The organism is Erwinia sp. PsM31 (genome assembly GCF_030433775.1).
In the GTDB taxonomy this organism is placed as follows: Bacteria; Pseudomonadota; Gammaproteobacteria; order Enterobacterales; family Enterobacteriaceae; genus Erwinia; species Erwinia aeris.
Genome location: NZ_JARUWZ010000007.1, coordinates 56740 through 114410, shown reverse-complemented (window position 1 = coordinate 114410; position 57671 = coordinate 56740). Strand labels below are relative to the sequence as shown.

Below are 57671 nucleotides of genomic sequence, written 5' to 3'. Positions count from 1 at the left end.
GCCAGGCAGAATTTTGCAGCCACAGTGGCAGCGCGCCGTCAACGCGGCCGGACATGGCGATTTTTTTCGGCTGAATGGCCGTTACCAGCTCGCTCATGCTGATAGCTTTCAGCCGTAGCGTGGCCGCTTCGGTTTGCGGTAGCTGAAGGCTAAGCAAACTCAGCTCGCCGCCCAGCACCTCCACCCCGACGTTGCTCAGGCGCAGCGGCCGGGCGGTGCTCCACGGATACCAGCCCTGAAGATCGGCGCGAATATTTTTTAGCGCAAACTGGTTTTTAATTGCCTTAATGCGCAGCGAAACCGGGCCTTTGGCGCCAAAGTACCACTGGCCCGCTTGCAGCCTGAACGGCAAAGAGAAATCGATGCCGGTAAACTGGTTATCCGGCGTGCGCACGCTGCCATCGCTGACCACCCAGTGGCCGCCTGCGGCAAAACCCTGATCCGCCGCCGCTGAAAAAGCGACCTGAGCTTTCAGCGTGCCGCCGCGAACAGACATTTTCAGATCGTCGTTTAACAGTGACTGGAGAACCCTTAGCGACTGCTGCGGCCACCAGGCCTGGCCGCGCAGCCGCGTACCGTCCCAGCGGCCCTGTATCCGTACCGGGCCGACCGGATCGGCGGTCAGTTTGCCCTTATAGAGGAAACGAGCGGGATCGCTACCGTTGAGGTCAAGCATTAACTCTGCGGGCGGCAGATAGCCGCCGCTGTCGAGGCTGGTGCGCTGCGCGTTGAGCCGCAAGCTTGCGCTAAAAGCAGGGGTTTTCTCGTCGCGTAGCCAGCGAACCGGCCTGGCCAGCGTTAGCCTGGGCGCGGCCATTGTTACCCCGCCGTAGCGAATTTGATCGAATCCGGTGGACAAAGAAGCGAGTTCAATCTGCCGATCCTGCCAGCTTCCACGCCCTTTTACATCCCATTTGGCCGCCAGCGGCGCCATCAGCCCGTCGCCCCAATAGCGCCACAGCCAGCGGCCTTTGTCCGGCCAGAATCCCGTGGCGCGACCGTCCAGATGCAGGCGGAACCGTCCCATCTGGTTATCGTGCGCGCTAAGAATGGCCTGTAGCCGCCCCTCGATGCCCGCTGAAGAGACCGCCACCCCGGAAAGCGGCCAGCGCGCTTCGTCCACCTCCAGCGTAGAGAGCAGACGCCCGCGCATCCGCAACAGCGCGCCGGGCTGAAGGCGCAGAACGGGATCAAGCAGCGGGCCCTGTAACTTGCCGGGAATGCCGGCGAAAAAAAGCAGCTGCGCCAGTTTGCTCTCGCCCGTCAGGCGAAACGGCAGCTCGCTCTGCGTCCAGTCCAGATGGCCCGGCCCGACTGACAGCACGACATTGCCTTTGCCGCCGCGTCCCTGGGTCAGCACGTTGAGTCTCCCTGTGACTTCCATCCCCGGCAGCCCTTGCCGCCAGTCTTTTAGCGTCAGGGCCACGCCGCCGGACACCGGTTGTGCGGCCCAGGGCCAGCGCCATTTGCCCTGGCTAATCGCAATTTGCTGCGCGGAAACCCGCCACGGCAGCAGCAGCAGCGGCACCTCCAGATCCTGCGCCCTGAGGGTCAGCGTGCCGCTGTTCTGCTGCCAGTTGAGGCTGGCCCGCAGCGGCTGTGGAACGCTGGCCGTTTTCAGCGTGGCCGCCAGCTCGCCGCTATCCGGCAGCCGGTCAGGTATTTTCGGCAGCGTCAGCAAACCGTTCACAGTGATGGGATCGGTCATGCCCGCTACGCTAAGCGCCAGCGACTGTACATCCAGCTGCTGGCCCGCCAGCACGGCCCGTAACGAAAGGTTTTCGCCCTGCCAGCGAATAAGCTGCCGTTGTGGATCGAGGTTGAGCCGCAGCGCTCCCGCCCAGCTTTGCCAGGGAAGCAGGCTGACGCGCTTAATGGCAACGTCTGCTTTTGGCAGCATTGACTGCCACTCCGCCAGCGAACGCGGCGCGGCAGGCTGATCGCTGCTTGTCGACAGCTTGCTGAAACAGGCGCTGTTGACTTCAAGCAGCGTCGCGCCCAGCTTCCAGCGGCCTGCGGCGCTTCCCAGCGTCACGTTGCTCGCCCTCGCCAGCTCGCAGTCGCCTGTGCGATAGCGAAGGCCGGGCAGCCACAAGGCGCCTGAACGCCAGCGGGGGTTGCCATCCAGCCTGACCGTGGTGGCAGCGGGCAGCCAGAAGCCCGCCAGCCGCGGCAGCCACCAGCTCAGCGTCAGCAGTCCAGCGCCGCTTAAAACCGCAGCGGCCGCGATGGCGATAATAAATAGCTTCCAGCCCCGGCCCATACTTCAATCCATTCCTTACGTTAAGGCGTAAATCATGGCACGTCCTGCGCGCCGCGAGAAGATTTGAGCGGGTAATTATTCACCTGCCGAACAAATATTGCCTGCCATTGGCTGACTAGCCGTCCAATGCGAAGTATTGTTAAGGGAGAGCTGTCTGACGGATACAGGAGATCATGCATGAAACTTGCGGTATACAGTACCAAACAGTACGACCGGAAATACCTTGAGCAGGTTAACGAAAGCTATGGATTTGAGCTGGAATATTTTGATTTTCTGCTGACCGCACGTACCGCGAAGACGGCGGCCGGCTGCGACGGCGTCTGCATTTTCGTTAACGACGATGGCGGCCGCGAGGTGCTGGAGGAGCTGGCGTCGCTGGGCGTCAAATATATCGCGCTGCGCTGCGCCGGATTCAATAACGTGGATCTGGAGGCGGCAAAAACGTTGGGATTGAAGGTGGTGCGCGTGCCGGCCTATTCGCCTGAAGCCGTAGCGGAACACGCCGTTGGTATGATGATGACGCTGAACCGCCGTATTCACCGGGCTTATCAGCGAACCCGCGACGCCAACTTCTCGCTGGAAGGCCTGATCGGCTTCAATATGCACGGTCGTACCGCCGGTATTATCGGTACGGGCAAAATCGGCCTTGCCACGCTGCGTATCCTGAAAGGATTTGGTATGCGGCTGCTGGCTTTCGATCCTTATCCCAATCCCCAGGCGCTGGAACTGGGTGCCACCTACGTCGATATCAAAACGCTGTTCAGGGAATCGGATGTGATTTCGCTCCACTGTCCGCTAACGCCCGAGAATAATCATCTGCTGAATATGGCGGCTTTCCAGCAGATGAAAGATGGCGTGATGATTATTAATACCAGCCGTGGCGGCCTGATTGATTCTCAGGCGGCGATTGACGCGCTAAAAATGCAGAAGATCGGCTCGCTGGGTATGGACGTTTACGAAAACGAACGCGATCTCTTTTTCGAAGATAAATCTAATGACGTTATTCAGGACGATATCTTCCGTCGCCTGTCCGCCTGCCATAATGTTCTGTTCACCGGCCATCAGGCTTTCCTGACGGCAGAAGCCCTGACCAGCATTGCCGAGACCACCTTGCAAAATCTGCAGCAGCTGGAAAAAGGCGATCTCTGCGATAACGAGCTGACGGGCTAACGCCGGTTTTTAGCGGGCGCAGCTGCCGCTGGCCAGCGCGCTTTCGCCGCAGCGACGCCCGTTGGCCAGCTGGCACATGCCTACAGCACTTCCATCCAGCTGGCGCGAAAGCGCCAGCGTTCCCCCGGCGTCTGAACAGGCGCTGGCGGCCAGGTCGGACATCACAACTTTAGGCGGCACGTGGGCGCTGGTAGCCTGCTGCGGCGGCTCGTTATCGTGGCTACAGCCGGTAAGCAGGACGCAACCAGCAAGCAGAAATATCGCTGCTCTCATCAGAAAACTCCGGAAGAAGGACTTGGGCGTGGGTCAGCATATGTCAGGATGCCGTCAGGGTCGAGCGCAGTCACGAATATTTACTAAATTAAAAATAATGAATGGCAATAGCCGCTGGTCTGATTTTACCAATAAGGTCATCAACGCAGACAGTAGTGACAGTGTCACCAGGATGAGCCTGGCGCCCGCCTGAAGCTGAGTATAAGCGTGACGTTGTCACCTTAATCGACTTTTAGCTGTTGGCATTACGTGCGTTGAAACTAAAGCCTGGCTGAATAAATAGCGTAACGACCTGAAGGCTTAAGCAATTTATGGCATGATAGCTTTCTCTCTTCGGCGGCTAATCCTGTCGAACGGAAACGGCCTTACACCGGGTTTTATCTAAGGAGAATAAAATGAGCGACAAACATGTGCGTATCGTGGCGAAGTTTACCGCCAGAGCAGGTAAAGCAGACGAACTGAAGAAAGTGCTAAACGCGGGCGTTAAGCCGGCACGCGCGGAAGAAGGCTGCATTCATTATGACCTGTACCGCAGCGTAGAAGACGGCAACGTATTCCTTTTTCACGAAACCTGGCAGGACGCGCAGGCCGTAGAGACGCATGGCAATCAGCCGCACTTTAAAACGCTGATGGCCGATGCCGAACCTCTGGTGGCGCAGCCGCCGGAAGTGCTGAAGTTCTGAAGCAAGAACACCCTGTTCAGGGTGTTCCGGGCCTGCCGGCGCCGCTACTTCAAAAGTCGGGCGCGGCAGGTTTTCCCTTTGATTTTCACCTGCTGCAATTGCTTCATCACCTGGCGCGCGCTGCTCTGACGGATAGCGACATACGCCTGCGTTGGGCCAATATCGATTTTACCGATAGCGTCGCCGCTCAGCCCTGCCTCACCGGTTAACGCGCCCAGAATATCGCCAGGGCGGATTTTTGCCTTACGCCCGCCGTCCAGGCTCAGCGTCGCCATTTCCGCCGGTAGCGGACGAGGCGCCACGCTTTTCAGCTCCGACACGCTGCGCCAGCTCAGCTTCTGCTGTAAAAAGTCTTCCAGCGCGTGGGCGCGGATCATCTCGTCCGGCGCAACCAGACTGATCGCCAACCCTTCCGCACCCGCGCGGGCCGTACGGCCAATGCGGTGCACGTGCACTTCCGGATCGTACGAAAGCTGATAGTTGACCACCATTGCCAGCGCTTTAATATCCAGTCCGCGCGCGGCGACATCCGTAGCCACCAGCACGCGACAGCTGCCGTTGGCAAAACGGATCAGCACCTGGTCGCGGTCGCGCTGTTCCAAATCGCCATGCAGCGCCAGCGCGCTGATTTGCTGCCCTTCCAGCGCGGCGGCGATATCGTCGCATTCGCGTCGGGTGTTGCAGAACACCACGCAGGAAGACGGCTGCTTATCGCTAAGCAGGCCGATTAACGCCGGCAGTTTCTCTCGCGAGCCGGCTTCATAAAAAGTTTGCTCAACCGCTGGCAAATCGCTGACCACATCTGTTTCCACGCTCAGCGGATCGCGCTGAACACGCTGGCTAATCTTTGCGATATCCTGCGGCCAGGTCGCGGAGAACAGCAGCGTCTGACGCGCGGGCGGCGTGTAGCTGATAATGGCGTCGATATCATCGCGGAAGCCCATCTCTAACATGCGGTCGGCTTCGTCCAGCACCAGCGTACTTAGCTGGCCCAGCTGCAAGGTTTCACGCTTCAGATGATCCAGAATACGCCCCGGCGTGCCGACGACGATATGCGGCGCATGCACCAGCGAATCACGCTGGGCGCCCATCGGCTGGCCGCCGCACAGGGTCAGAATTTTGATATTGGCGGTAAAACGCGCCAGGCGACGCAGCTCTTTGGTGACCTGATCGGCCAGCTCGCGCGTCGGGCAAAGCACCAGCGATTGGGTAACAAACTGCGTGGCGTCGATGCGCTGCATCACGCCAAGGCCGAAAGCGGCCGTTTTGCCGCTGCCCGTTTTTGCCTGCGCGCGGACGTCGCGACCTTCCAGGATCGCCGGTAACGATGCGGCCTGAATGGGGGTCATGGTGTGGTAGCCCAGCTCGTTCAGATTGGCGATCTGGCTGGCTGGCAGGGAAGTCAGGGTTGAAAAAGCGCTCACAAATTACTCTCTGAAAAACCGGAGGGGAAATTGCCGCTGAGTGTAGCAGAAAAGCGCTGGCGGACGTTACTGCCGCGGAGGGAATTGTGTGCCGGGCCGACGAAGGGATGCACGGGCAGCAAAAGCAGCGGCTGAAAAAAGCAGGCGCGGCTTCCGCTGCACGGTTAACGACGGGGAGCGGCCTCCCCGGCTTACTCAGATATTGGTGACGTCGATAAACATCGCTTTATCAATGTTGGTAGAGGAAACCGTCGCTTCGGTAAAAGCGTACTCCTCTCTTTCGCCTTCGCGATCCAACGGCAGATTGACGAAATCGAACAGATTGCGATCCGCCAGCTGGCTTGGACTGACGTTTTGCAGCGATTTGAATACGCTTTCCACGCGTCCCGGCTCTTTTTTATCCCACTCGGCAAGCATTGCTTTAATCGCCTGACGCTGTAGGTTTTCCTGCGATCCGCAAAGGTTGCAGGGAATAATCGGGAAGTCTTTCTGCTCAGCATAGGCGATCAGATCTTTTTCGCGGCAGTAGGCCAGCGGCCGGATAACCACATTGCGGCCATCGTCAGAACGCAGCTTGGGCGGCATTGCCTTCATGCGCGCGCCGTGAAAAATATTCAGAAACAGGGTTTCCACAATATCATCAAGATGGTGGCCCAGCGCGATTTTGGTGGCGCCGATGCGTTCTGCAAAAGAATAGAGCGTGCCGCGCCGTAGTCTTGAACAAAGCCCACAGGTGGTTTTGCCTTCGGGGATTTTCTCTTTTACAACAGAGTAAGTGTCTTTATCCACGATATAGTAAGGGATATTCAGGCTCTCGAAGTACTCTGGCAAAATATGCTCGGGAAAACCAGGCTGCTTCTGGTCGAGATTCACGGCGACCACCTCAAACTTCACGGGCGCAACCTTTTGCAGACCCAGCAAAATATCCAGCATGGCAAAGGAATCTTTACCGCCGCTCATGCAGGCCATCACCACGTCATTCTCTTCAATCATGTTGTAATCAATGATGGCGTTGCCGACGTTTCTTCTGAGGCGCTTTTGCAACTTGTTGAATTCGAGCGTCTCTTTTCTTGTATCAGTCTGATTCATAAATACTTATTACGCCGAGCGGACAAACCGGCGGCGGGTTTCCTGGTTGAGCGTTGGACTGTCGCGGATTATACGGGTTTTTAACAGAGGTGGAAATATTCGGGAAGCGGCCGTCAGCTGCAAAAAAGGCCGGCGATGTTAACCGGCCTGGCCGTGCTACATATGCGGCGGCGGATCGGTGATGGGATCCGGCATATCAGGCGGCGGATCGGGCATCGGCTGCGGTGTTGGAATAGGATCGGGAATCGGTACGGGATCGGTCGGCACCGGATCGGAAGCTCTTGGTGTATCCATTACGTAGTCGGACAGCATATCTTCCTCCTCGAACATAAGGTGAACTGTAAGCATAGGCACCACCGCCAGCGCTGGCAAACGGGCAAAAAAAAGCCGGCTTACGCCGGCCTGTATGAATTAAAAATGCTATGCAGTAATTCAAAAAAGGAAGTAAGACAATATGGAGCGCAACGCCCATCGCTTGACGTTGCATTCACCTGCGAGAAAGAGTTTGCCCCAGCCGTCTGCTCCTTTTATTGATATCGATCAGCTTTATTGCCCCTTTTTGCGCTTTATCGCGGCAGAGTGCCGGTAAATTACAGCCATTTACGGCGACGTAACCACCAGGCAACGCCAAGCACCAGCGCCACTAACAAAAAGCAGAAGGTGGCAAAGCCGAAGCGCCACTCGCCGCCCGGGATGCCGCCAAGGTTGACGCCAAACAGGCCGGTGAGAAAGGTTGTCGGTAAAAAGACCATCGCCAGCAGCGACATGGTATAGGTGCGACGGTTCATCGCTTCCGCCATCACCGTGCTGATTTCATCCGACAAGACTGCCGTGCGCGCCACGCTGGCATCCAGGTCGTCCAGCCCACGACCCAGCCTGTCGGCGATATCCTGCATGCGTCGTCGATCGTCATCGCTCATCCACGGCAGCCTTTCACTGGCGATACGCGAAAATACGTCGCGCTGAGGCGCCATATAGCGCCGCATAATAATCAGCTGTTTACGGATCAGCGCCAGCTCGCCTCTGGGCGGCACCTGCTGATCGACTACCGCATCTTCCAGTTCGATAATTTTATCGTGTAGGTCCTCAATAAACTCGCTGGTGTGATCGGTTAAGGCGTCGCAAACGTCCACCAGCCAGCCGCCGCCGTTGGTGGGGCCGTTGCCGTTTTGCAGATCGGTCAGCACTTCATCAATAGCGAACACCTTACGCTGGCGGGTAGAAACAATGAGCCGGTCATTAATAAATACCCGCACAACCACCAGCTGATCGGGACGCGATTCGGTATTCAGGTTGACGCTGCGCAGCGTAATCATCGTTCCGTCGCCCAGACGATTGACTCTTGGGCGCATACTGTCGCCGCCCAGGGCGTCACGCACGGCATCCGGGAGCAGCGGCGTGGACATCAGCCATTCTGCGCTTTCCCGGTGGGTGTAATTCAGGTGCAGCCAGCAGGGCTTGTCACAGTGAATTACGTCTTTATCATCAATCGGGATCAGTCCGCCCTTTCCGTCCAGCTGGCAGGAAATAATGGCGTCCGATACCTGTAAGGCCTTGCCTGCTATGCTTTCCACAACCTTTCCTCGCAGCATAATCAATGCGATACAGTCTAGCCTGCGCGAATGCCAATGCAAAACCTCCTTTCTGAGCACACAGGTTAAAAAGCGTGTCAGTGTGCAAATAAAACTCGATCCGCCTCACGATTCAGTCATCAACCCATCGCCGATGCTTGTTATTTGTTCGCCTTTAAGAAACTATCCTGAATGCTAATCAGGGTTGTCACTGTCTACGCAGGCAAAACCTGAACCGCTTATTTTCATGCCCGTGGCGAAAATAAGCGGTTCAGGTTTTTTTTTGGTTTTTTTCAGTTAAGGCGAAGGTGCAGGGAGCGTTTTATGAACTATCAGCAGCTGGCCCAACAAATTCTGCAAGGCGTGGGCGGCCGGGAAAACATAGCGTCACTGGTACACTGCGCGACCCGACTGCGCTTCAGGCTTAAATCCGTAGCGCTGGCCGATACGGCCTCGCTAAAAAACAATCCGGGAATTATTACGATCGTCGAGAGCGGCGGTCAGTATCAGGTGGTGATAGGCAATCATGTCGGCGACGTCTATCAGGCGCTGTTGAGCGAAGGCGGCTTAAGTGAAGGCGAACAGGCTTCCGCTGCGCCCGTAAAACTGTCTCTCTTTAATCGTTTTATCGATATCGTTTCGGGCATTTTCACCCCGTTCCTTGGCGTAATGGCCGCTTCCGGCGTGCTGAAAGGCCTGCTGGCGCTGGCGCTGGCGATCGGGCTGCTGCAGGAGCAGAGCGGCAGCTATCGGGTTCTTTTCGTCGCCAGCGATGCGCTGTTTTATTTTTTCCCCCTCGTGCTCGGCTACTGTGCCGGTAAAAAATTCGGCGGCAACCCTTTTACGTCGATGGCGATTGGGGCTGCGCTGGTGCATCCCTTAATGCTGGAAGCCTTTAATCAGGCGCAAAGCGGCGAAGCGCCGCTCTCCTTTTTCGGCGTTCCTCTGATCCTTATCAATTACGCCTCGTCGGTGATCCCCATTTTACTCGCCGCCTGGGTCGCCAGCCTGCTGGAGAAAATGGTTAATTCGCGCCTGCCGGATGCCATCCGGAATTTTATTACGCCGCTGCTTTGTCTGGGGGTGGTGGTGCCGCTGAGCTTTTTAGTTATCGGCCCGGTCGCCACCTGGCTCAGTAACCAGCTGGCCGACGGCTATCTGTGGATTTACGCCCTGAGTCCGCTGATCGCCGGGCTTTTCCTCGGCGGTTTCTGGCAGGTGCTGGTTATTTTTGGCCTGCACTGGGGGCTGGTGCCGCTGATGATTAATAACCTCAGCATGCATAGCCAGGACTTTATGATGCCGCTGCTGTTCGCCGCCGTAATGGGCCAGAGCGGCGCAACGCTGGGCGTGCTGCTGCGAACCCGCGATCGCAGGCTGAAAGGCATTGCCGCTTCCGCATTCAGCGCCACCATTTTTGGCATTACCGAGCCGGCGGTTTATGGCGTTACTCTGCCTAACCGCCGTCCCTTTATTTTTGGCTGTATCGGCGGTGCGCTGGGCGCGGCGCTGATCGGTTTTTACCATGCCAGCGTTTATTCGTTTGGACTGGCCAGCATCTTTACGATTTTTCAGAGCGTGCCTAAAACGGGCATTGATATCACCGTTTATGCCGTGCTGGCAGGCGCCCTGCTGTCGCTGATTTTTGCGGCCGTCGCCACTTACTTTTTCGGTCTTGCTCCACAGCAGGAAACCGAAACCCTCGTCGATGCGACGCCGGAGCCTCCCCCGGAAAAGCTGACGCACACCTTTACCCTGACCAGCCCGCTAAGCGGCAAAGTAGTGCCGCTGGAACAGATCGCCGACGAAACCTTTGCCAGCGGCCTGCTGGGGAAAGGCGTAGGGATTGTGCCCGACTGTGGTCGTGTCGTTTCCCCACTGGACGGTCGCGTGGCTTCGCTGTTTCGCACCGGACACGCGATTGGCCTGATCGCCGAAAACGGCGTGGAGCTGCTGATCCACGTCGGGCTGGATACGGTACAGCTGAACGGCAACTATTTCACCGTTCACGTGGCGCAGGATCAGCCAGTGCGCCGTGGGGAGCTGCTCATTGAGTTCGATCTTCCGGCCCTGCGTGAAGCCGGTTATGACCTGACCACGCCCGTCATCATCAGCAACAGCGACGACTATCTTGACGTGCTTCCCGCCAGCGATCGGGAACAGGTAGCGGAAAACGGCGCGTTGCTGAAGCTGATTATGTAACTGCTTAAGGAGCAATTATGCATACATTTCCACAAAACTTTCTTTGGGGCGGCGCGATGGCCGCTAATCAGGTTGAGGGAGCATGGCGGGAAGGTGGTAAAGGCCTGTCGACCTCCGATCTGCAACCGCACGGCATTTTTGGCGAACGCGTTGCGCGCCAGCCGGGCGATTTTAACATCAAGGATATTGCCATCGATTTTTATCATCGCTATCCGGAAGATATCCGGCTGTTCGCCGAAATGGGCTTCACGGTGTTACGCATCTCCATCGCCTGGACACGCATTTTCCCACAGGGCGACGAGGAGCAACCCTGCGAGGCCGGACTGGCTTTTTACGATCGCCTGTTTGACGAGATGGCTAAATATAATATTGCGCCGATGGTGACGCTTTCGCATTACGAAATGCCCTACGGCCTGGTCAGCAATTACGGCGGCTGGGGCAACCGTCAAACAATTGTTTTTTTTGAACGCTATGCCCGCACGGTATTTGAGCGCTACAGGCACAAAGTAAAATACTGGCTCACCTTTAATGAGATCAATATGTCACTGCATGCGCCTTTCACCGGCGTAGGCCTGCCGGAAAACAGCAGCAGGCAGGCGATATACCAGGCCATTCACCATCAGCTGGTGGCAAGCGCACGGGCAGTAAAAGCCTGCCATCAAATTGTGTCTGAAGGCAAAATCGGCAATATGCTGCTGGGCGGCCTGCTTTATCCTCTGACCTGCCGTCCTGAAGATATGCTCGAAGCGCTACAAAAAAATCGTGAATGGCTGTTCTTTGGCGATGTACAGGCGCGCGGCGCTTACCCACCCTATATGGCACGCTTTTTTAAACAGCAAGGTATCGAAATAGCTATCAGCGAGCAGGACAACATCGATCTGCGCGAACCCGTTGATTTTATCTCCTTCAGTTATTACATGAGCGGCTGCGCCACGGCGGATAAAACAGCGGCCCTGGCGCGTGGCAACGTGCTGGATATGGTGCCGAACCCACATCTTCCCGCCTCTGTATGGGGATGGCAGATCGACCCGCAGGGACTGCGGCTGCTGCTGAATATGCTTGCCGATCGCTATCAAAAGCCGCTGTTTATCGTGGAGAACGGCCTGGGCGCCAGGGATAAGGCAGAAGCGGATGGCGCAATCAACGACGATTATCGCATCGCTTATCTGAACGATCATCTGGTACAGGTGCGTGAAGCCATTAAAGACGGCGTGGAGGTCTGGGGCTATACCAGCTGGGGGCCAATTGATTTAGTGAGCGCCTCGAAAGCCGAGTTTTCCAAACGCTACGGTTTTATCTATGTCGATCGCGACGACCAGGGAAACGGTACGCTGGCGCGCAGGCCCAAAAAGAGTTTTTGGTGGTATCGCGAGGTTATAAAAACCCAGGGGGCTACGCTACGTTAGCGGCAGAGAAAGCAGGCTCGGCCAGGCTCAGTTCGGAAGGCAGTTAACGCCTTCCGGCAAATGTCTTCACCCTGCTCTTTGTCAGGCCTTCCCTGCGAGCTTACGCCTCATCCTCATGCTCTTCCAGGGCCAGCGTCTCTTTTCTGACCCGCTCAATATGAATGGTCAGAAACATGCGCTCTTCCGTTCCCAGCGTATAGGCATAATTTTTTACGATATGGCGGTCGATCTTCTCAACGCAGCGATAGGCTTGTGGGTAGCGGTTGCGCACCACGTCGTGCAGCGAGCGGTCGTCGCTGACCACGCCGTTTTTCCCCAACATCCGCTGGGCAAAGAACTTAAGATGGGTGACAAAGCGGTTATAGCTCAGCGAGTCGGGCTGATATTCGATCTGCAGATGATATTTCACGATATCCAAAATTTGCTGCATAAACCGCGTGATGGCGTGTACCTCCGGCATCGCGCTATGCAGCTGCGCGTTAACCAGATGCAGCGCAATGAAACCAGCTTCATCTTCTTCAAGACGCACGCCCAGCCGCTTCTCAATAATCGTCAGCGCCGCCAGGCCAAGCTCATATTCTTTAGGGTAAAGCGAGCGGATCTCCCAACGCAGTACGTTGCGCAAGGGAATTTGCTGCTGCTGGCGCTGAAGCGCGAAGTGGATATGATCGGTCAGACCAATCGCCACGCTTTCATGCAGAGCGGTGGTCAGCGCCTGCCTCGCCTGTGCGATAATGCATTCGCTGACGGCAAGCACCTCTGGCGGGATTTCCGTCAGCAGCTCGGCTAACCGCCCTGTCAGCTCGCTGCTTTGCAAGGCAAAGACTTTTTCCACCCGCGTGGGATCCAGCCGCTCGCCCGGTCGTTTCTGAAAGGCCAGCCCGCGCCCCATCACGACCTGCTCTTTGCCCTGTTTATCCAGCACTATCGCCACGTTGTTATTGAGTACTTTGATAATATCCATTTAGTTACCCACAAATAAAAAAACCTGACGGTCGGATCGCGCCGATGTCAGGTTTTGCCTGCAGCGAAGCAGTAGCAATCCAGCCGCTACCATAGATCATTGCGGGTGTAGCTCAAGCGCTGCGTGATGAAACTGTGAGATCTCTCGTAAATCGCGTTTTTCAGCCCGGCAGCGTGGCGGAACATTTGGTTTTTTCCAGTTGTTTCAACTGGATCATCCGCTGGTCAGCATGTTTTTGCGCCAGGCTTTTCGCCACGCCGTTGCCAATGCCGAAGTCACCGATAAAACCCAGCACGGTAAGCCCGCTGAACTCGCCGGTTTTATCAATCTGCTGCTGTACCTGCTGCTGGCTGGCAATTTCCTTTTGCACTGCCGGGCAGTCCAGAGTCGTTTTTTGTACTTCACTCACCGAGGGTGAAGAAGGATAGTGTTTCAACGCGCAGCCGGATAGCAGCACTATTAAAGAAAGCAGCGTAACGATTTTAGTCATAAAGCACCTGATAACGGGGAGTCACTGTCCGTTATTATCTCTCGTCAATCCGATAACGATGCGTAAAGCACCTGCACGATTAGCTGGTTTATTGAGCGTTAGCGAAGAGGCCGCCTGCTATGGCCGGAGCGACAGCTGCTCCGGCGCGTACTTAGTTATGCTTAACGATATAAAGCATCCGGCTGTACGCCACATCCTCCGGATTCGTTATCGGATAACCTTTGACCCAGGGCTTGATCAGGCGGCCGTTAGAGAGTTGATAAAGAGGCGCGATGGGCACCAGATCCGCGAGGATTTGTTCCGCCCGATTGTAATTCTCATTACGGATCCCGGCATTGGTTTCCCGGCTCGCTTTGGTCAGCAAGTCGTCATAGGCCGTATCTTTAAAGCGCGAAATATTGCCGCTGTGGCTGGCGGTCAGCAGACTCAGGAAAGAGGAAGGCTCATTATAGTCGCCTACCCAGGAAGCGCGGATCACATCGAAACTGCCGCTATTGCGGCTGTCGATATAGGTTTTCCACTCCTGATTCTGTAGCTTCACGTTAACGCCCAGGTTTTTCTTCCACATAGACGCGACGGCGATGGCGACCTTCTGATTGTTTTCAGAGCTGTTATACAGCAGCGTCAGGCTGAGCGGGTGCGTCGGCCCATAGCCCGCCGCCGCCAGCAGCGTTTTAGCCTGAGCGTCCAGCTCTGCCTGAGAATGCTGCTGCAGGAAGCCCGGCTGCGGCTTAAAGCCGTTGGTAACGTCCGGCGTAAAATGCCAGGCGGGTTTCTCGCCGGTGCCCAGCACTTTTTCCGCAATAATACGGCGATCGATACTCCACGAAAGCGCTTTGCGCACGCGCACATCCGCCGTCGGCCCTTTCTGCGTGTTAAAAGCGTAGTAATAAGTGCCCAGCTGATCCGGCGTATACACCTCGTCAGGGATCTGCTTTTTCAGCAGGCCATACATGTTTTTAGGAAAAGATTCGGTAATATCGATATCACCCGCGCGATAGCGTTTGGTCGCGCTTGACTCCTCGTTGATGGGCACGAAAGTCACTTTATTAATGACGCTATGCGCGTTATCCCAATAGCGATCGTTGCGCACCAGCACCAGCTTTTCATTTACCACCCTTTCCTGCAATTTATAGGCGCCGTTGCCTGTCAGCCTGTCGGGCTGCGTCCAGGCAGAGCCCTGCTGCTCCACTACTTTTTGCGGCACCGGATAGAGGCTGAAGTTAGCGGTCAGGCTGACGAAGTAAGGCACGGGCTTGTCCAGCGTCACTTTCAGCCGATGGTCGTCCAGCGCGCTAACCCCCAGCTTATCGGGCGTCATCTCGCCTTTGGTGATAGCGGCGGCGTTAGCGATCCCGGCCAGATCGGCAAACCAGGCGAAGGTGGAGGCGGTTTTCGGGTCGACCAGCCGCCGCCAGCTGTAAACAAAATCGCTGGCGGTCACGGGATCGCCATTCGACCAGCGGGCATCCTTACGCAGCGTGAAAATCCAGGTTTTATTGTCGGTGGTTTGCCACTGGGTCGCCACGCCCGGCACGCTTTCGCCCTGCGCGTTTTGATTGGTCAATCCTTCAAAGAGATCGCGGATAACCTGGATTTCCGGCAGCCCTACCGCCTTAGCGGGATCGAGCGAGGCGGGTTCGTCTTTGATATGCCGAACGATTTCCTGGCGGGCGGCCAGTTCGGTGCCGGCCGGCACCTCTGCGGCGCAGAGAGAAGCGCTGACGCTCAGGGCCAGCAGCGTCAGCGTAAAACGAAAAGCGTTCCTCATCAGGATACCTCAGTCAGGGCAACGGAATTTAGAGGGAACTTTAGCGCAACTGATTGTGATAATTACAGCATTTTCCGGCTCGTCAGTTCACAACACGTAAAACATCCTCCTTTGAGTACGCCGAGTCTGCTATAAAAAGCTTTTAGACAAATCCTCTGGAGTCACTATGCCTCAGAATCATCCACGGCCCCGGCGCGGCAAGCTGGAGGCCGATCGCCTGCGCTATGGCAGCAGCGTGCTGGGCGCCCCCCTGCTCTGGTTTCCCGCGCCGAATGCGGATGATGCCAGCGGGCTGATCCTGGCCGGGACACACGGCGACGAAACGGCGGCGGTGATCACCCTTTCCTGCGCCATGCGCACGCTGCACGAAAGGCATCGTCGCCATCACGTGGTGCTGGCGGTTAATCCCGACGGCTGCCAGCTTGGCCTACGGGCAAACGCGCGCGGCGTGGATTTGAACCGTAATTTTCCTGCGGCTAACTGGCAGCCGGGCGAGACAGTTTATCGCTGGAACAGCGCGGCGAATGAACGAGACGTGACGCTTTCCACAGGGGAAAGCGCCGGATCAGAACCGGAAACGCAGGCGCTGTGTGCGCTGATCCATCAGCTCAAACCGGCGTGGGTGGTGAGCTTTCATGAGCCGCTGGCCTGTATTGAGGATCCGCTCGACAGCGAGGCGGGCCGCTGGCTGGCCGAAAAGATGGGGCTGCCGCTGGTCACGTCTGTCGGCTACGCCACGCCAGGCTCGTTCGGCAGCTGGTGCGCCGATTTGGGGCTGCCGGTGATCACCGCCGAGCTGCCGCCCGTTTCGGCAGACGAGGCCAGCGAAAAATATCTGACCGCGCTGGTCGAGCTACTGAGTAAGACTTTCTGAAAGCGCGATTCTGCCGCAGCGGAACGGCAAGGCGGTCACGTCCTGCGCCAGCCAGGTAGGCCCGTCCAGATCGACAAAACGGGCCGTGCCGGCCAGCGGCAGCGCGGCGCGAATGGCTCTGGAGGTGCAAAGCATACAGCCCAGCATCACCTCCAGCCCGGCCGTTTTGGCGGCGGCGGCCAGCGCCAGCGCCTCGGTCAGCCCGCCCGTTTTATCCAGCTTGATGTTAATCATTTCATAACGTCCCGCCAGCTGAGGCAGGCTTTCGCGGGTGTGGCAGCTTTCATCGGCGCAGATCGGCAGCGGATGGATAAAGTTGGCCAGCAGCGCATCGTCCGCCGCCGGTAAGGGCTGCTCAAGCATCACCACGCCCAGATCCGCCAGCAGCTGACAGCGCGCCGCCAGGCCTTCGCTGTGCCAGGACTCATTGGCATCGACGATCAGCGTGGCGTCCGGCACGGCGGTGCGGATAGCCACCAGCCTTTCCGTGATCAGCGCGTTGTCCATTTTGATTTTCAACACCTTCGCGCCGTTCTGCCACAGCGCCAGCGCGCCGCTGGCCATGACTTCCGGCGAGTCGATACTGATGGTCTGAGCCATTTCCACCACATCGGGACGCACAACATGAGTCATCCGCCACAGATCGCTGTTTGCCCTGCGGGTTTCCAGATCCCACAGCGCGGAGTCGATAGCATTACGCGCCGCGCCAGCGGGTAACGCCTGCTGTAGCTGCTCACGCGTCATGCCCTGCTCCAGATCTTTGGTCAGCGCCGTGATTTGCGCCTGCACTGAAGCCGCCGTTTCACCATAGCGCGCATAGGGCGTGGCTTCGCCGGTGCCGACGATCCCCTCTTCCTCCAGTTCCACCACCAGCACGTCCGCTTCGTTGCGGCCGCCGCGTGCGATAACAAAAGGCGCGCGCAACGGCCAGGTTTCCGGCCAGACTTTGACACTTCTCATTAAAGGTTCCTTTTGGCAGAGCAATGATTCTTTCCACACCATAGCCATTCCACGGGGATTTTGACAATAAAGCGGGAAATGTTGTGTTTAGCGCTGTTGGAGTTTAGCCCCATAGCTTACACTCAGACATTCGTTTACCGCGTTAATAAGGAAAAGTTATGACTCAGACCGTACATTTTCAGGGCAATCCGGTCGCCGTGGCAGGCGAGCTGCCGACGCCGGGCCAGACCGCGAAACCATTTACGCTGGTAGCTAAAGATTTTTCTGATGTTTCGCTCTCGCACTATGCGGGCAAGCGCAAGGTGCTGAATATTTTCCCGAGCGTGGATACCGGCGTTTGCGCCGCCTCGGTGCGTAAATTTAATGAGCTTGCCGGAAAGGTAGAAAACACGGTAGTGCTGTGCATTTCTTCCGATCTGCCATTTGCCCAGTCGCGTTTTTGCGGCGCGGAAGGCCTGAATAACGTGGTTACGCTTTCCACCCTGCGTGGTGAGACGTTTAAAGAAGAGTATGGCGTGGCGCTTAACGACGGCGCGCTAAGAGGACTGACGGCGCGTGCCGTCGTCGTGCTGGACGAGCAGGATAAGGTGCTGCATAGCCAGCTGGTCGATGAAATCGCCACCGAGCCGGATTATGACGCCGCGCTGGCCGTGCTGAAGTAATTCGCCGGGCCGGTCACCGACCGGCCTCTTTTATTACTGCACCGGCTTTACCAGCTTAAGCTCCACGCCCAAACAAACTGCCTGCCTGGCATTATTCACACCCAGCTTTTTCACTATATTCGCCATATGAAATTTAACCGTGGTAGTTTTGATGCCCAGTATTAATCCGGTTTCCTCATAGGTCTTACCCACGCTCGCCCAGTAAAGGATCGCATTTTCTCTTGTGGTGAAAAGCGTGGCTGACGCTGGCTCGCTCTGAGACGATAAAGCCAGGGAAAGATATTTTTCGTGTACGGCAGCCAAAAATAAATTCAGCTGGCTCTGGTGAAACTGAACCAGATGGAGAATGTCTTCGGATACGTCTTTATTAATAAGTAGCGAAAGCATCGCCAGATTATTATTGTAATCATGAAGAACGAAGGTATAGCCTCCGCTGATAGTGTGCTGCGCCGCTTTGGCCAGCAGATCGCTGCCGTGATGATAATTTTCCACCCTGATTTGCTCATTCCATGCAAATGGCGTCAGTCGTTTTAAGGCGGTAATGACGACCGGATCGGTGCATTGCAAATTATTTTCATAATAGTGTTTCACCCACTCTTCAGGGTAAGTTGTGGCATAGAAAGAGAGCAACATGCTCTTTTTTTCCATGACCACGTAAGCCCAGGTGAAATCGCCAATCTTTTTTAATTCTGCTGCAATTTCATTTTCGATAACGGTACGAATAGGGTCGTTACTCTCCATCAGCATATCCTTCCCTGTCTGTGAGTAAAAAGCAGAGCCAGCGCTCTGCTTTTTTGCTATTTCCCTTCGCTGTCCGCTTTTTTACTCAGCCCATATTCCCTCAGCTTGTTGGCGATAGCGGTATGCGAGACGCCAAGCCGTTTCGCCAGCTTGCGCGTGCTGGGATAAGAGAGATAAAGTTTGGTCAGCACCGAACGCTCGAAGCGGCTGGTGATGTCGTCCAGCGATCCTTCCATTGCCTCTTCGCCAAGCTGAATATCCATCGAAAACTCCGGCAGAACGATATCCTGCGGCCGCAGCTCATAACCTTCCAGCTGGGTCAGCGCCCGATAAAGCGCGTTTTTCAGCTGGCGGACGTTGCCGGGCCAGGTATAGCGGCTAAGGAAGGCATTAAGCGGAGGAGAAAGCTTGGGTCTGGCGACGCCCTGCTCGTCGGCGAAACGCGCAACAAACATTTCCGTCAGCGGCAAAATATCCTGAGGGCGATCGCGCAGCGGCGGCAGGTTCAGCGTCAGCACGTTCAGTCGATAAAAGAGATCTTCGCGAAACTCGCCGCGCTGCACCATTTCCGTCAGGTTTTTCTGCGTGGCGCAGATTACCCGCACGTCTACGTGCACTTCATGCTCTTCGCCTACGCGGCGGAAAGTGCCGTCGTTAAGAAAACGCAGCAGCTTGGTTTGCATTCTTGGCGACATCTCGCCTATCTCGTCCAGCAGCACCGAGCCGCCGTTGGCCTGCTCAAAAAAGCCCTTTTTGCCTTCCAGCGCGTTGGGATAGGCGCCGGCGGCATGACCAAACAGCTCGCTTTCCGCCACGTCGTCCGGCAGCGAGGCGCAGTTCAGCGCCAGGAAAGGTTTTTTACCGCGCGCGCTGCGCAGATGGCAGGCGCGTGCCAGCATATCTTTGCCGGTGCCGGTATCGCCTACAATCAGCAGCGGCGCATCCAGCATCGCCAGCTTGCGCGCCTGGTCCACGACCTGACGCATTTTTGGCGTAACCGCCACGATATGCTGGAACTCGCTGTCGTCGTTAACCGCCAGGTTCTGTAGCTGTTGGCCCATTCGGGCGGTGGATTTAAGCATAACTACCGCGCCAGCTGGCCGGTCTGCCTGTTCGTGCTCGCCTGCGGTAAAAATAGGCGTGATTTCCATCAGAAAGTCGCGGCCCTGCAATACCACATGATGCGCCTGCGGCTCAATGCGCTCGTTTTCCAGCCAGCGCTGAAAATTAAAGCCGCCAATTAGCGCGCCTGCGCCGTAGTTACGCATTTTCTCTTCATTAAGCGAAAACAGCGCCTGAGCTGCCGGGTTCGCCAGCTCAATTTTGCTTTTCATATCGATGGAAAACACCGGCTCCGGCAGCGCAATCAGCAGCGCGCTCAGCGCCCGATGCTCGCGTTCGGACGGCAAAAACGCCACCGTGCGCACGTCGGTGACGCTGGGAATACGACGGATTTCCGCCATCAGCTGGCTGAACTGCTCGAAGGGCACAGCTGAAAAGTTAAGATAGATGCGGCCGATTGAGGCAATCTCGATGCCGCGCAGGTCGATGTTCCTTTCAACCAGCAGATCGAGCAGTTCGCGGGTCAGACCAAGTCGGTCGTGGCAAAAGACTTCCAGACGCATGTATAAACCTTTATCAATTCCGGGCGGACATTAATAATACCCCATTGCCGCAGGGGTCAGAAGCGTTCTGGAAGGAAAAGTTGACAGTTGCCTACTTCTGCAACGTCTCTTTCAATTTCACCACCAGGTCGCGGCGGAAATCGCCCAGCCTCGGCTTGTCGCCTTCCAGCCAGGGCAGCGGACGGCACAGCTCCATCGTCTTGATGCCCAGCCGCGCGGTGAGCAGGCCTGCACCGATGCCCTGCGCGGCGCGAGCGGAGAAGCGCGCGGCAATGTCCTGCGACATCCAGTCCATACCCACTTCCCGCACCAGCTCGGAAGCGCCAGCGAACGCAATGTTTAACAGCACCAGCCGGAACAGACGAATGCGGCTGAAATAGCCCAGCTCGATGCCGTACAGCGCGGCGATGCGGTTAACCAGCCGCAGGTTGCGCCAGGCGATAAACGCCATATCCACCAGCGCCAGCGGGCTGACGGCGATCATCAGCGTTGATTCGGCGGCGCTGCGGCCGATTTCGCGTCGCGCCTGGCTATCCAGCATCGGCTGCACTATCTGTGCATAGAGCGCCACGACTTCGCGATCGTTATGCGTTTCGTGCAGCGAGGCATGCCAGCGTTGCAGCGCAGGGTTAGTGCGATCCAGCCCGGCCTGGCGCGCCAGCCTTTCACAAAACTCGCGCCCTTTGCCCATGCTCTGGCTGTTTAACAGCTCGCGACCGATATCTCGCTCTTCGGCCCGCTCGCGCAGCCGGTAAAGCCGTCGCCACTCGCCTACCAGGGAACCGGCGCCGGCCACGACGATCAGTCCGCCCGCCGCGTAGCCTCCCAGGGCGATCCAGTCCTGCGCCTGCCAGGCCTGATAAGTCCACTGCACGCCCTGCGCCGCCACGCTCAGGCCAAACAGCGCCAGGCCGGTTTTTACCAGCGTGCGCCACAGGCTACGTTTAGGCCGCAGCGCCGCCTCGACCGCCTTTTCACCCGCGTCTTCCTCTTCCACATGCGCTTCCGGCTCCGCAGCGATAAAGCTCGCCTCCTGCGGGGTAAAATGTCTGGCGGATTTTATAGCGGCATCTTTTTCCGCGGTCAGCGGCTGCGCAAAGTCGATACGCGGTTTAAGCGGTGCGTTCATCGCAGTTTATCTCCCAGTAAAAATTCCAGCGCCGCGTCCAGACGGATATGCGGCAAAGGCCTGTCTGCGTCCAGCTGCTGCGGCCTGAACTGTTCAAAATGAAACCCCTGCTGCTGCCAGAATGCGTTGCCCGGCAGGCGCGGCGGCACCTCGCCCGGATAGACGGTTAGCGGTTCGTTGTCGGTCAGCCGGTGACCGCGCAGCGCCGGTATCTTTTCGCCCTGATGATCGACAAGCCCGCTTTGCGTAGCCTGCACCGACGCCAGGCCCAGGCACTCCATATCGATACCCTCAAAAGCAGCATTCTGCCACGCATCCTGTACCAGCTGCTGCAACAGCGACACCAGGTTGGCGTGCTGATCGCTGGTAACGTGATCGGATTTGGTGGCGGCAAACAGGAGCTTATCGATTACCGGCGAGAAAAGGCGGCGGAACAGCGTGCGCTGGCCGTAGGAAAAGCTTTGCATCAGCTGCGTCAGCGCCAGCCGCATATCGTTAAACGCCTGTGGCCCGCTGTTAAGCGGCTGCAAACAGTCCACCAGCACGATTTGGCGGTCAAAGCGCAGGAAGTGGTTTTTGTAGAAGTCTTTAACCACGTGCTGGCAATAGTAGTTATAGCGCGCGCGCAGCATCCCGATATTACTGTTGGCATCCGCCTGCGCCAGCCTGGAGGCGTCCGCCTCTTCCGCCTGCGGCCAGGGGAAAAACTGTAAGGCTGGCGCGCCGGCCATATCGCCCGGCAGCACAAAGCGGCCAGGCTGGATAAAGTGCAGCCCTTCCCGTTTACACTTATGCAGGTAGTCTGTCCACGCCGCCGCGATTGCCGCCAGCCGGTTTTCATCCGCAGGCGCAAACGGATCCAGATCGGCGCAAAGCTTGCGCCATGGCGCTGACCAGCTGGCGCGATCGCCATTCAACAGACCCGTCATCTGTCGCGACCAGCCAGGATAGTCCTGCGCCAGCATGGGCAGATCCAGCAGCCATTCGCCGGGGTAGTCGACAATTTCAAGATAAAGCGTGGAGGCATCTTTAAAATGGCGCAGCAAAGATTCCTGCGAGCGATAGCGCAGCGCCAGACGCATTTCGCTGACCCCGCGCGTCGGCGTCGGCCAGGCGGGTGGCTCGCCATACAGCTGCGCCAGGCCTTCATCATAGGTAAAGCGCTGAATACCCATATCGCGCTGTGGCACGCGCTTAACGCCCAGCAGTCGGCCTTCTCGCGCAGCGGAAAACATCGGCAGACGCGCGTCGGCGTTGACGTTAAGCAATTGATTGACCAGCGAGGTGATAAAAGCCGTTTTGCCGCTGCGGCTCAGGCCGGTGACGGCGAGGCGCAAATGACGATCTGCGCCCCGGTTCATTAATGAAAGCAGTTCTGTCTGAAGTCGTTTCATTGGTCCATATCCTTAAGGCCGACGGCTCAGAATAGCATAGCCGCGACGTTCAGGGTTTGTTCCAGCGCGCCGTTGCGCCCCGCAGCGCGCGGCGGATAAGCGGCTCCAGCGCCCAGGCTAACAATATTTTCAGCGGCCGACGCGCGACGGATTTCACCGCCCAGCCGGTCAGGCCAGCCGGGCCGTAGCTTAACGCGCCCAGCAGCACGAACTTACCGGCCTTTTTCAGCGTGGGCGCGGCGTTGCGGTGTAAAGCAGATTGCCAGTTACGCATGGTGTTCTCCGGGCGCCTACAGCTGACGGAATCGGCTGCGCACGCTAAAGGTTTCAGAAGTGACGTAGCGTTCTATATCGCGTACGCCTGGCTCTCCGCCGCGCAGCTCCGCCTCCAGCTGGTCTAAAAGCATATGTGCCGTCGGGGCGTTTTCCTCCGCGCTTTGCGGCTTCTCGTCCAGCACAAAGGCCAGCAGAAAATAGGCGATCAGCGTGAGCATAAACAGACCAAAGATCATCGACAGCACGACGATAACCCGCACCAGCCGTACCGGGATATCCAGATAGTCGGCAATCCCGGCGCAGACGCCTTTTACCTTGCCGCGCGCGGGAATGCGGTAAAGTTTCCTGCTGCTCATGGCTGCCTCCAGTTAGGGTGCTCGGCGTCGAGGATCTCCTCCAGCGCCTTGATACGTTCGCGCATCCTGCGGGCATCCTGAGTCAGCTGCTGCAGCCTTTGTAGCTCGCCTTGCGACAGTGTGGCATCACTGTTTTGACGCTTGCTGTAGTGCAGCCATAGCCAGATGGGGGCCACAAACAGCATAAATATCGTCAGCGGGATCGCCAGAAATAACGCGCTCATTCATTCTCCTTGAATTGATATGCCGGGCATTCCGGGGAATGCCACCGGCAAAGATTATTCGCTACGGTTCATTTTTGCCTTCAGCGCCGCCAGCTGCTCAGAGATGGCATCGTCGGCCTGAAGATCGGCGAATTCCTGATCCAGCGTTTTCTTTTTGCCAAAGCTGTGGCTTTCCGCCTCGGCTTCCATATGGTCGATGCGGCGCTCAAAGGATTCAAAACGAGCCATCGCCTCGTCAATTTTACCGCTGTCCAGCTGGCGACGCACGTCGCGGGAAGAAGAAGCGGCCTGATGACGCAGCGTCAACGCCTGCTGACGAGCGCGCGTTTCGCTCAGCTTTTTCTCCAGCTCGCCGATTTCGCCCTTCATACGGGTCAGCGTTTCTTCAACCTGTTCGGCTTCGCGCGTCAGCGAGGCGGTCAGATCGTTCAGTCTTTGTTTCTCAATCAGCGCGGCGCGGGCCAGGTCGTCTTTATCTTTACGCAGCGCCAGCTCCGCTTTCTCCTGCCACTCGGCCTGCTGGATCTCCGCCTGTTCAATGCGGCGCTGCAGCTGCTTTTTCTCTGCCAGCGCGCGGGCTGAAGTGGAACGCACTTCCACCAGCGTATCTTCCATTTCCTGAATCATCAGGCGCACCAGCTTTTGCGGATCCTCTGCTTTTTCCAGCAGCGAATTGATGTTGGCGTTTACGATGTCGGCAAAGCGAGAAAAAATACCCATAATCTTCATCCTCTTAAATTGTTTTGGCGTTACGGGTATTACTATTCAAATCGCGTGCCAACTTTTATCTTATTGATTTTCCTTAATTACGCCGGTTTACAGCCGCGCCTTGTTTCTCTAAAGTGGCGTAATTAACCAATACCTGGTGAAAAAAATGGAAAAAGAAACGCTGCTTGGCGAGTCGAATAACTTTCTGGAGGTGCTGGAGCAGGTTTCACGTCTGGCACCGCTGAATAAGCCGGTGCTGGTTATCGGCGAGCGCGGTACCGGCAAAGAGCTGATCGCCAGCCGGCTGCACTATCTTTCCGAGCGCTGGCAGGGCCCTTTTATTTCATTAAACTGTGCGGCGCTGAACGAGAATCTGCTGGATTCCGAGCTTTTCGGCCACGAAGCCGGCGCGTTTACCGGCGCGCAGAAGCGTCATCTGGGTCGGTTCGAGCGCGCCGACGGCGGTACGCTGTTTCTGGACGAGCTGGCGACGGCGCCGATGCTGGTACAGGAGAAACTGCTGCGGGTGATTGAATATGGGCAGCTGGAACGCGTCGGCGGCAGTCAGCCTTTGCAGGTCAGCGTGCGGCTGGTCTGCGCCACCAACGCCGATTTGCCGCAGCTGGCCGAAGAGGGAAAATTCCGTGCCGATCTGTTGGACAGGCTTGCTTTTGACGTGGTGCAGCTGCCGCCGCTGCGCGAGCGTCGTAGCGATATCCTGGTGATGGCGGAGCATTTTGCTATTCAGATGTGTCGGGAGCTGGGCCTGGCTTTCTTCCCCGGCTTCTCGCCGGGGGCGCGGCAGGCTCTGCTGGACTATGGCTGGCCGGGCAACGTGCGGGAATTAAAAAACGTGGTGGAACGCTCTGTCTATCGTCACAGCGAAACGGATCAGGAGCTGGATACCATTATTATCAATCCTTTTCAGCGCCTGTACGCCGCCCCCACAGCGCCAGCCGCAGAGCGGCTGCCCACGCTGCCGCTGGATCTCCGCCGCTGGCAGCATCAGCAGGAAAGGGATCTACTGCAAAAGAGTTTAAAGCAGGCGCTCTACAACCAGCGCCGCGCGGCGGATTTGCTGGGTGTCACCTATCACCAGCTACGCGCAATGATGAAAAAGCACAACGTGGAAATCGGCGCTGAAGACGGCGAGCTATAGGCAATTTTAGCCGCGCTGCTGGAGCAAATTGTGCCAGATAGCGTAACTCTCCTGCTCAAAGCAGACGATATTGACCTGTTCTACCGCCTCGTGCAGCCTGGCGGAGATCGCTTCAAAGGCAATTTCTGCCGCCAGCGTTTTGGGGAAACGATAGATGCCGGTGCTGATATTAGGAAATGAAACGGATTTAATTTTATGCTCGTCAATCAGGTCGAAGCAGCGGTGATAAGCGCTACGTAACAGGTCAGGCTCGCCGTTTTGCCCGCCGTTCCACACCGGCCCTACGGTATGGATAACGTAACGGGCAGGCAGGTTGCCCGCTCCCGTTATTACGGCATCGCCTTCTTTACAGCCGCCCTGTCGCGCGCGGATCGCCCTGCACTCTTCCAGAATCGATTTTCCCCCGGCGCGATGTATCGCGCCATCCACGCCGCCGCCGCCCAGCAGCGACGAGTTAGCCGCGTTGACCATCGCCTCTACGGGGATTTGCGTAATATCACCCTGTAATAATTTGATTTTATCAGACATAAGCGCCTCCTTTTAGCTACCAGTATAGTCGGCCGTGGCCTCTCTTTCACCGCGGCACGATCGTAGACCGCCGCAAAATGCGCAAAAAAAAGCCCGCGCAGGGCGGGCTAAAAATACTGGAAGCAATGTGAGCAATGTCGTGCCCTTCTCCGGTAGAGCCACCGTTGAAGCGCAGAAGAATAATAATCATTCTCATACATAGCTGTAAAGTATTTATTGAGAATAATTCTCATTACCACACTAAGATCGGGCGTATTTCGCCAACCTGACCTTGCTCGCTGCCAGAAAACGCCTGACGTTTTTGACCAACGCTTCGCGACCTTTTATCAATAACAAAGGAGCATCAACCCCAAAGCACACAACGGCCCGCGTATGAAAAAACGTCAGTTGTCCCCGCAAACTTTGGGGGAGCACCAAGAGTGCGGTACACTGTGAGAATTGCCTGATATTTCAGATGACCTATGCGCAAACTACTCTGCACTTTTCTTGTCGGCCTTAGCCTGTTCAGCGCTATGGTTGCCGCCGCTCCGCCGGAAGACATCCGTCAGAGCGGTTTTGTCTATTGCGTGAACGGCGCGGCGACCACCTTTAATCCGCAGCTGGTCAGCGGCGGGCTGGTGGTTGATACGCTGGCTGCGCAGCTTTACGATCGCCTGCTGGATGTCGACCCCTACACCTATCGTCTGATCCCGGAACTGGCGGCAAGCTGGGAGACGCTGGATAACGGCGCGACCTACCGCTTTCATCTGCGGCACAACGTGCCTTTTCAGAAAACGGCATGGTTCACCCCTGGCCGACCTATGAACGCGGACGACGTGGTGTTCAGCTTTCAGCGTATTTTCGACCGCAAATCCGCCTGGCATGGCGTTAACGGCGGCAGTTATCCCTATTTCGACAGCCTGCAGTTCGCCGACAGCGTCGCCAGCGTGAAAAAGCTGAGCAGCGACACGGTCGAGATCCGGCTGAACGCACCGGACGCTTCCTTTTTGTGGCACCTGGCGACCCACTATGCGCCGGTGCTTTCGGCGGAATATGCCGCGCAGTTGAGTAAAGTCGATCGGCAGGAGCAGCTGGATCGCCAGCCTGTCGGCACCGGGCCGTTTAAGCTTAGCGAATACCGCACCGGCCAGTATATCCGCCTCGCCCGCCATGCTAATTACTGGAAAGGCATGCCGCGCATGCCGATGGTGGTGATTGATATGGGCGCGGGCGGCACCGGACGCCTTTCCAAACTCCTGACCGGCGAATGCGACGTGCTGGCCTATCCTGCCGCCAGCCAGATTTCAGTGCTGCGCGACGATCCGCGCCTGCGGCTGACGCTGCGGCCCGGTATGAATATCGCCTATCTGGCGTTTAACACGCGCAAAGCGCCGCTGGATCGCGCCGAGGTGCGTCAGGCGCTGGCGCTGGCAATTAATAATGAGCGGCTGATGGAGTCCGTTTACTACGGCACGGCGGAAACGGCGGCTTCTATTTTGCCACGTGCTTCCTGGGCTTATGATAACAACGCGCGCGTCACCGAATACAATCCGCAAAAATCACGTGAGATGCTCAAGGCGCTGGGCGTGGAAGATCTCCAGCTGACGCTGTGGGTACCGGCCACCTCGCAGGCCTGGAACCCCAGCCCGTTGAAAACCGCCGAGCTGATCCAGGCCGATCTGGCGCAGGTTGGCGTTACGGTAAAAATTGTGCCCGTCGAGGGACGCTTTCAGGAAGCGCGCCTGATGGAGATGAATCACGATCTGACGCTAACGGGCTGGGCTACCGACAGTAACGATCCCGACAGCTTTTTCCGCCCGCTGTTAAGCTGCGCCGCTATCGGCTCGCAGACCAATTTTGCGCACTGGTGCGACGCCGCTTTTGACGAGACGCTACAAAAAGCACTGCTCTCGCAACAGCTGGCGTCGCGCATCGAGTACTACGGCAAGGCGCAGGCTATGCTGGCGCAGTCGCTGCCGGTGCTGCCGCTGGCCTACTCGCTGCGGCTTCAGGCCTATCGCCATGATATTCACGGCCTGGTGCTCAGCCCGTTCGGCAATGCCTCTTTTGCCGGCGTTTATCGCGACCCAAGGACGAAGCCATGATTATCTATACGCTGAGAAGGCTGGTGCTGTGGCTGGTGACGCTGTTTCTGCTGACGGTGGTCGGTTTCAGCCTGAGTTACTTTACGCCCCACGCGCCGCTACAGGGCGCTTCGTTTAGTGATGCAATCCTGTTCTGGTATCAGGGGCTGATGCAGTTTGACTTCGGCGTATCCAGCATTAACGGCGAGCCGGTTTCCCTGCAGCTGTTAGAAGTCTTCCCCGCTACGCTTGAGCTGTGCATTCTTGCTTTCGTGCTGGCGATGGCCGTTGGCATCCCGTTCGGCATTGCCGCCGGCGTGATGCGCAACCGCTGGCAGGATAAAGCGATCAGCGCGCTGGCGCTGCTGGGCTTTTCAATGCCCGTGTTCTGGCTGGCGCTGCTGCTGACGCTGTTTTTCTCGCTGGATCTGGGCTGGCTGCCGGTTTCTGGCCGCGTCGATCTGCTTTATCCCATGAAAAACATCACCGGTTTTGCGCTGATTGACGCCTGGCTGAGCGATTCGCCCTGGCGGCACGAGATGTTGAAAAGCGTGCTGCTGCACCTGATATTGCCGGTAACAGCGCTGGCCGTAGCGCCTACTACGGAAGTGGTGCGTCTGCTGCGTATCAGCACGCGCGAAGTGATGGAGCAAAACTATATTAAAGCCGCCGCCACTCGCGGTCTTTCACGGCTGACCATTATCCGCCGTCACGTGCTGCATAATGCGCTGCCGCCGGTTGTGCCTCGCCTGGGACTGCAATTTTCTACCATGCTGACGCTGGCGATGATCACTGAAGTGGTGTTCAGCTGGCCAGGTCTGGGACGCTGGCTGGTGGACGCCATCAGGCAGCAGGACTACGCGGCGATTTCCGCAGGCGTAATGATGGTTGGCGGTCTGGTGATTACCGTCAATGTGCTGGCCGATATTCTGGGCGCGCTGACAACGCCGCTGAAGCATAAGGAATGGTATGCCCTCCGATAGGGCGTTGGTTTATTAAAACTTTAGGCTTTCAATTCAATGAGATATTAAATTTCACTGCATTTAAAGCCCTTAAAAACATGCTTTCATGTACACATTAATGAAAGTGTGTTTTACCTTTAGTTAACGCACCTAAATTAACTGTGTGCGGTGCAACGTAGGGCGTTATAATCTATCGTCGGCTATCGGCTTTTTTGCCGTTACGCACGAGCTGGCGCGGCATAGTGCAGTGCTGGACGGGTAGCGTGAGTGGCATGGAGGTATTTGACATTATTTAATCTTCTGATAGTTATAAAATTACCACCTGTCAGTTATTTAAGGATTTCTACAATTACATGGAGATAATAAAATGCAAGAGGCACATCAAGGCTCACCAATAAGCTTGCTAATAATGCTGGTAGTATATTCCTTACTGGCAATACCTTCATTTAAAATTGCCAGAAAAGCTGGCTTTGACTGGAAAATGGGAGTGATGCTGGCTTTTCCAGGATTAAACTTTATAACTTATATAATTTTCGCATTCATCAAATGGCCTGTTGAATACATAACAGATCCATTAAAGAAATAGCGGGTGTTGATAAAATCTATTATGCAAGTGTCCCATTAAACTAGTTAAGTAATCCCGCTTTTACTGGCCTGGCTCCAGAGTCGCCGCCTGGCGTTGATATCGGCGACTTTGGCTACATGTTTATTCGGCATTCTCCCGATCCTTAGCAAACCGCGTGCTGTTACCAGGGGCTATTATCCGCGTAGCGTTACGAAATTCATGCGACGTAAGCAACTTGCCTGTGGCGACTGTAGGAACTGTTTTATCACGCACCATAGTTGATACGATAATGACACTCATCCAGCGCCAGGCAGGCCAGCAACGGTCGTCTGCTGCCGCTTTTTTGCAAAAAAATAAAACGATAGTCATTATAAATCGTTTTTTAAACAACATATATTTTTGCCCTTTAGTACTTAAAAAAGCACCAATAAATCTACTCTCAGGCCAGGTATTCTTCAAATATTTCAATTAGTTATTTGTTGTTCATGCATATTTCAATAAAATAAGTTAACAACAATATTAAAACCGCAAAAGGATATTTCCAAAGAAAATCAAATGATAACAAAAAAACTGCCCGCCATCATATATTAAACCGACCAAGAATTAATGCGCAAGCGTATCCCGGCACGTCTGCCACAGGGCTAAAAGCAAAAAAATGCCAAAGCCAGCTTTTGATGATTAACAACACATGCCGTATTAACCACTTCTGGCAGGCTGTAACACCTTTTGCGTAACGCAGTAGAATTACTTATATTACCTACAGATTTTTCAAAGGCGATGGCGTTGCCACGCCTGTAGCAATCACTTAGAGGGAGCAAGGAAGCATGGCACGTAATGTCACCCCTGGATATTGTGTAGTTGAGAGGCCTGGAAATCTTGATTTTCAGGCGCGTGAATTGTTCAGAAATGTCCGCTCTCCGGCAGCAAGCCTGTTTATGAAGCTAAACGCCGGTACTCAATGGTTGAAACCTGGTCAGATTTTGATTGTAGCCGACCCGGAATCTCCTTTGACTAATCAGATGTTGCAGCCTTTGCAACAGGCGCGGCAAAAGACCAGTGACGCTGTTGCGGCCGTCAGTGTTGAAGAGGCAAAATTCATGCAAAAACACTATGGTATGATTGCAGGTCTGACCTATGCCGGTGATAAAATTTTCGGCACGGTTGGCGATGCGGGAGAAAAATATTTTTCTCAAATAGAGCAAACGCTGAAAAAAATCGAGGCCAGTTACCAGAATCAGTTCAGGACGCAGGGAACGCTAATCAGCCAGCAGTTTTTTGTCGAGCGTAATCAGTTGCTGAATCAGTTAAAGGAGCTGGTCAACAAGCCGCTATTAAAATCCCTTGCCCGACATACCGTGAAATTCCGGCAGTATGAAAATATGAAGCGGGCTTTGAATCTCTCCAGCCGTTCAATTGTGCATGAATGGTCAACTGTGGGTATGAGTGGTATTCCGGGTTATTCTTACTATGTTGGTAATGCGGCCAGAGCGGCAAAATTCCTTAAATATGGCGGCTATATAGGTATTGGATTCTCCTTTGCCGGAACCACTAATGATGTGGTTGATGCCTGTACTAAAGGGCGTGAAGGTGAATGTAGTAAAATAGCTTTTAAAAAATACAGTAAATTTACCAGCGGTACATTTGCTGGTATGACTGGAGGTACTCTGGGCGCATCTGCCGGTATCGGCGTTTGCGTTGCAGTAGGCGTTGTCACCGCGGGCGCCGGAGGTGTAGCTTGCGCCGCTGTAGGTTCATTAGTCGGCGGGGCTATTGCAAGTTCGGCAAGCGATCGTCTTATGGATCTTTGGTTAAAATAGCATGAACAATATTCTTTCTTACATCGCCCTTGGATGCGCCATCGTCCCTTTCTTTATTACCGTTCTGCAATTTATTATTTTTTCAATGAATAACAAAAAATACAATACTTTGTTATCCATGTATCAAGACAGCAAATTCGAACTACCCCCACTGTATAAATTCTACGGATCAATGGGTTTTTTTGGCTCTTTTGGCATGTCTTATTTTTTTTCAAGGCTAAAGAAAGGAAAGGGAATAATTTTTCAACCCAAAGAAAAAATCACTATTTCCAGGTTTTTGAGAGGTATTGATCTAAACCTCATAAAGTGGCTCGATACTTATTATTACCTTTCGATTTCAGCACTGTTTTTGTATGCAACTTTTGTTGTAATGAGTTTATTAAAAATGGTTATTACGCAACTCTAAGAGCCCACATAGTGGGCTGTTTCCTCCATTAAATCAACCGCCCATCTCCAGTTCTACATCCTGCATAGACAGGCATCCGTCTATGCACTCCTCAGCCATTTGAAACCTTATCAGCATTGTGCCCTTTGACAGCTTCAGCTTTTTGCCCAGCGCCCGCTTTGAAATGTCTTTGATACAGGCTTACCCATACCTGCCGCCCTGTCAGCAAACAAGCGCTGCAGCTGCTCGTATTGCTCTCGGTTGGGTAACCGCGGGTCTCAGGACTCGCCAAAATTCATTCAGGAACTCATCCAGCCACGCCAGGTATTCCGACTCGCTCTCCCAATCGTACGCCTTCAGGCGGTAGTACGGCGGGTCGGTGATAATGAGATCGACAGGGTTATCTGGAAGATTTTTAATGAATTGCTGTGAGTCAGCGTTTATAAGCTGAACATTTGTTAACCATCCGGATGAAGTAGCAGCCGAACCTGATATTGCAGTAAGAACGGCTTGTGAATTCTGGCGTATGAAACATGTTAATCCTTGTGGCTTACGGTTATCCCCCAATAAACGTCAGCCTTTTTCACTGTAAGGGCATCCATATTTTTCAGCCTTTCCAGCTTTACCTGATGCCAAGGATCTTAGCGCTGTGTATCGGGTTCAAAGTCGGCTGCACCGCTCCCTTGCCTGTGACAGAGATACAGAAGAATACTCGCCTATGCTAAGCTGTACGGGCTTGCCCTCCCGACAATGACGGTAAAAAAGGTAACAGATCCGGTAATTGAAAGTCGGAGATTGAGGGCTGGTGAATCTGCCGTGATCTCAACCTTATCACGACATTTATAAGGCGATATTGTAAGCGGGGTCATCAGTAAGCACTGTGTATATACCATCCCAAATACGCTTTAGTGGGCACAAAACCCTGGATTGTAGGTAAACCAAGTGAATCAGCGTCACTTTAAAGCACAAATTAATCGCAAGGCCATGATATGAATGTTAAATTCAAAGAAAATCAGACTATATTAAAACGCCTTAAAGTGAAAGATTATGCCCTCCGATAACATTTACGCCGAAAAACGGCTGCCCAGCACTTTCCGCACCACGTGGCGGCTGTTTTATCATGACACCACCGCGATGGTCGGCTTCTACCTGTTTATCGCGCTGCTGCTGCTGTGCCTGTTTGGCCGCCTGCTTGCGCCTTACGGGCTGGCGCAGCAGTTTTTAGGTTATCAGCTGCTGCCGCCCTCGTGGTCGCGCTACGGCGATGTTTCATTTTTTCTCGGCACGGACGATTTGGGCCGCGATCTGCTGAGCCGCCTGCTGAGCGGTGCGGCGCCAACGGTAGGATCGGCTATAGCCATTACCGTACTGGCCTCGCTTTGCGCCATGGTGCTGGGCGTTTTTGCCGGGCTGACCAGAGGATTGCGTTCGGCGGTGATGAACCACATTCTGGATACCTTTCTTTCCATTCCTTCGCTGCTGCTGGCGATCATCGTGGTGGCGTTTTTCGGCCCAGGTTTAAGTCATGCCTGGCTGGCGGTATTCCTGGCGATAATCCCTCGTCTGGTGCGCTCGGTCTATACCGCCGTGCACGACGAACTGGAAAAGGAGTATGTCACCGCCGCCCGTCTGGATGGTGCCTCCAGCATGAATATTCTTCGCTATGCAATTTTCCCCAATATCCTGGCGCTGCTGGTTTCGGAATTTACCCGCGCGCTGTCGATGGCTATCCTGGATATCGCCGCGCTGGGCTTTCTGGATCTGGGCGCGCAGTTGCCTTCTCCCGAATGGGGAGCCATGCTTGGTGATGCGCTGGAGCTGATTTACGTCGCACCCTGGACGGTGATGCTGCCCGGCGCGGCGATAATGCTCAGCGTGCTGATTGTCAATTTGCTGGGCGACGGTATTCGTCGCGCCATCGTTGCGGGAGTTGAATAATGCCGCTGCTCGATATTCGTAATCTGACCATTGAGTTTATGACCGCCGATGGCCCGGTCAAGGCGGTCGATCGCGTCAGTATTACGCTGACCGAAGGGGAAGTTCGCGGCCTGGTGGGCGAATCCGGCTCGGGCAAGAGCCTGATCGCCAAAGCGATCTGCGGCGTGACCAAAGATAACTGGCGGGTTACTGCCGACCGTATGCGCTTTGACGATATCGACCTGCTTAAGCTGTCGCCGCGCGAAAGGCGTAAACTTGTTGGCCATAACGTGTCGATGATTTTTCAGGAGCCGCAGTCCTGCCTGGATCCTTCTGAAAGCGTGGGTAAACAGCTAAAACAGGCTATTCCCCGCTGGACGTGGAAAGGCCGCTGGTACCAGCGTTTCGGCTGGCGGCATCGTCGCGCTATCGAGCTGCTGCACCGCGTGGGCATCAAAGATCATAAAGATATTATGCGCAGTTTTCCCTATGAGTTGACCGAAGGCGAATGCCAGAAAGTGATGATCGCCATTGCGCTGGCCAACCAGCCGCGCCTGCTGATTGCCGATGAACCCACTAACGCAATGGAGCCGACGACGCAGGCGCAGATTTTCCGTCTGCTTTCCCGGCTTAATCAGAACAACAACACCACGATTTTGCTGATCAGCCACGATTTGCAGATGCTGAGCCACTGGGCGAACCGCATCAACGTGATGTACTGCGGCCAGACGGTGGAAACCGCCACCAGCGAAGATTTGATCGTGCAGCCGCACCATCCTTATACGCAGGCGCTAATCAGGGCGATGCCGGATTTTGGGCGCTCGCTGCCGCATAAGAGTCGTCTGAACACCCTGCCCGGCGCGATCCCTTCGCTGGAGCACCTGCCCATTGGCTGCCGTCTGGGGCCGCGCTGCCCTTATGCGCAGAAAAAATGTATCGAAACGCCCCGCCTGGCGGGCGGAAAATCGCACCTGTTCGCCTGTCATTTCCCGCTGAATATGGAGAGTCAGTAATGGTTGAAACGCTGCTGGAGGTGCGCAACCTCAGTAAAACCTACCGTTACCGAACCGGCCTGTTTCGACGTCAGCATGTTGAGGCGGTCAAAGAGGTCAGCTTTACGCTACGTGAAAGACAGACGCTGGCGATCATCGGCGAAAACGGCTCCGGCAAGTCGACGCTGGCGAAAATGCTCAGCGGCATGATTGAGCCGAGCGCGGGCGAAATCCTGATTGACGATCGGCCGCTGCAATATGGCGATTACGGCTACCGCAGCCAGCGTATCCGTATGATCTTTCAGGATCCGTCCACTTCGCTGAATCCACGCCAGCGCATCGGCCAGATCCTGGATTTCCCGCTGCGTCTGAATACCGATCTGACCGCCGAAGCGCGGGAAAAGCGCATTATCGCCACCCTGCGCCAGGTCGGTTTACTGCGCGATCACGCTGCTTATTATCCTCATATGCTGGCGCCGGGACAGAAGCAGCGCGTCGGTCTTGCCCGCGCGTTGATCCTGCAACCTAAGGTCATTGTCGCCGACGAGGCGCTGGCCTCGCTGGATATGTCTATGCGCTCGCAGCTGGTGAATCTGATGCTGGAACTACAGGACAAGCACGGCATCGCCTATATCTATGTGACGCAGCATCTGGGCATGATGAAGCATATCAGCGATCAGGTAATCGTCATGCATCACGGCGAAGTGGTAGAGCGCGGCAGCACCGCAGATGTCCTCGCCTGCCCGCTGCACGATCTGACGAAAAGACTGATTACCAGCCACTTTGGCGAAGCGCTGACGGCGGACGCCTGGCGTAAAGATCGTTAGTCCCGCTCTTTTAAACGCCCGTTCTGCCAGGAATGGGCGAATTTCCAGCCGGTTCCGTTGCTTCTTTCACCATTATGCTTTTCCGCTATTTATTAGCACCGATCGGTCTTTGCCGGTTATTCCGCTTGCGCGAGGATAGGCTTGCCCTCCGGTCCGTACTCAGGGCCAGCCAACTTGAAAAGGAATGACTATGGAACAGCGTCGGCTTAAAAGCCATAGCCACTGGTATCACGAAACCCAGGCCACGCTCGCCAGCCGGGCAGAGCCTCTGGTGCCCGAGGCCGCTGATATTGAAGACCGTTTTTTGCTGGGACTGGCCGCGCTTTGTGAAGGCGGGCTGCGGCAGACGCTACAGGAAGCGCAGCCGGCGCTGCTGGCTTCCAGGGATCTCTACTCGCTGCTGTTTCCTTCGTCGCTGACCGCCTCGCTGACGCATACGCTGACGTTATACGATCGTCTCAGCACCGCACTTACCGTGGCGCAGGTTACCGGCGTTCAGCGCCTGTGTAACCATTACGCCGCACGCCTCAACCCGCTAAGCGGGCCGGACTCTTCACGTGAGAGTAACCGTCGCCTGACGCAAATTACCGAATATGCCCGCCAGCTGGCGATGCAGCCGACGCTGATTGACGAGGCAGCATTGCAGCGGCTGGATGAGGCAGGCCTGACCGCGCCGGATATCATCACCTTTAGCCAGATTATCGGTTTTGTCTGTTATCAGGCGCGAGTGGCGGCTGGCGTGCATGCCCTGCTCGCCCTGCCGGTTCGCTGGATCCCTGGCGTAACCGTTCCGCCAGATGCGGACGAATGCGGCTTTACCGACCAGCATAGCTGGCAGCCCCGGCTGACGCCCGTTGAGCTGCGTTACGCCACGCACAGCCAGCTGGAAGCGCTGACCTTCTGCCAGCCGCAGCAGGCATTAAGCCGCAGCGCCTGGCTGCTGGCGCACGACGGGGATGCCCTGTACGGCTGGGGTCAGCTGATTAAGGTACTGGAAGAGCAAACGACGACGCCGGAAGGCCAGCTTGCCGCCGCTGTAGCCGCACGGATCAACGGCAGTGCAGCCTGCTTTAACCGGTACGCGCCGGAAGCGCTGCGTAGCGCGTTAAAAACAGGCGTTGATGACGCGATCGGAAGCGCCAGCGCCGTCGATCGGGCAGTGATACAGACCGCCGCGCAGCTGACCCGCTCGCCGGAGCGCTTCAGCGCCGCGCATTTACAGCCGCTGAAAGAGGCGGGTTTTTCGCTGCAGAGAATGATGAACGTGATTTTCAGTACGGCGCTGGCAGGCTGGAATAACCGGCTGATGCAGTCGCTGGGGAGTTAGCGTTCGTCGCGGCTAACGTTCGCTAAGCCAGCGGCGTACCTCGTCAAAAAAGTGCTGGGACAGCGGCGTCGCTCTGCCCGGCTCGGCAATAACCACTGCGGCCTGGCGGCTCATCGGCGCAATGGCCAGCGGGCGCGACTGCAATTCCGGCGTCATGGCCGGCAGCAGATGGCCGCGAGGCGAAATCAGGCAGCCCAGCCCTACCTGAACGCCCTGCGCCAGTTGAAACACGGAGGTGGTTTCCAGTATCACCCGCAGATGGATATCGGCTTCCCGAAAGTGGGTATCCAGATAGCGTCGGAAATAGCGCGTCTGCTCCGCCAGACACAGCGGGATCTCTTTTAGTTCGTTCAGGCTCAGCGGCGCTTCGCCCACCAGCTGCGGAAAATGTTCGGGATGGAAAACCACTTCCACGCCGTTGTCTGCCAGCGGTTCGGCCTGGAAATGCAGCTCGCGCAGCGTGACCAGCTCAAAAAAGCCAATGCCGACGTCCACCGTATAGCTGTTCAATGCGTCAAGCAGCTGATCGGCGCTGAGCACCGAGACGCGATAGTTAAGCTGCGGATAACGTTCCTGGATGCCTTTCAGCACCAGCGGCAGCGAGATGCTGCACTGCGGCACCACGCCAATACGTAGCGTGCCCGCAACGCCATGTTTTAACGATTCGACTTCCAGCTTGAGGCCCTGATAGACGGAGACGATTTCCCGCGCCCACGTCAGCACCCTTTCGCCTTCTGGCGTAAAGCCGTCGAAGTTATTGCTGCGGTTGATCAGCGATAGCCCCAGCTCGCGCTCCAGGTTTTTCAGACGCATCGACAGCGTCGGCTGGCTGACGAAGCTCGCCTCCGCCGCACGGCCAAAATGGCGCTCGCGCTCAAGGTTACACAGGTAAATAAGTTGTTTTATATCCATTTTTCTTATTTTTCAGAAGGTTATGTCAGACAGGCTTTATTGACTGGTAAGCAGGCATCCGGGCGCAAAATCAGCCCGGTCGACAGGCATTGCTGACTAAAGAAGATCTTCAGCCAGCGCGCCTGAGATGTCAATTTAAAGAGCCCTAAAGGCTAATGTCGTGCTGCTGAACGTCAATAATGGCTGTTGTCCGCGCTCATTCAGCAAAAGCATTTGTATGCAAGTTTCCCTGATAAAATTCCGTCGGAACAAATTTCAGGCTCAGGTACGTGCCTCCAGCCATTTTATAACATTGGGATTAATTTAGTGTGCCGGGTCAACCGGCTCTGATTATTTGCCTGCATCCCTTACAGGCTTTTTTTACCTTCAGGCCAGATAGCTCGTTAATAATGGATTTTTATTATTGCAGCCCGACAATTGCGGCATTTTTTTTGGTGCGTAATAAAGTTGCCCGGCATCTCTTTACTGAAATGGTTAACGGTAGCTTTAGTTTTACGACAGAAGCCGTACATAAATACCGGGCCGCTCACAAAGAGATAAAGCCCTGAAGAGATATGCCGATGAACAACAGGGTTTAATTTCAGGAGAAAGAGATGGAAAACAAGTTCACCACCGCTAAAGATTTTAACGATGACGGCTTTTGGTAAAAATTGTTAAGTACGTTAAAAAAGCGGGGCATGAAGTCATTGAAAAAGCGCTTTGGTTCTATTTTTCTGCGCAGAGACCAGACACGCCAATTTGGGCAAAATGACGATTTACGCTGCGCTTGCTTATTTCGTTTTGCCGATTGATGCCGTCCCTGATGCTTTGCCCGTTGTTGGCTTTACGGATGACCCTGGTGTCCCGGCTGGGGCGCTGGCTGCTGTGTCGATGTATATCAACGAAGATGTAAAAACCAGGCTACAGAAAAAATGGCAGACTGGTTCGACTAAACGTTATTGCTGATGACTGGTGACGATATCAGCCCAACGAGCACGCCCGAAAGGGCTATCGGCGCTGCATTGGCTGTGGATCAAGAGCGTGGAAAATGACTTTAACGCCAAAGCCCCCATTACTGGGGGCGAACCACATTAAAAACTTTCCCAATCCCCGGCTGATACAGCGGCCGCCTTCGCGGGCGTACGGCTCACGGATGGCTTAACAAAGGTCTCGGTTTTTTTGTACATCCGCGTATCTGAAGTTAACTTAAAGGCAGACACCAGTTGGCTGAGCGTCTCCGCCTGATCCTGTAGCGATCGGGACGCGGACGAGGCTTCCTCGACCAGCGCAGCATTTTGTTGCGTCACTTCGTCCATCTGCCCGATAGCCAAATGAACCTGCTCAATACCGCGGCTTTGTTCCGCTGCCGAAGTAGCAATCTCATTGACAATAGTCGCGACCTGGTTGATTGAGCTGGTCACTTTTGCTGAGTTTTCACCCACGCTGGCTGCCTGCAACGCCCCGCTTTCGACGTGCATAACGGAGGCGTTGATCAGATCTTTAATCTCTTTTGCCGCAGAGGAAGAACGCTGCGCAAGATTACGCACTTCGCTTGCCACCACTGCAAAGCCTCTGCCATGCTCGCCGGCTCTTGCCGCCTCAACGGCAGCGTTCAGCGCCAGAATATTGGTCTGGAATGAAATCCCCTCGATCAGCCCCGTTATTTCGGAAATTTTTCCGGAGCTGGTGCGGATATCTTCCATCGTATTCAACATATTCCTCACGGACTGACCGTTTTCTGTCGACAGCTTATTAGCGCTATCGGCCAGCGTGCTCGCCTCGCTGGCACTGAAGGAGTTATTTTTTACCGTTTCACTCAGTGCAGCCATACTCGAAGAGGTCTCTTCAAGCGAAGCCGCCTGCTGCTCGGTACGAGAAGACAAATCTTCATTACCTGCGGCAATTTGTGAAGATCCTGAGCTTACGGATAACGATGCGCTATTAACAGCCGTTAACGTCTCTGAAAACTTAGTCAGTAATTTATTAAACGCTGAAGCGGTTTTTCCTATTTCATCAGCGTGGCTGTCGTCAGCCTGGCGAGTAAGGTCTAACGTGTTGCTGACTTCCAGCATTGTCTCTTCTATATTCAGAAGGCTTCTTCTGATATTCAGAATGGTTTTTATGGCAAAAAAGCTGAGCAGCACAATCACCAAAAGAACCGCAGTTGACATCATCCAGATTGTTTTTGAATAGATTTCTCTATTGATTTTTTTTAGCTCATTGCCAATCTGGATATTAAGTTCAATCTGCTTATTCAAATCTGATGCTAATTTTCTGCCTGCAGCACCTATACCTGATTCACCCTGAAGCAAGGCCAGCGTTACGCTCTCATTTTGCGCGCGGGAAGCATTAAGAAACGCCGGTAAGTCAGCCCGTACTGCGTCGATGTCACGGTAGATCTGCTCTGTCATACTATGATCTTCAGCACTGGAGATATCATTAGCCATGTAATAATCAGTCAGCTTTTTCAATTCATCCAGCGTGTCGTCGATATGGCGTTCAGCGGCAGGCAGCTTTGTATCATCGGTAAGCGCCTGGTGCTTGTATAAGGCCAGGCCCAAAGCGCTGGAAGCGCTAATGGATTTGTTAAGATCCTTAATGCTGGGGATAGCATTATTCTGCACATATTCGAAGCGGGATTGAAAACCCGATATAATTGAGAATGATACCGCTGCCAGCGTGCATAAAGCCAGTGCCAACAGGGTAAACGTCAGGAACAAACGCTGCGTAATATTCATACCTACCTCAAACCTGATAATTTAATAAGCCCTAAGAAGACGTTTTGTCCCCAGGGTAGGGTTATCGGTATGCCGTTGAAAAAAATTAGCCCTTGTATCACGTTTAAATTTTTTTTCGTGCAGGGCAATACAACCTATTATTAATATTGATTTTATTAGTTAAGTTACATTTGCTCACGTAATACTGACGTGCAAAGGATCCGTATTGTGCTATCGGCTTTTTATCGTTTTGGTCACCCGGCCCTTTTAATCTTCAGCCTGTAAGCCAAAACTCACTGTATGTGTTAATTAATTTAGCAAGTTATGTTTCATGTTTTAAGGATAAATCATCTGGACGCCCCTGTTTCTGGCGCCGTAACAGCCATTCCTGGCGCGGTCAGTATTAAACACGCCGATAAAAACCGCCCGGAGGCGGCTTAGCTTTTCAGCACTATTTAACCGTGAATAACAAAAAGGGATTTGCAATGTGGGCAGAGCAATGCCTGCTCTCGAGAAATTTTTGCAACTGAATGCTTAGAGCTTTTTCCGCATATAGGGCATTTGGCGTCAGCGTTTATTCTGGCGATACGGTCCATCATCTGAGCGAAAAAGGACATGGTATTTGGCCTTGTGAGAAGTGAGCCTGATTATACCATCCCTGCGCAAATTTTACTCAACTAACCTGCATTTTCGATCTGGATTAGGCTGCCGCACTTTAACGCCTGGCTTTCTCTGTGGGGAAACCTTGATCATTTGACTGTCTCAATAGTTGAACCGTGCGAATTCATCACGTAGACCTTGTCTCCCGGATAGATGTATTGATACAGCGTTCCATCCGCTTCTTTAAGGCCAGGCATTTTCACGCTATCCACCTCGCTGATAAGCACAGCTACAGCGTCCCCGACCAGTACGCCATCCCTTTCACTGATCATAATGGCCTCTTGCTGTAAGACTTTGCTTTTCTCTTCATTTTCATAGATAGCAGGCATTACCTCAGCAAAATCGGGATTGGGATGCTCTTTGGTCAGCGTCAGAACATAGCCGAAGGTTTCCGAACCGCGTCTTGCAATAGTGATATTGTTCACCTCACAGATATGCGTCACACCCCCGATGATACTTTTAACGGTCAGCATAGTGTTCTCCTTCTTCCGGACGTAAAAAAGCCCCGCGTTGGCGAGGCTCAGGTTGTTTGCGCACCTTATTCCAATAACGGACAGACAACGCTCAAAACGTTATCTCTTACGCTGATCCCCCTATAATACCCTTTATATAAAAAGGTTAATAAAGCGCAGGCGTAAAAAAAGGCCACCCAGGGTGACCTTCAGAACAAGTACTGGACCGCCGTCAGGGATTCGAACCCCAAACCTTCAGCTCCGTGGCTGATGCTCTCTCCAGGTGAGCTAACGGCGGTTTAATCCTGATGCCGGTTACGTTCCGGTAACCTGATGCCGGTTACGTTCCGGTAACCTGATGCCAGTTGCGTTCCGGTAACCTGATTCCGGTTACGTTCCGGTAAAATCGTTAGCGCAGCTTGTTCACCCGTCTCCCTGAGGAGAAGCAGGGTTGATACGTCCCTCGCGCAGGAGCATGTTCTGGTAGTGTAGTACACCGCAGACAGAAAAAAGGCCCTGCCTGAGCAGAGCCTGAAATTTGGTGCGCCTGTTTATCATCACTGATTAAGGGTCAGTCCGTCGGTCGGGCGGCGCATTGGCGACTACCTGATTAAGCATAGTTATGGTTCAGCAAATAGCAAATTAAGAGCCGATGGCCAGGCGCTGTGGTTCAGGCGAGATGACCAACCGCCGTGCCGGTAACAGCTGTTTAAAGTGGCCTGATGGCGGCACTTATGCTGCTAAACCTCTCTCCATACTTTGGCTCGCACGGCGGTATTGGCAGCATTTCAGGGTAAACATCCCTTAATAAGATTCGTCTCAGAACAAAATTTAACCACCGGGATGTGATTCGGATCACTTTATGGTCTGCGTATTACTTTAGGGTGGTGAGGCAAAACAGAGTTAACTTCGTTTTTTTGCCCGCGGCTCCCTGCGGGCTTTTTTTATATAAATAATCCTGAATAACGCCTTACCTGTCCGTGTCAGCACAGAGATGAGCATGATATAGCTGCTATTTTTACCAAAAGCGCGCACGGTTCAGGTTTAATAGGTGCTGATAAAAGCGCTAATATTTTCTATAGAGAGGTTACACTGAAAGCGAGCCAGAAAGCAGATAGTTAATTTAAAGCGAGGACAGATATTATAATAACCGTATTCAGTGGCACGAGGCCTTAACTATCCGTGTGCGATAAGATGGTTTCAGAATACAAGGTTTTTAGTGCCACTGTAAAATATAGAAAAGCTCATTAATTTCACCGCCTTTGTCTTTATTCCTTCACGGCGGCTAAGCCTTTAAAATTGATACCGGCACTGATATCCAGCTGCCTATTGAAGCGTGAACCACGGCGCGGTACACCGCCTCCGGTAAGGTTTTGCCCACGGAGGGCGCTCTTTCGTCCAGATAAGCGATAAACATCTGTTTATGGCCGCCGCTGCTCAGGAATATATTCAGATTGCTTATCAGATATCCAGCCTTGTCCCACGTCGTAGCCGCGCCTTTCGGCCAGGCGCCGCCTATAGCTTTAAGCACGGCCCATTCCAGGGCTTTGCCTTCCAGTTCGTCGGTTTGAACGGTTTCAGTCTGCATTATATTCCCCGTAAGCCTGCCTTGCCTGGCAGAAAAGCGTTAGCTGCTAAATTGTTGCCAGTTATTCCATACTTCGGTAACAAATGCACCCTGATAATGCTTCTGTCGCTTATATTCAGAATCAGGCCATGCCTGGCCGCCGCTCTTTATTATTAATACCCTAAGGACAAAGCAGACTATTCTTATTTATTGACATCCCGGCTTATATTCAGAATTGGCCCCGGTGTTAATTACCGCTGTAATAAATATCAAGCCAGCATCGTCTTTTAGTGACGCCGTCACCTGCCTGCCGGTCCCGGTCACGACCGGCAGGCAGAATTGCTCAGCCGTAATGCCGCTTTTTGCGTTGCCTTCAGCCTTTTAGCAATGAATCCCGCCGCCTGTGCGCTGGCTCTTGCGACCTGCTCTGCTGAAGCCACGCGAGGGGAGCCGCAGTCAAACGGCGGCGCAGGATCGTATTCCATCTGCAGCTGGATAGCCTGAGCGATTTCGTCGCCGTAGAGCGCGGCCACCACGCTAAGCGCAAAATCGATGCCGGAAGTCACGCCAGCGCCGGTAATAAGATTACCATCCCGCACTACGCGCTCGCCTACCGGCTCGGCACCCAGTAACGCCAGCTGCGACAGCGATCCCCAGTGGCAGGTCGCTTTGCGTCCCTGTAAAAGCCCGGCGGCGCCCAACACCAGCGAGCCGGTACAAACGGAGGTAAGCAAATTAACCTCTGCGCTTTTGCGGCGGATAAATGCCAACGTATCGTTGTCTTCCATCAGCGCGATCTGCCCTGGGCCGCCGGGCACGCAAAGGACATCCAGTTTTGGGCAAGCCTCAAAGGTTGTGGAAGGCAGGATCGCCATGCCGCGATCGGACACTACCGGTTCCCGCGTTTTCCAGATGAGATGCACCTGCGCGCCAGGTGCCCGGGTAAAAACTTCAAAAGGGCCGGTAAGATCTAGCTGGGTTAAATCGGGGTAAAGCAAAAGGCCAATGGCAAGGGTTTGGGCAGACATGCTTTTCTCCTGAAAAAATGAAGTCCGTTTTTCGCATATTCACAGACAGACGGCAAGCGTAAAAAAGCCGTCTTATACGGCGCACGCCCTTTCTCGCGATCTGAGTTTTCTCCACCTGTTCCAAAAGAAGGATATAAACGAAGCGGCAAATCTGGAACCATGCAGATATAAAATTATCGGCAAAAGCGAAAATGAAGCTCCCACTTCTGAATAAGTTGTAGAAATTAATAATAATGCATAAAAAAACCCGCCACCCCTGAACCAGAGGGATGCGGGTTTTAGCCGGTTACGGGACAACCTTAAATTACTTTCTTCGGCCAACTTAATCAATCGGCTAATAGTTGAGCCAATTTAAACGGCCCGATACTACCTGTGGTCATCCCATACTACTTAGCTGCGGTGGCTGTTCTGCCCACCTTTTTTACCGGCTTCGGAGGCCTTATCACGGTCGTTTTTGAAAGAACCGCTGCTGCTCTGGCCGCCTTTCTTACCTGCTTCTGATGCTTTTTCACGATCCTCGGCGAAGTTGCCGGAATTTCCACGATGCTGAGTCATAATAGCTTCCTCTTCGTGTATTCAATTTCTCACCGGATAATATAGCTCGGCTACTGCTGTTTTTACCGAACGCCGGTGAACGTCGTGCATGAATAACTATAGCAACCTCTCATCAGCCTGCAAGAAAAAACCTTTATTTAATGGCGGATCGCCTGTTTCATTTTATATTCAACAGGCTTTCTCATACGCACCCTGAAAAAGCCAGCCAAATCAGTAAAATATATAGACGCGAAAAATATGACATAATTTTTCAGGATTATTAATAATGTTTTAAAATAACAGTTAATAAACCACAGCAGGCTTAAGCCTTTATCTCTGTAATGAAATATACCCATTGCAATAGCAAGACGGCAGAAGGGCCGTATGTCCCTGTCTGATTACGGCTCATCGCTGAACAGAGCGGTAAACAAGGCTCGCAGCCAGCGGTGCCCGGCGTCACGATGCGTGCGGTCGTGCCACGCCAGGATTTTGGTAAAGCCGGGAATGACCAGCGGCGGCGCCTGTATCGCCATTTTCTCGACGCCCACGGTCAGTCGATAAGGCGTTACCGCAATCAGATCGCTGAGCTGCAAAATTTCCGGCAGCATCAGAAAGCTGTTGATCGCCATGACCACCCTTCTTTCGCGTCCCAACGCCGCTAAAGCGCGATCGGTCACGCCGGAAAATCTGTCCCCGGTAAAAGAAACCAGAACCTGGTCAAGCTGGCAGAAACGGTCCAACGTCAGCGGCCGGGGGCCGGCATCAGGATGATCTTTGCGCATCATGCAGACATAGCGTTCATCAAAAAGGTGGCGGGTGTGCAGCTCCTGCGGCGTGGTTTCAGGCGTGACCAGGGCGAAATCGATTTCGCCCCGCGCCAGCTGATCTGCGAGCTGGCCGGCCTCAACCGGCACCACAGCCACGCGAATGCCCGGTGCCTGTCGACGCAGCGCGGTCACAAACGGCACGATAACCGCTTTTAAAGCATAATCCGTGGCGGCGACGGTGATCGTCATCTCTGCGCTGGCCGGGTTAAACACTTTTCTTTGTAATAACGCTTCCGTTTCGCTGAGGATCCTTTTCACCGGCGCAGCCAGCTCCAGCGCGCGTGGCGTGGGCACTATCCCTCTTTGCGTTCGGCTGAACAGCGGATCGTCAAAACAGTCGCGCAGCCGCGTCAGCATTCCGCTGACGGCTGGCTGAGTAAGCGACAGCCTGGCTGCCGCACGCGTAACGCTGCGTTCATCCAACAATGCATCCAGGGTTTTCAACAGATTCAAATCCATTGTGCGGATATCCGTTTTCATCACGCTTCGCTTCCCCTTTAGATATCATTCTTCATGATATCAGTAATAACAAACCCTGATTAGCCTTATATCAGCACTCTCCGCATACTCGCTTTACCAACAGCGACTGGCGCTGTGCTCTGTTTTTATGGGTGACTAATGAACGCTATTATCTGGCCTGAAGGCTATATTCCGGGTTTTTGTGATAACTTCGCCTCGAATGAGGTTATTGTGGCAGGTCTGTCCACGGCGGAAGTCTGGCCGCTGTTGAATACCCCAGCGCTGTGGCCAACCTATTATGAAAATGTTGCTGATATTCGTTTCTGTCACGGTAAAGGTCCGCAGCTGGCGCAGGAGGTGCGTTTCTACTTCACGACTTTTGGTTTTCCTGTCGAGGCGCAGGTAACTGAATGCGTAGCGCCATCCACCGGCGAACCGGCGCGCGTGGCGTGGCATGGCTGGTCCGGCGAAGGCGAAACGCGGCTGGATGTGCATCATGCCTGGCTGCTGGAAGATTTGGCCGGCGGACGCGTACGTATCCTGACCCAGGAAACCCAGAACGGCCATCCGGCTAAAGCACTGGCGAAAACCACGCCAAACCCGATGATTAACGGCCATCAGGCATGGCTGGATGGCCTGGTCGCCGCCGCCCTCGCCCGGAAAGCCTGACACGGCGAACGTTCTGTAAATGCGGCCTGCCAGGGACGGCAGCAGTCAGGCCACGCCCAGGGCAGCTTTCACCTCGCTGGCGATTTTTTCAACCTGCGGCCCGTAAATGACCTGGATATCGTGGTCGCTGACGCGGTTGATGCCGTTGGCGCCCGTGGTCATCAGCGTTTGATCGACGACCTCTTTCATCTCTTTTACCCGCACCCGCAGTCGGGTAAAGCAGCAATCGACGTCCTCTATATTGCCTTCGCCGCCCAGTCCGCTAATGATCACCCGAATACGCTGATCGGCCGCGACCGTTTTGCTTTCCGGCTCCGTCTCTTCCGCTTCCCTGCCCGGCGTTTCTACCCGCATACGCAGGATAACAAAGCGAAAACCGTAGTAGTAAACCGGCACGTAGATGGCGCCAAGCACCAGCGTCCACCACCATTGAGTTTTGCTGCCGCCAAGAATACCAAACACCACGAGATCGATAGCGCCGCCCTGAATATTGCCGATCATCAGGTGCAGCATCGACATCAGCATAAAAGACAGGCCGCTAAGGAGCGCGTGCAGCAGATAAAGAATGGGCGAAACAAAGATAAAGCAGAATTCCAGCGGCTCGGTGATGCCGGTCGTAAACGAAGTGAGCGCGCCCGCCAGCATCAGCGCTTTGACCCGCTGCTTGTGCTCCGGCCTCGCACAGTGATAGATCGCCAGCGCGGCCGCCGGCAGGCCAAACATCATCACCGGGATTTTTCCCTGCGCCAGGAACTGCGTGGCGTTTCTGATAATGTCATCCGGTACGGAGCCGGGATGGGTCAGCGCGGTATTAAAGATATTCAGCGCGCCCACGATGGTCTGATTATCCACGGTAGCGACGCCACCAATAGGCGTGAAGCGCACCGTTTCGTTAAGGATATGATGCAGGCCGGTAGGGATAAGCAGGCGTTCGCTGGTGCCATATAAGAAAGCCCCATACTGCCCGCTTTTGCCGATTAGCTCGCCAACCCAGGCGATACCGGCGCCGATAGTGGGCCAGATCGCCGCCAGCAGCACGCCCACCAGCGGCAGCACCAGCACGGTCACGATCGGCACAAAACGTCGCCCGCCGAAGAAGCTGATAGCGGTAGGCAGCTGCGTGGTATAGAAGCGGTTATGAATGGTCGCGGTCAGCAAACCGGCAATAACGCCGCCCAGCACGCTCATGTTATAGGTAAAGATACCCAGCATCGGGATATATTCCGCCGAGGTCATCATGGCGGCCGTTTGCTCCATGCCTTTCGCCTGCAGCGCTTCCGGCGTGGTCGTAGCCGCCGTCAATCCCTGCGCCGCAAGCGTGGCGCTGACGCCGACATGCATGGCGATAAAGCCGATAACGGCAGCAAAGGCGGCGGTCGGCTTTTCCGCTTTCGCCAGGCCAATCGCGCTGGCAACGGCAAAAAAGAGCGGCAGATTGGCAAACAGCGCGCCCGCCACCTTGCGGATAAAGCCAATAATCAGCTGTGGAACGTGCAGGCTGGCAAACGCATCGCCGGTTATCGCCGGGTTTTGCAGCGCGGCCGCCACGCCCAGAAAGATACCGGCGGCGGCGATAACGGAGATCGGCATCATCAGCGCTTTGCCGAAAGCATGAATTTTACTGGCAAATTCTTTCACAGGCCCCTCGTCTTTCCGGCTGAAAGCCTGAGTATGATCCAGCGCAAGACGGGACGCGGAGAAATGCATATGCTTCCGTATGATTCTTTGATATGTCTCACGCTTTAGCGATAAACCCCACCTATCGCATGATTAAAGCAATCAATTAGACAATTTTGTTAAGAAGTCACAGACTGTGCCGATAAAAGAAGTAATAACTTCTTAACAAGACAAAAACATTGTAACCACCTGCGAAGCACTATGAAATTTAAAACTGCAATAAAACCCTACCAGGCGGCGGCGGGCGGCTGGGGATCACTGGAAGCGACAACCCGTTTCGTTTTTGACAGCAAACAAGTTCTGAAAAATATGCGCAACCTGATGCGCATGAACAAAGCCAAAGGCTTTGACTGTCCCGGCTGCGCCTGGGGCGACGATAACAAAAGCACCTTCAGCTTTTGTGAAAACGGCGCCAAGGCCGTGACCTGGGAAGCGACGCGCCGCTTTATCGACGCCAGCTTCTTTGCTCAACACAGCGTTTCCGCCCTCTATAAGCAGAGCGACTACTTCCTGGAATATCAGGGTCGCCTGACCGAGCCGCTACGCTACAATCGTGAAACCGACCATTACGAGCCCATCAGCTGGGACGACGCGTTTGCCCTGATCGCCCGCCATATCAAGGCGATGGACAATCCTGACCAGATGGAGCTTTACACCTCTGGCCGCGCCAGCAACGAAGCCTCCTGGCTTTATCAGCTGTTTGGCCGTATGAACGGCAGCAATAACTTCCCGGACTGCTCAAATATGTGCCACGAGGCCAGCGGCACCGGCCTGAAGCGCAGCATCGGCGTGGGCAAAGGCACTATTCGCCTGGATGATTTCGATCATGCGGACGCTATTTTTGTTTTCGGCCAGAACCCCGGCACCAACCACCCGCGTATGCTGCACAGCCTGCGTCACGCCGCCGATCACGGTGCAAAAATCGTGACCTTTAACACGCTGCGCGAACGTGGCCTGGAGCGCTTTGCGGATCCGCAGAAGCCGCTGGAAGTGGTAACCAGTAAAGCGGGCACCATCAGCTCTACCTATTATCAGCCAAACCTCGGCGGTGATATGGCAGCGGTGCGCGGCATGGTGAAAGCGCTGGCGGAAACGCATTATGCCCGTCTGGCGGCTGGCGAACCTGGCCTGTTTGATGAAGTCTTTATCAATGCCAAAACCGAAGGCATGGAAGCTTACCTGGCTGCCGTCGAGGCGACGGAATGGTCGCATATCGTTCAGCAGTCCGGCCTGACCGAACAGCAGATCCGTGAAGCGGCCGCTATCTACCAGAGCGCCGAGCGCGTGATCTGTACCTGGGCGATGGGCATCACGCAGCACAAGCATTCTGTGGATACGGTGCGCGAGATCGTTAACCTGCAGCTGCTGTTTGGCCAGCTGGGCAAAAAAGGCGCAGGCCTTTGCCCGGTTCGCGGCCACAGCAACGTGCAGGGCAACCGCACCATGGGCATTGACGAGAAGCCTTCTCAGGCCTTCCTCGACAGCCTGGGCAAACACTTTGGCTTTGAGCCACCGCGCGAAATCGGTCACAACACGGTTGAAGCGCTGGAAGCGATGCTGCGTGACGAGATCAAAGTGCTGATCGCGCTGGGCGGCAACCTGGCCGCCGCCGCGCCGGACAGCCCGCGCACCGAAGAGGCGCTGCGTCGCTGCGGCCTGACCGTGCAGATCAGCACCAAGCTGAACCGCAGCCACCTGTGTCCTGGTGCCGTTGACGCGCTGATCCTGCCGACGCTGGGGCGTACCGAGCAGGATATCCAGGCGACCGGCCCGCAGTTTATCACCGTGGAAGACTCCTTCAGCATGGTTCACGCCTCTGAAGGCGTGGGCAAGCCTATCGCCGAGACGCAGCGTTCCGAAACAGCGATCGTTGCCGGTATCGCGCACGCCGTGCTGGGTTCGGAAAAAGTGGACTGGCTGGGCCTGGCAGCGGATTACAATCTGATCCGCGACCATATCGCCGCTACCATTCCGGGCTTTACGGATTTCAACGCTAAGTGCGATATCAAGGGCGGTTTCTATCTGGGCAACGCCGCGGCAGAGTTCCGTTTCAATACGCTGAACAATAAAGCGCAGTTCAGCGCCGCCAGCCTGCCGGACTCGCTGTTCCCGCAGCTGGATGTGGAAGTGCCGTTTACGCTGCAAACGCTGCGCTCGCACGACCAGTACAACACCACGATTTACGGCCTTGATGACCGCTACCGTGGCGTGTATGGCCAGCGCGAAGTGCTGTTTATCCATCCGGAAGATATGGCGCGTCTGGGCTTTGCGGCGGGCGACAAGGTGGATATCGAAACGCTGTGGAACGACGGGATCACCCGTAAAGTCAGCGAGTTCAAGCTGGTGCCTTACAACATTCCAAAAGGCAACCTGGCGGCCTACTATCCGGAAACCAACCCGCTGGTGCCGCTTTCCAGCTTTGGCGACGGCAGCGGCACGCCAACGTCTAAATCGGTGCCGGTGAAAATCACCCTGTCCGAAGTGAAGCCAGGCTTGCGTATCGCCTGAGTCACAATGCGCTAACACCAGGCCGGGATTTTCCCGGCTTTTTTATTTCTTACGGCTGGCGACAGGCATTCGCGGCTGGAAAATTCTTCCGCCCTTTTGCCGCCGCCAGCCCGTGCCAAAAAAAGCGCGGCAATTCAGCGCACAGCCTCGCAAAGCCCGCGATTTTCCGGGCTTTTTACTTGCCGCGGGGCGGTTAATCGCGTAAAACTGTCTGCCGCTCTTAGGCCACGAAAACGTTGAGATTATGTTCCAGGATAACCCGCTGCTCGCGCAGCTCAAAGAGAAACTCCACTCCCAGACGCCGCGTGTTGAAGGGGTGGTAAAAGGCACCGAAAAAGGCTTCGGCTTTCTGGAAGTTGATGCCCAGAAAAGCTATTTCATTCCGCCGCCGTTCATGAAAAAAGTGATGCACGGTGACCGCATTGTTGCCGTGCTGCAAACCGATAAGGATCGTGAAGTCGCCGATCCGGAAAAACTTGTTGAGCCTTTCCTGACGCGTTTTGTCGGCCGCGTGCAGAAGAAAGACGATCGCCTTTCTATCGTGCCCGATCATCCACTGCTCAAAGACGCTATTCAGTGCCGTCCCGACCGCAACCTGAATCATGAATTCCAGGCTGGCGACTGGGCCGTGGCCGAGATGAAGCGCCATCCGCTGAAAGGCGATCGCACTTTCTACGCCGAGCTGACCGCTTTTATCACCACCGCTGACGACCATCTGGCGCCGTGGTGGGTGACGCTTTCCCGCCACAATCTGGAGCGCGAAGCGCCGGAAGCCGTGGCTGGCGAGATGCTTGACGAGCAGCTTGAGCGCGAAGATCTGACCGCGCTGGATTTTGTTACCATCGACAGCGCCAGCACGGAAGATATGGACGATGCGCTGTACGTAGAAGCATTACCGGAAGGCCAGCTGCGCCTGACTATCGCTATCGCCGATCCGACCGCTTACGTGGCGGCGAACAGCGAGCTGGATGCTATTGCCGCCGAGCGCGCGTTCACCAACTACCTGCCGGGCTTTAACATTCCGATGCTGCCGCGCCAGCTTTCCGATGACGTCTGCTCGCTGCGTCCCAACGAGCGCCGTCCGGTGCTTGCCTGCCGCGTAACGGTAGCGGCCGACGGCACGCTGGGCGAAGATATCCACTTCTTCGCGGCCTGGATTGAATCCAAAGCCAAGCTGGTTTACGACCAGGTTTCCGACTGGCTGGAAAACAGCGGCGACTGGCAGCCGGAAAACGACGCGATCGCTACCCAGATCCGTCTGCTGCACAAGCTGTGCCTGGCGCGCGGCGAGTGGCGTAAAACCCACGCGCTGGTGTTTAAAGATCGCCCTGACTTCCGCTTCCTGCTGGGCGAAAAAGGCGAAGTGCTGGATATCGTTGCTGAACATCGCCGCATCGCTAACCGCATCGTGGAAGAAGCGATGATCACCGCCAACATCTGCGCTGCCACCGTGCTGCGCGAGAAGCTGGGCTTCGGGATCTACAACATTCACCTCGGTTTTGACCTGGTGAACGCCGAGCAGGCCGCCAGCGTGCTGGAAAACCACGGCGTGAAGGTCGATCCGCAGGCTATCGCCACGCTGGAAGGTTTCCGCGTGCTGCGTCGCGAACTGGACGCGCAGCCGACCCAGTTCCTGGACAGCCGCATCCGTCGTTTCCAGTCGTTCGCCGAAATCGGCATCGAGCCTGGTCCGCACTTCGGGCTGGGACTGGAAGCCTATGCGACCTGGACGTCGCCTATTCGTAAGTACGGCGATATGATCAACCATCGCCTGCTGAAAGCGATGATCAAAGGCGAAGCGGCTTCCCGTCCGCAGGATGAGATTACCGTGAAGATGAGCGAGCGCCGCCGCCTGAACCGTATGGCAGAGCGTGACGTGGGCGACTGGCTCTATTCCCGTTTCCTGCAGAAAGCGGCGGGCACCGACGAGCGCTTTGCGGCGGAGATTATCGATGTGTCTCGCGGCGGCATGCGCGTGCGCCTGACCGCTAACGGCGCCGTTGCCTTTATCCCTGCGCCGTTTATTCACGCGGTACGTGATGAGATGGTATGCAGCCAGGAAAGCGGCACGGTGCAGATCAAAGGCGAAGTGGTTTATCGCGTGACCGATCTGATCGAAGTGACCATCGCAGAAGTGCGGATGGAAACCCGCAGCATCGTGGCTCGTCCGGCAGCCTGATGCTCTGTCAGGCGGGACGCCCTGTCCCGCCTGCTTCTGTCGCCCTTGCTCTCTGAGGTCGCGCGGAGAAAAAAACCTCTTGCCTCACACTTCTTATTCCCCCTGCTTTCACTAACAAAATATCAACATTACTTTAGCGTTATCTCGCTGGGAGATAACAAGGAGTATTGTGATGATCAAGGTAAAATCGGCCATTGTCTGGGCCGGCGTGGCGATAGTCGGCGCGATCGCCTTCGCCATGCTGGCGCTCAGCCGCGGTGAACAGGTTAACGCGCTCTGGCTGGTGGTGGCCGCCGTGGCCTGCTACAGCATCGCATGGCGGTTCTACAGCCGCTTTATCGCCAAAAACGTGTTCGAACTGGACGACCGTCGGCTCACTCCCGCCGAAAGGCTCAACGACGGGCTGGACTACGTGCCCACCAATAAATGGGTACTGTTCGGCCACCATTTTGCCGCTATCGCCGGCGCCGGCCCGCTGGTCGGCCCGATTCTGGCGGCGCAAATGGGCTTTTTGCCCGGCACGCTGTGGATCCTGATCGGCGTAATGCTTGCGGGTGCGGTACAGGATTTCCTGATCCTGTTTATCTCCACCCGCCGCGACGGCCGCTCGCTGGGCGAAATGGCGAAACAGGAGCTGGGCGCGTTCGCGGGCGTTGTAACCATGCTGGGCGCGCTGGGCGTAATGATCATTATTCTTTCCGCGCTGGCGCTGGTGGTGGTCAAAGCGCTGGCCAACAGCCCCTGGGGATTGTTTACTATCGCGGCCACCATCCCTATTGCCCTGTTTATGGGGATTTATATGCGCTTTCTGCGTCCGGGAAAAATCGCAGAAGTATCGCTGATTGGTTTTGTGCTGATGATGGCGGCAATTATCTACGGCGGCAACATCGCGCAACACGAGTTTTGGGGGCCGTTTTTTACCCTCAAAGGCACTACGCTGACCTGGGTGTTAGTTATTTACGGTTTTGTCGCTTCCGTGCTGCCGGTGTGGCTGCTGCTGGCGCCGCGCGATTACCTTTCCACCTTCCTGAAAATCGGCGTGATTGTTGGTCTGGCTATCGGCATTTTGTTTGCCATGCCGGAGATGAAAATGCCCGCCGTGACGCGTTTTATTGACGGCAGCGGCCCGGTGTTCGCCGGCAGCCTGTTTCCTTTCCTGTTTATCACTATCGCCTGCGGCGCTATCTCCGGCTTTCACGCGCTGGTCTCCAGCGGCACCACGCCCAAGCTGATTGAACGTGAGAGCCATATCCGCATGATTGGCTACGGCGCGATGCTGATGGAATCGTTTGTCGCGATTATGGCGCTGATCTGCGCTTCGGTCATTGAGCCTGGCGTCTATTTCGCCATGAACTCGCCTGCCGCACTAATCGGCACTACGGTAGAATCCGCCTCGCAGGCTATTAACGGCTGGGGCTTTGTGGTGACGCCGGAAATGCTGAGCGGCATCGCCAGAGATGTTGGCGAAGGCACTATCCTTTCTCGTGCCGGCGGCGCGCCTACTTTTGCCGTAGGCATGGCGCATATCATTACCGAAGTGTTTAACAGCCGCGCCATGATGGCGTTCTGGTATCACTTTGCCATTCTGTTTGAGGCGCTGTTTATTCTGACCGCCGTGGATGCGGGCACCCGCGCCTGCCGGTTTATGGTGCAGGATCTGGTGGGCACCGTGGTGCCGTCGCTGGCGAACAACCGTTCCTGGCTGGGCAATATGGCGGGCACCACCGTGGCGGTAGCGGGCTGGGGGTTCTTTGTCTATCAGGGCGTGGTCGATCCGCTTGGCGGCATCAACACGCTGTGGCCGCTGTTCGGCATCGGTAATCAGATGCTGGCCTCAATGGCGCTGATCCTCGGCACCGTTGTCCTGTTTAAGATGAAAAAACAGCGTTACGCCTGGGTGACCATCCTGCCGACGGCGTGGCTTTTTATCACCTCAATGTATGCAGGCTGGCAGAAGATTTTCCACGAAAAACCGGCCATTGGCTTTCTTGCTCAGGCCAGAAAGTTTTCTAAAGGCATTGAGGACGGCATGATTATCGCGCCAGCCAAAACTGTAGCGGATATGCAGACTATCGTGTTCAGCAATCAGATCAACGCCGCGCTCTGCGCCTTTTTTATGCTGGTTGCCGTTACCATGCTTATCGCGGCTTTTTTCGTCATTCGTCGCGCATTAAACAGTCAAAGTCCGACGGTGCACGAAGCCGATATTTCCCTGCGAAGCGAGGCGCGTCATGGCTAGAGCGATTTTTTCCCGACCTGCAAGAAACCGGCTTCAGGTGATCCGCTGTCGACCTTTAGCCACAACGGTATTAAAAGAATCACTAACGTTACGTTTGTTAATGTCGCGGCTGGCGCAGTGTTTTCGCCTGATGGTTGGCGTTCAGGACTATCAAACCTACCTGCGACATATGCAGCAGCATCATCCCGCTAATAAGGCCATGACGGAGAAAGAGTTTCACCGCTACTGCCTGGAAGCCCGCTTTCCTTCCGTGGCGGGAAAAGTCGGAAAATGTCCCTGCTGATCTCCGCCCCGATCGCGCGGTCGGGGCTTTTTTCGCCATAGTTAATTTCCGACATAAAAAATATCTTAAACATTGCGCTTGTGATTATCCTGTTTGCCGAATACTGTTGCTAAAATAAGAAGATACAGCCTGTATTGCATCCTCCAGGGAGAAATCTGATGACCGATGAGCAAGGGCAATCACTACTTTATACCTGGTTTGGTACTAACAGCCCTCATTGGCGTTTAAAGTCCGACAGCGATGCGCTTTTATTTGCAGAGGATGAATCGGCCGATACGCACGTCGTTATCCCCTTAACGCCTACGCAGGCGAGCCTGCTGCGCGCGATGACCGTGATCACCTCCAGCGTGAACCTGACGGTGTCGCTGTATGGCGAGCCGCTTTCCATGCATCTGGTTGGCCGCCGCGTTAACCAGACTGAATGGGCGGGCAGCGCCTCCGCCTGGGGCGATACCGCAAGCGTGGCGCGCGATCTGGCGCTGGGCCTTTCGTTTGCCGAACAGGTGGTGTCGGAAGCCAACTCGGTGATCGTCATCCTGGACCAGCGCGGCAATATTCAGCGCTTTAACCGCAAAAGCGAGGAGTATACCGGGCTGAAAGAACAGGAAGTTATCGGCCGCAACGTCTTCCAGCTGTTTATGACCCGTCAGGAGGCGGCTTCGTCACGTCGCAACATCAGCGGTTTTTTCCGCGACGGCAACTCTTACGAAGTGGAAAGATGGGTGAAAACCCGTCAGGGACAGCGTTTGTTTCTTTTCCGAAACAAGTTTGTCCACAGCGGCAGCGGGAAAAATGAAATCTTCCTGATCTGCTCCGGCACCGATATTACCGAAGAGCGACGGGCGCAGGAGCGTCTGCGGGTACTGGCGAACACCGACGGCATTACTGGCCTGCCCAATCGTAATGCGATCAATAACGCTATCGCAGAAGCGCTGGCGGAAGAGGTGCAGCAGCAGATCGGTATCGTCTATCTCGACCTGGATAATTTTAAGAAAGTTAACGACGCCTATGGCCATATGTTCGGCGATCAGCTGTTAAAAGCGGTGTCGCTGGCTATCTTAAGCTGCCTCGCAAAGAACCAGACGCTGGCGCGCCTGGGCGGCGACGAATTCCTGGTGCTGGCGGTCGGCGCGACGCAGCAAGAGCTGGAAGCGATGGCTACGCGCATTCTCGACAGGCTCAGACAGCCCTTTCGCATCGGGCTGATTGAAGTCTATTCCGGCTGCTCTATCGGCATCGCGCTGAGTCCGCAGCATGGCGAAGATCGCGAGAGCCTGATCCGCAATGCGGATACGGCCATGTATACGGCAAAAGAGAACGGGCGCGGCAAGTACTGCATTTTTGCGGCTGAAATGAATCAGCGGGTATTTGAATATCTCTGGCTGGATACCAATCTTCGCAAGGCGCTGGAGCAGGATCAGCTGATTATCCACTATCAGCCCAAGCTGGATCGGGCCGGTGAAGTGCATAGCGTAGAGGCGCTGGTACGCTGGGTGTCGCCGGAACGCGGGCTGGTTTCACCGGCGGACTTTATCTCCTATGCCGAAGAGTCGGGGCTGATCGTGCCGCTGGGCCGCTGGGTCATGCTGACCGCGCTTGAACAGATCCTGGCCTGGCGCAAAAAAGGCATCAACCTGCGCGTGGCCGTTAACGTCTCGCCGCGCCAGCTGCTTGATGAAAGCATCTATATCGATCTGAAGCGCGCGCTGGGCAAAGCGAACCTGGCGAGCTGCCCGCTGGATATTGAGCTGACCGAAAGCTGCCTGATTGAAAACGAGCAGCAGGCGTTGACGCTGATGAATCAGTTCCAGGCGCTGGGAGCGGAAGTGCATCTGGACGATTTCGGCACCGGTTACTCCTCCCTTTCGCAGCTGGCGCGCGTGCCGATTAACGCCATCAAGCTGGATCAAAGCTTTATTCGCGGCGTTAACAGTCAGCCGGTTTCACAATCGCTGGTGCGGGCGATTGTCGCGGTCGCGAAGGCGTTGAATTTGCAGGTTATCGCGGAAGGTATCGAAACGACAGAGGAAGAGACATTTATAATGGCGAGCGGTGTGGACGCTCGCCAGGGATTTTTATATGCCAGGCCTATGCCCGCAGACGCGCTGGAGCAATGGCTGGCAAAACGTTACGCCGGTGCTTAACCCGCTTTACGCATAACCTGCGCGCTGTGGCGGTTCTGCA

Annotated in this window: 54 protein-coding genes and 1 tRNA gene (2 of these 55 only partly in view); 22 read left to right on the top strand and 33 right to left on the bottom strand. The window is 55.2% G+C overall.

Features of this window, described 5'->3' with window-relative positions; all coding sequences use genetic code 11:
- Positions 1-2263: the 5' portion of a YdbH family protein gene (locus QCD69_RS08320; RefSeq protein ID WP_301251681.1), read on the bottom strand. 356 nt of this gene lie to the left of the window's left edge; 2263 of the gene's 2619 nt are visible here — the first part of the coding sequence; the start codon lies at positions 2261-2263; its stop codon lies off the left edge, out of view.
- Positions 2264-2440: 177 nt separating this feature from the next.
- On the opposite strand from QCD69_RS08320, the gene QCD69_RS08315 reads away from it, so the two are divergent.
- A complete protein-coding gene (locus tag QCD69_RS08315; protein ID WP_253453939.1) occupies positions 2441-3433 on the top strand; it encodes a 2-hydroxyacid dehydrogenase in 993 nt (330 codons plus the stop codon).
- 9 nt (positions 3434-3442) lie between these two features.
- Here the strand turns inward: QCD69_RS08315 and QCD69_RS08310 are convergent, their stop codons facing one another.
- Complete coding sequence (locus QCD69_RS08310) at positions 3443-3706, bottom strand: putative hemolysin (protein ID WP_125287660.1); 264 nt, start codon at positions 3704-3706, stop codon at positions 3443-3445.
- 395 nt (positions 3707-4101) lie between these two features.
- Between QCD69_RS08310 and QCD69_RS08305 the strand changes: the two genes are divergently transcribed.
- The gene (locus QCD69_RS08305; protein ID WP_253453937.1) at positions 4102-4389 is read left to right on the top strand and encodes a putative quinol monooxygenase; all 288 of its coding nucleotides are present in this window, start codon (positions 4102-4104) and stop codon (positions 4387-4389) included.
- 44 nt (positions 4390-4433) lie between these two features.
- On the opposite strand, the gene dbpA is transcribed toward QCD69_RS08305, so the two are convergent.
- The 4 genes from dbpA to zntB form a co-directional block, all read right to left on the bottom strand.
- Entirely contained in the window at positions 4434-5813 is a 1380-nt protein-coding gene (dbpA, locus tag QCD69_RS08300) for an ATP-dependent RNA helicase DbpA (RefSeq protein ID WP_301251679.1), read from the bottom strand.
- Positions 5814-6008: 195 nt separating this feature from the next.
- Positions 6009-6902, bottom strand: a complete 894-nt coding sequence (gene ttcA / locus QCD69_RS08295; protein WP_253453932.1) for a tRNA 2-thiocytidine(32) synthetase TtcA — start codon at positions 6900-6902, stop codon at positions 6009-6011.
- Positions 6903-7058: 156 nt separating this feature from the next.
- Positions 7059-7250 (bottom strand): proline-rich small protein YnaL, encoded by a 192-nt coding sequence (gene ynaL, locus QCD69_RS08290; RefSeq protein ID WP_301251677.1) that lies wholly within the window; start codon positions 7248-7250, stop codon positions 7059-7061.
- A gap of 242 nt (positions 7251-7492) precedes the next feature.
- A complete protein-coding gene (gene zntB, locus QCD69_RS08285) occupies positions 7493-8476 on the bottom strand; it encodes a zinc transporter ZntB (protein ID WP_253453929.1) in 984 nt (327 codons plus the stop codon).
- 321 nt (positions 8477-8797) lie between these two features.
- On the opposite strand from zntB, the gene bglF reads away from it, so the two are divergent.
- Positions 8798-10675: a PTS beta-glucoside transporter subunit IIABC gene (gene bglF, locus QCD69_RS08280; RefSeq protein ID WP_301251674.1), complete on the top strand. Its 1878-nt coding sequence runs from the start codon at positions 8798-8800 to the stop codon at positions 10673-10675.
- Between the two features lie 17 nt (positions 10676-10692).
- On the top strand, positions 10693-12081 hold the full coding sequence (gene ascB / locus QCD69_RS08275; protein WP_441004980.1) for a 6-phospho-beta-glucosidase: 1389 nt from the start codon (positions 10693-10695) through the stop codon (positions 12079-12081).
- 100 nt (positions 12082-12181) lie between these two features.
- Here the strand turns inward: ascB and licT are convergent, their stop codons facing one another.
- The 3 genes from licT to QCD69_RS08260 form a co-directional block, all read right to left on the bottom strand.
- Positions 12182-13045: a BglG family transcription antiterminator LicT gene (gene licT / locus QCD69_RS08270; protein WP_301251672.1), complete on the bottom strand. Its 864-nt coding sequence runs from the start codon at positions 13043-13045 to the stop codon at positions 12182-12184.
- 160 nt (positions 13046-13205) lie between these two features.
- Positions 13206-13535, bottom strand: coding sequence for a hypothetical protein (locus QCD69_RS08265; RefSeq protein ID WP_301251670.1), 330 nt, complete (start codon positions 13533-13535; stop codon positions 13206-13208).
- 151 nt (positions 13536-13686) lie between these two features.
- Positions 13687-15306 carry a peptide ABC transporter substrate-binding protein gene (locus QCD69_RS08260; protein ID WP_301251669.1) on the bottom strand — a complete coding sequence of 540 codons (1620 nt, stop codon included), beginning with the start codon at positions 15304-15306 and terminating at the stop codon, positions 13687-13689.
- Positions 15307-15472: 166 nt separating this feature from the next.
- Between QCD69_RS08260 and mpaA the strand changes: the two genes are divergently transcribed.
- On the top strand, positions 15473-16180 hold the full coding sequence (gene mpaA, locus QCD69_RS08255; protein WP_125287670.1) for a murein tripeptide amidase MpaA: 708 nt from the start codon (positions 15473-15475) through the stop codon (positions 16178-16180).
- Here the strand turns inward: mpaA and ycjG are convergent.
- Complete coding sequence (gene ycjG, locus QCD69_RS08250; protein WP_253453917.1) at positions 16160-17140, bottom strand: L-Ala-D/L-Glu epimerase; 981 nt, start codon at positions 17138-17140, stop codon at positions 16160-16162. The two genes, mpaA and ycjG, sit on opposite strands and share 21 nt — an antisense overlap.
- A 158-nt stretch (positions 17141-17298) precedes the next feature.
- Here ycjG and tpx point away from each other — a divergent pair, with 158 nt between their 5' ends.
- Positions 17299-17802 (top strand): thiol peroxidase, encoded by a 504-nt coding sequence (gene tpx, locus QCD69_RS08245; RefSeq protein WP_253453915.1) that lies wholly within the window; start codon positions 17299-17301, stop codon positions 17800-17802.
- A 33-nt stretch (positions 17803-17835) separates the two neighbouring features.
- On the opposite strand, the gene QCD69_RS08240 is transcribed toward tpx, so the two are convergent.
- The 8 genes from QCD69_RS08240 to pspA form a co-directional block, all read right to left on the bottom strand.
- Entirely contained in the window at positions 17836-18543 is a 708-nt protein-coding gene (locus tag QCD69_RS08240; RefSeq protein WP_301251668.1) for a LuxR family transcriptional regulator, read from the bottom strand.
- A 56-nt stretch (positions 18544-18599) separates the two neighbouring features.
- Positions 18600-20168, bottom strand: a complete 1569-nt coding sequence (gene tyrR, locus QCD69_RS08235; RefSeq protein ID WP_301251667.1) for a transcriptional regulator TyrR — start codon at positions 20166-20168, stop codon at positions 18600-18602.
- Between the two features lie 91 nt (positions 20169-20259).
- Entirely contained in the window at positions 20260-21297 is a 1038-nt protein-coding gene (locus QCD69_RS08230) for a YcjF family protein (RefSeq protein WP_301251666.1), read from the bottom strand.
- Entirely contained in the window at positions 21294-22691 is a 1398-nt protein-coding gene (locus QCD69_RS08225) for a YcjX family protein (RefSeq protein WP_301251665.1), read from the bottom strand. Before QCD69_RS08225 ends, QCD69_RS08230 begins: the two co-directional genes overlap by 4 nt.
- 49 nt (positions 22692-22740) lie before the next feature.
- Complete coding sequence (gene pspD, locus QCD69_RS08220; protein WP_253453899.1) at positions 22741-22965, bottom strand: phage shock protein PspD; 225 nt, start codon at positions 22963-22965, stop codon at positions 22741-22743.
- Between the two features lie 16 nt (positions 22966-22981).
- A complete protein-coding gene (pspC, locus tag QCD69_RS08215; RefSeq protein WP_253453896.1) occupies positions 22982-23323 on the bottom strand; it encodes an envelope stress response membrane protein PspC in 342 nt (113 codons plus the stop codon).
- The gene (gene pspB / locus QCD69_RS08210; protein WP_253453894.1) at positions 23320-23547 is read right to left on the bottom strand and encodes an envelope stress response membrane protein PspB; all 228 of its coding nucleotides are present in this window, start codon (positions 23545-23547) and stop codon (positions 23320-23322) included. The genes pspC and pspB overlap by 4 nt, the downstream gene beginning before the upstream one ends.
- Positions 23548-23601: 54 nt before the next feature.
- A complete protein-coding gene (pspA, locus tag QCD69_RS08205) occupies positions 23602-24267 on the bottom strand; it encodes a phage shock protein PspA (RefSeq protein ID WP_253453892.1) in 666 nt (221 codons plus the stop codon).
- 154 nt (positions 24268-24421) lie between these two features.
- On the opposite strand from pspA, the gene pspF reads away from it, so the two are divergent.
- Entirely contained in the window at positions 24422-25414 is a 993-nt protein-coding gene (pspF, locus tag QCD69_RS08200; protein ID WP_301251663.1) for a phage shock protein operon transcriptional activator, read from the top strand.
- Positions 25415-25420: 6 nt separating this feature from the next.
- Here the strand turns inward: pspF and QCD69_RS08195 are convergent, their stop codons facing one another.
- Positions 25421-25942: an O-acetyl-ADP-ribose deacetylase gene (locus QCD69_RS08195; protein WP_253453888.1), complete on the bottom strand. Its 522-nt coding sequence runs from the start codon at positions 25940-25942 to the stop codon at positions 25421-25423.
- Positions 25943-26403: 461 nt separating this feature from the next.
- Here QCD69_RS08195 and sapA point away from each other — a divergent pair, with 461 nt between their 5' ends.
- From sapA to QCD69_RS08180, 3 genes are all read left to right on the top strand, one after another.
- Entirely contained in the window at positions 26404-28026 is a 1623-nt protein-coding gene (sapA, locus tag QCD69_RS08190; protein WP_301251662.1) for an ABC transporter substrate-binding protein SapA, read from the top strand.
- Positions 28023-28988 carry a putrescine export ABC transporter permease SapB gene (gene sapB / locus QCD69_RS08185; RefSeq protein ID WP_125287685.1) on the top strand — a complete coding sequence of 322 codons (966 nt, stop codon included), beginning with the start codon at positions 28023-28025 and terminating at the stop codon, positions 28986-28988. The genes sapA and sapB overlap by 4 nt, the downstream gene beginning before the upstream one ends.
- Positions 28989-29334: 346 nt before the next feature.
- Positions 29335-29553 (top strand): hypothetical protein, encoded by a 219-nt coding sequence (locus QCD69_RS08180; RefSeq protein WP_301251660.1) that lies wholly within the window; start codon positions 29335-29337, stop codon positions 29551-29553.
- A gap of 120 nt (positions 29554-29673) precedes the next feature.
- On the opposite strand, the gene QCD69_RS08175 is transcribed toward QCD69_RS08180, so the two are convergent.
- Positions 29674-29991: a hypothetical protein gene (locus QCD69_RS08175; protein WP_301251658.1), complete on the bottom strand. Its 318-nt coding sequence runs from the start codon at positions 29989-29991 to the stop codon at positions 29674-29676.
- Positions 29992-30356: 365 nt separating this feature from the next.
- On the opposite strand from QCD69_RS08175, the gene QCD69_RS08170 reads away from it, so the two are divergent.
- Positions 30357-31349: a hypothetical protein gene (locus tag QCD69_RS08170; RefSeq protein ID WP_301251656.1), complete on the top strand. Its 993-nt coding sequence runs from the start codon at positions 30357-30359 to the stop codon at positions 31347-31349.
- A gap of 439 nt (positions 31350-31788) precedes the next feature.
- On the opposite strand, the gene QCD69_RS08165 is transcribed toward QCD69_RS08170, so the two are convergent.
- Positions 31789-31920 carry an antiterminator Q family protein gene (locus QCD69_RS08165; RefSeq protein ID WP_301251721.1) on the bottom strand — a complete coding sequence of 44 codons (132 nt, stop codon included), beginning with the start codon at positions 31918-31920 and terminating at the stop codon, positions 31789-31791.
- A gap of 36 nt (positions 31921-31956) precedes the next feature.
- Complete coding sequence (locus QCD69_RS22875) at positions 31957-32301, bottom strand: DNA methyltransferase (protein ID WP_367317860.1); 345 nt, start codon at positions 32299-32301, stop codon at positions 31957-31959.
- Between the two features lie 480 nt (positions 32302-32781).
- On the opposite strand from QCD69_RS22875, the gene sapC reads away from it, so the two are divergent.
- The 4 genes from sapC to QCD69_RS08145 all read left to right on the top strand — a co-directional run bounded on the left by sapC (position 32782) and on the right by QCD69_RS08145 (position 36797).
- On the top strand, positions 32782-33672 hold the full coding sequence (gene sapC / locus QCD69_RS08160) for a putrescine export ABC transporter permease SapC (protein ID WP_253453884.1): 891 nt from the start codon (positions 32782-32784) through the stop codon (positions 33670-33672).
- A complete protein-coding gene (sapD, locus tag QCD69_RS08155; RefSeq protein WP_253453882.1) occupies positions 33672-34664 on the top strand; it encodes a putrescine export ABC transporter ATP-binding protein SapD in 993 nt (330 codons plus the stop codon). The genes sapC and sapD overlap by 1 nt, the downstream gene beginning before the upstream one ends.
- The gene (gene sapF / locus QCD69_RS08150; protein WP_253453880.1) at positions 34664-35470 is read left to right on the top strand and encodes a putrescine export ABC transporter ATP-binding protein SapF; all 807 of its coding nucleotides are present in this window, start codon (positions 34664-34666) and stop codon (positions 35468-35470) included. Before sapD ends, sapF begins: the two co-directional genes overlap by 1 nt.
- Before the next feature lie 190 nt (positions 35471-35660).
- The gene (locus tag QCD69_RS08145) at positions 35661-36797 is read left to right on the top strand and encodes a CMD domain-containing protein (RefSeq protein WP_253453878.1); all 1137 of its coding nucleotides are present in this window, start codon (positions 35661-35663) and stop codon (positions 36795-36797) included.
- Between the two features lie 12 nt (positions 36798-36809).
- Here the strand turns inward: QCD69_RS08145 and QCD69_RS08140 are convergent, their stop codons facing one another.
- On the bottom strand, positions 36810-37709 hold the full coding sequence (locus QCD69_RS08140; protein ID WP_253453876.1) for a LysR family transcriptional regulator: 900 nt from the start codon (positions 37707-37709) through the stop codon (positions 36810-36812).
- Between the two features lie 747 nt (positions 37710-38456).
- On the opposite strand from QCD69_RS08140, the gene QCD69_RS08135 reads away from it, so the two are divergent.
- On the top strand, positions 38457-38654 hold the full coding sequence (locus QCD69_RS08135; RefSeq protein ID WP_301251719.1) for a YkvA family protein: 198 nt from the start codon (positions 38457-38459) through the stop codon (positions 38652-38654).
- 125 nt (positions 38655-38779) lie between these two features.
- On the opposite strand, the gene QCD69_RS08130 is transcribed toward QCD69_RS08135, so the two are convergent.
- From QCD69_RS08130 to QCD69_RS08095, 8 genes are all read right to left on the bottom strand, one after another.
- Positions 38780-40426, bottom strand: a complete 1647-nt coding sequence (locus QCD69_RS08130) for a methyl-accepting chemotaxis protein (RefSeq protein ID WP_301251654.1) — start codon at positions 40424-40426, stop codon at positions 38780-38782.
- Positions 40427-40860: 434 nt separating this feature from the next.
- Positions 40861-41022 (bottom strand): YnfU family zinc-binding protein, encoded by a 162-nt coding sequence (locus QCD69_RS08125; protein WP_301251653.1) that lies wholly within the window; start codon positions 41020-41022, stop codon positions 40861-40863.
- A 132-nt stretch (positions 41023-41154) separates the two neighbouring features.
- Entirely contained in the window at positions 41155-41538 is a 384-nt protein-coding gene (locus tag QCD69_RS08120) for a hypothetical protein (RefSeq protein ID WP_253453872.1), read from the bottom strand.
- A gap of 201 nt (positions 41539-41739) precedes the next feature.
- A tRNA-OTHER gene (locus QCD69_RS08115) sits at positions 41740-41815 on the bottom strand.
- Between the two features lie 987 nt (positions 41816-42802).
- Positions 42803-43105 carry a hypothetical protein gene (locus QCD69_RS08110; protein ID WP_253453870.1) on the bottom strand — a complete coding sequence of 101 codons (303 nt, stop codon included), beginning with the start codon at positions 43103-43105 and terminating at the stop codon, positions 42803-42805.
- Between the two features lie 299 nt (positions 43106-43404).
- Positions 43405-44112: a DJ-1/PfpI family protein gene (locus QCD69_RS08105; RefSeq protein WP_301251652.1), complete on the bottom strand. Its 708-nt coding sequence runs from the start codon at positions 44110-44112 to the stop codon at positions 43405-43407.
- Positions 44113-44502: 390 nt separating this feature from the next.
- Positions 44503-44667: a general stress protein gene (locus QCD69_RS08100; RefSeq protein WP_301251651.1), complete on the bottom strand. Its 165-nt coding sequence runs from the start codon at positions 44665-44667 to the stop codon at positions 44503-44505.
- Between the two features lie 377 nt (positions 44668-45044).
- Positions 45045-45953, bottom strand: coding sequence for a LysR family transcriptional regulator (locus QCD69_RS08095; protein WP_301251717.1), 909 nt, complete (start codon positions 45951-45953; stop codon positions 45045-45047).
- Positions 45954-46091: 138 nt separating this feature from the next.
- Here QCD69_RS08095 and QCD69_RS08090 point away from each other — a divergent pair, with 138 nt between their 5' ends.
- On the top strand, positions 46092-46601 hold the full coding sequence (locus tag QCD69_RS08090; protein ID WP_253453863.1) for an SRPBCC domain-containing protein: 510 nt from the start codon (positions 46092-46094) through the stop codon (positions 46599-46601).
- 45 nt (positions 46602-46646) lie between these two features.
- On the opposite strand, the gene QCD69_RS08085 is transcribed toward QCD69_RS08090, so the two are convergent.
- Entirely contained in the window at positions 46647-48194 is a 1548-nt protein-coding gene (locus QCD69_RS08085) for a PTS transporter subunit EIIC (RefSeq protein ID WP_369894825.1), read from the bottom strand.
- Positions 48195-48479: 285 nt separating this feature from the next.
- Here QCD69_RS08085 and QCD69_RS08080 point away from each other — a divergent pair, with 285 nt between their 5' ends.
- From QCD69_RS08080 to pdeR, 5 genes are all read left to right on the top strand, one after another.
- Positions 48480-50786, top strand: coding sequence for an FdhF/YdeP family oxidoreductase (locus QCD69_RS08080; RefSeq protein ID WP_253453861.1), 2307 nt, complete (start codon positions 48480-48482; stop codon positions 50784-50786).
- Between the two features lie 244 nt (positions 50787-51030).
- Positions 51031-52965 carry an exoribonuclease II gene (locus tag QCD69_RS08075; RefSeq protein ID WP_301251650.1) on the top strand — a complete coding sequence of 645 codons (1935 nt, stop codon included), beginning with the start codon at positions 51031-51033 and terminating at the stop codon, positions 52963-52965.
- A 172-nt stretch (positions 52966-53137) separates the two neighbouring features.
- Positions 53138-55204, top strand: a complete 2067-nt coding sequence (locus QCD69_RS08070) for a carbon starvation CstA family protein (RefSeq protein ID WP_253453857.1) — start codon at positions 53138-53140, stop codon at positions 55202-55204.
- On the top strand, positions 55197-55487 hold the full coding sequence (locus QCD69_RS08065; protein ID WP_253453855.1) for a YbdD/YjiX family protein: 291 nt from the start codon (positions 55197-55199) through the stop codon (positions 55485-55487). Before QCD69_RS08070 ends, QCD69_RS08065 begins: the two co-directional genes overlap by 8 nt.
- 158 nt (positions 55488-55645) lie before the next feature.
- Positions 55646-57631 carry a cyclic di-GMP phosphodiesterase gene (gene pdeR, locus QCD69_RS08060; RefSeq protein WP_253453853.1) on the top strand — a complete coding sequence of 662 codons (1986 nt, stop codon included), beginning with the start codon at positions 55646-55648 and terminating at the stop codon, positions 57629-57631.
- Here pdeR and QCD69_RS08055 read toward each other — a convergent pair.
- Positions 57628-57671, bottom strand: partial view of a crotonase/enoyl-CoA hydratase family protein gene (locus QCD69_RS08055; protein WP_253453851.1) — the final stretch only. 826 nt of this gene lie beyond the right edge of the window; the window shows 44 of its 870 coding nt (coding positions 827-870); its start codon lies off the right edge, out of view; it ends in the stop codon at positions 57628-57630. The genes pdeR and QCD69_RS08055 overlap by 4 nt on opposite strands.

Coding starts and splice junctions, on each gene's coding strand:
- QCD69_RS08110 (WP_253453870.1), bottom strand. CDS start 43,105: ATGCAGACTGAAACCGTTCAAACCGACGAACTGGAAGGCAAAGCCCTG.
- pspC (WP_253453896.1), bottom strand. CDS start 23,323: ATGAGCAGCAGGAAACTTTACCGCATTCCCGCGCGCGGCAAGGTAAAA.
- QCD69_RS08260 (WP_301251669.1), bottom strand. CDS start 15,306: ATGAGGAACGCTTTTCGTTTTACGCTGACGCTGCTGGCCCTGAGCGTC.
- tpx (WP_253453915.1), top strand. CDS start 17,299: ATGACTCAGACCGTACATTTTCAGGGCAATCCGGTCGCCGTGGCAGGC.
- pdeR (WP_253453853.1), top strand. CDS start 55,646: ATGACCGATGAGCAAGGGCAATCACTACTTTATACCTGGTTTGGTACT.
- mpaA (WP_125287670.1), top strand. CDS start 15,473: ATGCCTCAGAATCATCCACGGCCCCGGCGCGGCAAGCTGGAGGCCGAT.
- QCD69_RS08095 (WP_301251717.1), bottom strand. CDS start 45,953: ATGAAAACGGATATCCGCACAATGGATTTGAATCTGTTGAAAACCCTG.
- QCD69_RS08130 (WP_301251654.1), bottom strand. CDS start 40,426: ATGAATATTACGCAGCGTTTGTTCCTGACGTTTACCCTGTTGGCACTG.
- QCD69_RS08240 (WP_301251668.1), bottom strand. CDS start 18,543: ATGGAGAGTAACGACCCTATTCGTACCGTTATCGAAAATGAAATTGCA.
- pspB (WP_253453894.1), bottom strand. CDS start 23,547: ATGAGCGCGTTATTTCTGGCGATCCCGCTGACGATATTTATGCTGTTT.
- tyrR (WP_301251667.1), bottom strand. CDS start 20,168: ATGCGTCTGGAAGTCTTTTGCCACGACCGACTTGGTCTGACCCGCGAA.
- QCD69_RS08105 (WP_301251652.1), bottom strand. CDS start 44,112: ATGTCTGCCCAAACCCTTGCCATTGGCCTTTTGCTTTACCCCGATTTA.
- QCD69_RS08075 (WP_301251650.1), top strand. CDS start 51,031: ATGTTCCAGGATAACCCGCTGCTCGCGCAGCTCAAAGAGAAACTCCAC.
- pspF (WP_301251663.1), top strand. CDS start 24,422: ATGGAAAAAGAAACGCTGCTTGGCGAGTCGAATAACTTTCTGGAGGTG.
- QCD69_RS08195 (WP_253453888.1), bottom strand. CDS start 25,942: ATGTCTGATAAAATCAAATTATTACAGGGTGATATTACGCAAATCCCC.
- sapA (WP_301251662.1), top strand. CDS start 26,404: ATGCGCAAACTACTCTGCACTTTTCTTGTCGGCCTTAGCCTGTTCAGC.
- QCD69_RS08080 (WP_253453861.1), top strand. CDS start 48,480: ATGAAATTTAAAACTGCAATAAAACCCTACCAGGCGGCGGCGGGCGGC.
- sapF (WP_253453880.1), top strand. CDS start 34,664: ATGGTTGAAACGCTGCTGGAGGTGCGCAACCTCAGTAAAACCTACCGT.
- QCD69_RS08180 (WP_301251660.1), top strand. CDS start 29,335: ATGCAAGAGGCACATCAAGGCTCACCAATAAGCTTGCTAATAATGCTG.
- QCD69_RS08070 (WP_253453857.1), top strand. CDS start 53,138: ATGATCAAGGTAAAATCGGCCATTGTCTGGGCCGGCGTGGCGATAGTC.
- QCD69_RS08140 (WP_253453876.1), bottom strand. CDS start 37,709: ATGGATATAAAACAACTTATTTACCTGTGTAACCTTGAGCGCGAGCGC.
- pspA (WP_253453892.1), bottom strand. CDS start 24,267: ATGGGTATTTTTTCTCGCTTTGCCGACATCGTAAACGCCAACATCAAT.
- ttcA (WP_253453932.1), bottom strand. CDS start 6,902: ATGAATCAGACTGATACAAGAAAAGAGACGCTCGAATTCAACAAGTTG.
- sapD (WP_253453882.1), top strand. CDS start 33,672: ATGCCGCTGCTCGATATTCGTAATCTGACCATTGAGTTTATGACCGCC.
- QCD69_RS08100 (WP_301251651.1), bottom strand. CDS start 44,667: ATGACTCAGCATCGTGGAAATTCCGGCAACTTCGCCGAGGATCGTGAA.
- QCD69_RS08230 (WP_301251666.1), bottom strand. CDS start 21,297: ATGAACGCACCGCTTAAACCGCGTATCGACTTTGCGCAGCCGCTGACC.
- bglF (WP_301251674.1), top strand. CDS start 8,798: ATGAACTATCAGCAGCTGGCCCAACAAATTCTGCAAGGCGTGGGCGGC.
- QCD69_RS08310 (WP_125287660.1), bottom strand. CDS start 3,706: ATGAGAGCAGCGATATTTCTGCTTGCTGGTTGCGTCCTGCTTACCGGC.
- sapC (WP_253453884.1), top strand. CDS start 32,782: ATGCCCTCCGATAACATTTACGCCGAAAAACGGCTGCCCAGCACTTTC.
- ycjG (WP_253453917.1), bottom strand. CDS start 17,140: ATGAGAAGTGTCAAAGTCTGGCCGGAAACCTGGCCGTTGCGCGCGCCT.
- QCD69_RS08125 (WP_301251653.1), bottom strand. CDS start 41,022: ATGTCCTTTTTCGCTCAGATGATGGACCGTATCGCCAGAATAAACGCT.
- QCD69_RS08090 (WP_253453863.1), top strand. CDS start 46,092: ATGAACGCTATTATCTGGCCTGAAGGCTATATTCCGGGTTTTTGTGAT.
- QCD69_RS08225 (WP_301251665.1), bottom strand. CDS start 22,691: ATGAAACGACTTCAGACAGAACTGCTTTCATTAATGAACCGGGGCGCA.
- QCD69_RS08145 (WP_253453878.1), top strand. CDS start 35,661: ATGGAACAGCGTCGGCTTAAAAGCCATAGCCACTGGTATCACGAAACC.
- QCD69_RS08085 (WP_369894825.1), bottom strand. CDS start 48,194: ATGATGCCGATCTCCGTTATCGCCGCCGCCGGTATCTTTCTGGGCGTG.
- pspD (WP_253453899.1), bottom strand. CDS start 22,965: ATGCGTAACTGGCAATCTGCTTTACACCGCAACGCCGCGCCCACGCTG.
- QCD69_RS08170 (WP_301251656.1), top strand. CDS start 30,357: ATGGCACGTAATGTCACCCCTGGATATTGTGTAGTTGAGAGGCCTGGA.
- sapB (WP_125287685.1), top strand. CDS start 28,023: ATGATTATCTATACGCTGAGAAGGCTGGTGCTGTGGCTGGTGACGCTG.
- QCD69_RS08305 (WP_253453937.1), top strand. CDS start 4,102: ATGAGCGACAAACATGTGCGTATCGTGGCGAAGTTTACCGCCAGAGCA.
- QCD69_RS08315 (WP_253453939.1), top strand. CDS start 2,441: ATGAAACTTGCGGTATACAGTACCAAACAGTACGACCGGAAATACCTT.
- QCD69_RS08135 (WP_301251719.1), top strand. CDS start 38,457: ATGACGATTTACGCTGCGCTTGCTTATTTCGTTTTGCCGATTGATGCC.
- ascB (WP_441004980.1), top strand. CDS start 10,693: ATGCATACATTTCCACAAAACTTTCTTTGGGGCGGCGCGATGGCCGCT.
- ynaL (WP_301251677.1), bottom strand. CDS start 7,250: ATGCTTACAGTTCACCTTATGTTCGAGGAGGAAGATATGCTGTCCGAC.
- QCD69_RS08120 (WP_253453872.1), bottom strand. CDS start 41,538: ATGCTGACCGTTAAAAGTATCATCGGGGGTGTGACGCATATCTGTGAG.
- QCD69_RS08065 (WP_253453855.1), top strand. CDS start 55,197: ATGGCTAGAGCGATTTTTTCCCGACCTGCAAGAAACCGGCTTCAGGTG.
- licT (WP_301251672.1), bottom strand. CDS start 13,045: ATGGATATTATCAAAGTACTCAATAACAACGTGGCGATAGTGCTGGAT.
- QCD69_RS08265 (WP_301251670.1), bottom strand. CDS start 13,535: ATGACTAAAATCGTTACGCTGCTTTCTTTAATAGTGCTGCTATCCGGC.